42 protein-coding genes (1 of these 42 running past the window's edge) are annotated in these 57671 nt (G+C 42.7%); 14 read left to right on the top strand and 28 right to left on the bottom strand.

Going from position 1 to position 57671, the window contains the following annotated elements:
• On the top strand, positions 1-527 hold the 3' end of the coding sequence (locus FRX45_RS08860) for a zinc-dependent metalloprotease (RefSeq protein ID WP_152268063.1). It extends 2107 nt beyond the left edge of the window; only the last 527 of its 2634 coding nucleotides appear in the window; its start codon lies beyond the left edge, outside the window; its stop codon occupies positions 525-527.
• A 248-nt stretch (positions 528-775) separates the two neighbouring features.
• On the opposite strand, the gene FRX45_RS08855 is transcribed toward FRX45_RS08860, so the two are convergent.
• The 15 genes from FRX45_RS08855 to FRX45_RS08785 all read right to left on the bottom strand — a co-directional run bounded on the left by FRX45_RS08855 (position 776) and on the right by FRX45_RS08785 (position 19886).
• Complete coding sequence (locus FRX45_RS08855; protein ID WP_152268062.1) at positions 776-1177, bottom strand: DoxX family protein; 402 nt, start codon at positions 1175-1177, stop codon at positions 776-778.
• Between the two features lie 209 nt (positions 1178-1386).
• Positions 1387-2166 carry a ThuA domain-containing protein gene (locus FRX45_RS08850; RefSeq protein ID WP_152268061.1) on the bottom strand — a complete coding sequence of 260 codons (780 nt, stop codon included), beginning with the start codon at positions 2164-2166 and terminating at the stop codon, positions 1387-1389.
• A 127-nt stretch (positions 2167-2293) separates the two neighbouring features.
• Positions 2294-2998, bottom strand: coding sequence for a DUF1003 domain-containing protein (locus FRX45_RS08845; RefSeq protein ID WP_152268060.1), 705 nt, complete (start codon positions 2996-2998; stop codon positions 2294-2296).
• 101 nt (positions 2999-3099) lie between these two features.
• Positions 3100-3792 (bottom strand): response regulator transcription factor, encoded by a 693-nt coding sequence (locus tag FRX45_RS08840; protein ID WP_193311636.1) that lies wholly within the window; start codon positions 3790-3792, stop codon positions 3100-3102.
• Positions 3793-3803: 11 nt separating this feature from the next.
• Positions 3804-5096 carry a sensor histidine kinase gene (locus FRX45_RS08835; protein ID WP_152268058.1) on the bottom strand — a complete coding sequence of 431 codons (1293 nt, stop codon included), beginning with the start codon at positions 5094-5096 and terminating at the stop codon, positions 3804-3806.
• Between the two features lie 68 nt (positions 5097-5164).
• Positions 5165-6154, bottom strand: a complete 990-nt coding sequence (locus tag FRX45_RS08830; RefSeq protein ID WP_152268057.1) for an MBL fold metallo-hydrolase — start codon at positions 6152-6154, stop codon at positions 5165-5167.
• A 215-nt stretch (positions 6155-6369) separates the two neighbouring features.
• Positions 6370-7824 (bottom strand): TolC family protein, encoded by a 1455-nt coding sequence (locus FRX45_RS08825; RefSeq protein WP_152268056.1) that lies wholly within the window; start codon positions 7822-7824, stop codon positions 6370-6372.
• Between the two features lie 84 nt (positions 7825-7908).
• Positions 7909-11088, bottom strand: a complete 3180-nt coding sequence (locus FRX45_RS08820) for an efflux RND transporter permease subunit (protein ID WP_152268055.1) — start codon at positions 11086-11088, stop codon at positions 7909-7911.
• Between the two features lie 199 nt (positions 11089-11287).
• Complete coding sequence (locus tag FRX45_RS08815) at positions 11288-12379, bottom strand: efflux RND transporter periplasmic adaptor subunit (protein WP_152268054.1); 1092 nt, start codon at positions 12377-12379, stop codon at positions 11288-11290.
• A gap of 112 nt (positions 12380-12491) precedes the next feature.
• Positions 12492-12938 (bottom strand): hypothetical protein, encoded by a 447-nt coding sequence (locus FRX45_RS08810; RefSeq protein ID WP_152268053.1) that lies wholly within the window; start codon positions 12936-12938, stop codon positions 12492-12494.
• 202 nt (positions 12939-13140) lie between these two features.
• Positions 13141-13737 carry a DUF420 domain-containing protein gene (locus tag FRX45_RS08805; protein ID WP_226805131.1) on the bottom strand — a complete coding sequence of 199 codons (597 nt, stop codon included), beginning with the start codon at positions 13735-13737 and terminating at the stop codon, positions 13141-13143.
• 45 nt (positions 13738-13782) lie between these two features.
• Entirely contained in the window at positions 13783-14382 is a 600-nt protein-coding gene (locus tag FRX45_RS08800; protein ID WP_226805129.1) for an SCO family protein, read from the bottom strand.
• 119 nt (positions 14383-14501) lie between these two features.
• Entirely contained in the window at positions 14502-15149 is a 648-nt protein-coding gene (locus tag FRX45_RS08795) for a T9SS type A sorting domain-containing protein (protein WP_152268052.1), read from the bottom strand.
• A gap of 204 nt (positions 15150-15353) precedes the next feature.
• A complete protein-coding gene (locus tag FRX45_RS08790) occupies positions 15354-17630 on the bottom strand; it encodes a hypothetical protein (protein ID WP_152268051.1) in 2277 nt (758 codons plus the stop codon).
• A 33-nt stretch (positions 17631-17663) separates the two neighbouring features.
• On the bottom strand, positions 17664-19886 hold the full coding sequence (locus tag FRX45_RS08785; RefSeq protein ID WP_152268050.1) for a hypothetical protein: 2223 nt from the start codon (positions 19884-19886) through the stop codon (positions 17664-17666).
• Between the two features lie 225 nt (positions 19887-20111).
• On the opposite strand from FRX45_RS08785, the gene FRX45_RS08780 reads away from it, so the two are divergent.
• The 3 genes from FRX45_RS08780 (at position 20112) to FRX45_RS08770 (ending at position 25264) form a co-directional block, all read left to right on the top strand.
• Entirely contained in the window at positions 20112-23147 is a 3036-nt protein-coding gene (locus FRX45_RS08780) for an amidohydrolase family protein (RefSeq protein WP_152268049.1), read from the top strand.
• A gap of 39 nt (positions 23148-23186) precedes the next feature.
• On the top strand, positions 23187-24494 hold the full coding sequence (locus FRX45_RS08775) for an amidohydrolase family protein (RefSeq protein WP_152268048.1): 1308 nt from the start codon (positions 23187-23189) through the stop codon (positions 24492-24494).
• A 128-nt stretch (positions 24495-24622) separates the two neighbouring features.
• Positions 24623-25264, top strand: a complete 642-nt coding sequence (locus FRX45_RS08770; RefSeq protein ID WP_152268047.1) for a SanA/YdcF family protein — start codon at positions 24623-24625, stop codon at positions 25262-25264.
• Positions 25265-25342: 78 nt separating this feature from the next.
• On the opposite strand, the gene FRX45_RS08765 is transcribed toward FRX45_RS08770, so the two are convergent.
• Positions 25343-26233 (bottom strand): AraC family transcriptional regulator, encoded by an 891-nt coding sequence (locus FRX45_RS08765; RefSeq protein ID WP_152268046.1) that lies wholly within the window; start codon positions 26231-26233, stop codon positions 25343-25345.
• A gap of 164 nt (positions 26234-26397) precedes the next feature.
• Here FRX45_RS08765 and FRX45_RS08760 point away from each other — a divergent pair, with 164 nt between their 5' ends.
• The 4 genes from FRX45_RS08760 to FRX45_RS08745 all read left to right on the top strand — a co-directional run bounded on the left by FRX45_RS08760 (position 26398) and on the right by FRX45_RS08745 (position 33222).
• On the top strand, positions 26398-27885 hold the full coding sequence (locus FRX45_RS08760) for a glycosyl hydrolase family 39 (protein ID WP_152268045.1): 1488 nt from the start codon (positions 26398-26400) through the stop codon (positions 27883-27885).
• Positions 27886-27902: 17 nt separating this feature from the next.
• Entirely contained in the window at positions 27903-29330 is a 1428-nt protein-coding gene (locus FRX45_RS08755) for an arabinose isomerase (RefSeq protein WP_152268044.1), read from the top strand.
• Between the two features lie 203 nt (positions 29331-29533).
• Entirely contained in the window at positions 29534-32590 is a 3057-nt protein-coding gene (locus FRX45_RS08750; protein WP_152268043.1) for a glycosyl hydrolase, read from the top strand.
• Positions 32590-33222 (top strand): hypothetical protein, encoded by a 633-nt coding sequence (locus FRX45_RS08745; RefSeq protein ID WP_152268042.1) that lies wholly within the window; start codon positions 32590-32592, stop codon positions 33220-33222. Before FRX45_RS08750 ends, FRX45_RS08745 begins: the two co-directional genes overlap by 1 nt.
• Before the next feature lie 26 nt (positions 33223-33248).
• Here the strand turns inward: FRX45_RS08745 and FRX45_RS08740 are convergent, their stop codons facing one another.
• From FRX45_RS08740 to FRX45_RS08730, 3 genes are all read right to left on the bottom strand, one after another.
• Entirely contained in the window at positions 33249-34394 is a 1146-nt protein-coding gene (locus FRX45_RS08740; protein ID WP_152268041.1) for a TolB family protein, read from the bottom strand.
• 17 nt (positions 34395-34411) lie between these two features.
• Positions 34412-35167 carry a 3-oxoacyl-[acyl-carrier-protein] reductase gene (fabG, locus tag FRX45_RS08735; RefSeq protein ID WP_152268040.1) on the bottom strand — a complete coding sequence of 252 codons (756 nt, stop codon included), beginning with the start codon at positions 35165-35167 and terminating at the stop codon, positions 34412-34414.
• A 73-nt stretch (positions 35168-35240) separates the two neighbouring features.
• A complete protein-coding gene (locus tag FRX45_RS08730; RefSeq protein WP_152268039.1) occupies positions 35241-36749 on the bottom strand; it encodes a GH3 auxin-responsive promoter family protein in 1509 nt (502 codons plus the stop codon).
• 221 nt (positions 36750-36970) lie between these two features.
• On the opposite strand from FRX45_RS08730, the gene FRX45_RS08725 reads away from it, so the two are divergent.
• Positions 36971-39685, top strand: coding sequence for a DNA methyltransferase (locus FRX45_RS08725; RefSeq protein WP_152268038.1), 2715 nt, complete (start codon positions 36971-36973; stop codon positions 39683-39685).
• On the top strand, positions 39682-41331 hold the full coding sequence (locus FRX45_RS08720) for an RNA-binding domain-containing protein (RefSeq protein WP_152268037.1): 1650 nt from the start codon (positions 39682-39684) through the stop codon (positions 41329-41331). The genes FRX45_RS08725 and FRX45_RS08720 overlap by 4 nt, the downstream gene beginning before the upstream one ends.
• 397 nt (positions 41332-41728) lie before the next feature.
• Here the strand turns inward: FRX45_RS08720 and lptB are convergent, their stop codons facing one another.
• Positions 41729-42526, bottom strand: a complete 798-nt coding sequence (gene lptB / locus FRX45_RS08710; RefSeq protein ID WP_193311635.1) for an LPS export ABC transporter ATP-binding protein — start codon at positions 42524-42526, stop codon at positions 41729-41731.
• 218 nt (positions 42527-42744) lie between these two features.
• On the opposite strand from lptB, the gene FRX45_RS08705 reads away from it, so the two are divergent.
• Complete coding sequence (locus tag FRX45_RS08705) at positions 42745-43698, top strand: methylenetetrahydrofolate reductase (RefSeq protein WP_152268036.1); 954 nt, start codon at positions 42745-42747, stop codon at positions 43696-43698.
• Between the two features lie 299 nt (positions 43699-43997).
• On the opposite strand, the gene FRX45_RS08700 is transcribed toward FRX45_RS08705, so the two are convergent.
• Positions 43998-45950, bottom strand: coding sequence for a peptidylprolyl isomerase (locus FRX45_RS08700; protein WP_152268035.1), 1953 nt, complete (start codon positions 45948-45950; stop codon positions 43998-44000).
• A 90-nt stretch (positions 45951-46040) separates the two neighbouring features.
• On the bottom strand, positions 46041-47468 hold the full coding sequence (locus FRX45_RS08695; protein WP_152268034.1) for a TlpA family protein disulfide reductase: 1428 nt from the start codon (positions 47466-47468) through the stop codon (positions 46041-46043).
• A 218-nt stretch (positions 47469-47686) separates the two neighbouring features.
• On the opposite strand from FRX45_RS08695, the gene FRX45_RS08690 reads away from it, so the two are divergent.
• Positions 47687-50107, top strand: a complete 2421-nt coding sequence (locus FRX45_RS08690; RefSeq protein WP_152268033.1) for an alpha-glucuronidase family glycosyl hydrolase — start codon at positions 47687-47689, stop codon at positions 50105-50107.
• A gap of 116 nt (positions 50108-50223) precedes the next feature.
• Here the strand turns inward: FRX45_RS08690 and FRX45_RS08685 are convergent, their stop codons facing one another.
• The 6 genes from FRX45_RS08685 to FRX45_RS08660 form a co-directional block, all read right to left on the bottom strand.
• A complete protein-coding gene (locus FRX45_RS08685; protein ID WP_152268032.1) occupies positions 50224-51207 on the bottom strand; it encodes a Gfo/Idh/MocA family protein in 984 nt (327 codons plus the stop codon).
• 115 nt (positions 51208-51322) lie between these two features.
• Entirely contained in the window at positions 51323-52138 is an 816-nt protein-coding gene (locus FRX45_RS08680) for an HpcH/HpaI aldolase family protein (protein WP_152268031.1), read from the bottom strand.
• Between the two features lie 9 nt (positions 52139-52147).
• The gene (locus FRX45_RS08675) at positions 52148-53323 is read right to left on the bottom strand and encodes a sialidase family protein (protein ID WP_152268030.1); all 1176 of its coding nucleotides are present in this window, start codon (positions 53321-53323) and stop codon (positions 52148-52150) included.
• A gap of 119 nt (positions 53324-53442) precedes the next feature.
• Positions 53443-53757: a chaperone modulator CbpM gene (locus FRX45_RS08670; RefSeq protein WP_152268029.1), complete on the bottom strand. Its 315-nt coding sequence runs from the start codon at positions 53755-53757 to the stop codon at positions 53443-53445.
• 16 nt (positions 53758-53773) lie between these two features.
• Entirely contained in the window at positions 53774-54685 is a 912-nt protein-coding gene (locus FRX45_RS08665) for a DnaJ C-terminal domain-containing protein (protein WP_152268028.1), read from the bottom strand.
• Between the two features lie 68 nt (positions 54686-54753).
• A complete protein-coding gene (locus tag FRX45_RS08660) occupies positions 54754-56340 on the bottom strand; it encodes a hypothetical protein (protein WP_317163099.1) in 1587 nt (528 codons plus the stop codon).
• Positions 56341-56946: 606 nt separating this feature from the next.
• On the opposite strand from FRX45_RS08660, the gene FRX45_RS08655 reads away from it, so the two are divergent.
• Together FRX45_RS08655 and FRX45_RS08650 are read left to right on the top strand one after the other, a co-directional pair.
• Positions 56947-57357, top strand: a complete 411-nt coding sequence (locus tag FRX45_RS08655; RefSeq protein ID WP_152268027.1) for a hypothetical protein — start codon at positions 56947-56949, stop codon at positions 57355-57357.
• Positions 57354-57560 carry a helix-turn-helix transcriptional regulator gene (locus FRX45_RS08650; RefSeq protein ID WP_152268026.1) on the top strand — a complete coding sequence of 69 codons (207 nt, stop codon included), beginning with the start codon at positions 57354-57356 and terminating at the stop codon, positions 57558-57560. The genes FRX45_RS08655 and FRX45_RS08650 overlap by 4 nt, the downstream gene beginning before the upstream one ends.
• The last annotated feature ends 111 nt before the right edge of the window (positions 57561-57671 follow it).

Genomic DNA, 57671 nt, shown 5'->3' with positions numbered 1-57671 from the left:
AGAAAGCGCTTGCTTTGCTGAATAAATATATTTTTTCTCCCAATGTATTCAATGCGGATGCATCGTTGTATCCTTATCTGCAACTTCAACGCAGGGGGTTTAATTTCTTTGGTTCTACGGAGGATTATAAGCCCCAGTCAACCGTTCAGAGCATCCAGTTATCTGTGTTGGCACAATTGCTGCACCCGGTTACTTTGCAGCGCATCAATAACAGTGGTTTGTACGGTAACTTCTACAGCACAGCTAATCTTACATCGGATCTGAATAAATATTTCTTTACCGAAGATCTGAAAACCAATGTTAATCTCTACAGGATAAACCTGCAAACAGAATATGTAAAGGCATTGGTGGCAATTGCTGACAGTCCGTTGCCAAACACTTACGATAATGCTTCCAAAGCAGCGGCGTTATCTTCACTTAAAAAAATAAAATCAATGCTTGGCTCTGCCGTATCTGCCAATGAGCAAACCCGGGCCCATCGCACCAATCTTAATTTTATTATTGATAAAGCATTGTCGGTAAAATAAACCAATATTAAATCAAGTAAATAATGTCTGTATTTTATGGTGAAAAGTGAGAGGGGAAAGGTGAAAGAAATTTCACTTCTCACGTTTTGCACAGCACTAAAAACATTCAGGCTAAAGAGGGAAAATGGTAATCATTTTCCTCTTTTTTTTGCTGCCCAAAAATTGACATTTCGATCCTGCCTGCACTTACGGCGGGGTGTAAGTGTAGCTGTTATATGGAAAAAGGCGTTAGGGGTTAATAAGGGCATTTACTTATCAGATTCGGTTAAGCGCTGATGCCTTGCAATACTGGCGATATACATGGCAAATCCGGCTATGGCAGTGTCTTTTAATGCATTAACCAGCGCTAACTGCCGCATTTCGGGAGTACCTGAATTTAAGTGATTGGGAATGTGAATCAGTACTACAAACGCAATTAATAAAACAGCCAGGAGGTAACCTGCAAGAGATACATAACGGTTGCTGATAAAGGCTATGGCGGCAAGGATAAAAGCAATGCCAACCAAATAAACCCATACTATTCCTCTTGGCAGATACAACGGTACATAGTTGAGCATTCCGGTTGGATTAGTGAAATGCAGGATACCGAAGATAATCATAACAATGGCCAGAAGCCATATGGCTATGCGGGAAATCGTTAGGTGTATCATAAAAAGAGCTTTTAATGGTATTAAGTTAGTTCATTTCTTTTAGAATGAGAGATTATATTTTGCACAGCTATTCCCGAACTGCGTATAGCCGTTCTGTTTGGTATGTATTTTTTTATGGTGCGGCAATTGCCGGGGCTATCCTGCAAAAAGACAGAGGCCTGTAAGTTATACAGGTATGCTGTGTATGATGTTTAAAAAACAATACCGGGTTATTTATGAGAAGCCCATAAGATGGCATTCTCCAAAAGTATAGTATACGCTTCGTTTTTGAAGAGAGCGGGAGAATGCCCCATGAAGATGTAAATATTTTTGGCGGGGTAATGATCGTTTGTCCATATTACAGGATGATCACCCATTTTTACAGGCGAATCAGGTACATAACTTTTTTCATCAACCCATGCAATAACATGCACATTGGGCCGGGGGTTTTTATCGTAAGTATACCATTCTTCTTTTTCTATGCTAAAAGTTTTTGGAACTCCTTTTACACAGGGATGTGAAGTATCTTCAATATGCACCTGTGCGCCGGCAAATGTGGGGATATAGCTCTTAAATTGAATGCCGCCCATGAAATGGTAAAACCACGGCCACATATTGTACCCGTCAAAATTGCCCAGCAAACTTGCATGATGTAAACCAATCCATCCTCCCCTGCCCTGCTCTATGTATTTAATGAATGCATGCTGCGCCTTTTCAGTCCAGCCATACGGTGGATAGTCAAGTTGAAGAAAAAGCTGGTAACTGTTAAGTACAGTTTCGTTTATCGTATCTGTTTTAGTAATGTAATCTATAATAAAGTTTTTTTGAACAGCAAGTGAATCCAACCACAATTGCGCTGCATTGGTAAACTGAAGATGATGTCCCCCATTTTCAAACAGGGCCAGTACCCTGAAAGATTTTGCCGCTCCCTCCGCAGCCATTTTTTGTTGAGATCGCGCCACTGTTACCGTCAGTAAGCTTATGAAGACTGTAAGAAATATTCTTTTCATGAAAATGATTGTGTGTAAAGTGTCGGCGGTTCAATACCGGGTTTAAAAGGATGGCTTTAATTAAACTCTAACTATTTTTTACGCGCAAATCCCTTTGCTGTTCTGCCGTCCATGCTCTGTTCTCTCTCTACTGCTTTTGTTGCGTTTCTAATTTTTTAGCTATGCGGCTGAACATATCGTTTTGGGTTTGTTGTATTTCAAGCAGCTTCCTGTTTTGATCAAGAAGTAAATGATCAATTTTTTCATGAAGGAGACGGATTTCCAGCTCTGCTTTAAGATTGATCTTATAATCGTGTTCTCCCCTTGCCCGGTCTTTGGCTTCCTGCCTGTTCTGACTCATCATAATGATGGGCGCCTGTATAGCAGCCAGGCATGACAGTACCAAATTGAGCAATATAAACGGATAAGGATCAAACCCCCTGTTATGCAACAGATACATATTGATGCCCATCCAGATAAGCAATAAAAAAAAGAATATTGAAATAAAGGTCCAGCTTCCGCCAAATGTAGCCACACGGTCGGCCAGCTTTTCACCAGGGCGGCTTTTTTCGGCAGATTGCAAGACAATATTTTCCGAAAGGATCTGGTTATCCATTATACTGCTTACCACTTCTTTTTCAGCATCCGTTAATTCGCCAATTTCCTGTCGCAGGAGGACCTCAATATACATTTTGCGCTGTTCCTGCAAAGTATCTGCTGAAATATTGCTTTTTTCATTAAAATCAGGATGTCGCTCCCTTATAAAATCATATAAAGGCTTTCTGAGCTGGGAACCCGTCAGCAGTTCCTCATCGGGATACTCTTTTTTAGTGATAAAGCATGTGCTGTTCATACGCTTCTTTTAGGTGTGCTTTATCAAACTTAGTGAAAAACAATCAGGGAAAGATAAACCCGGATATGTTACCGCATGCAATACAGTAATGAACAATAAAATTAAGCAGGAGTATTAAGCCGGAATCCTACGCCATGTATGGTTTCAAGATTAACAGAATCATCGTTTTTAAAATGCTTACGGAGCTTGGTAACAAAAACATCCATACTTCTGCCCAGGAAATAATCATCTTTTCCCCATACATTCAGTAGTACTTCATCTCTTTTTAAAATATGATTCGGATGCTCGCATAAAAACTTCAGCAGGTCGGCTTCTTTCTGTGTTAAATTGGATACTTCCTCACCATTATAAATTTTAAGATCGGTATACGAAAAATGCATTTTGCCCAGCTTATATTCCTGTGCCTGATCGGAGAAAAGTTTTTTTGTTCTGCGTAAGAATACCTCCATCCGCATCAATAGTTCTTTCATGCTGAAGGGCTTGGTAATATAATCATCAGCTCCGCTGGTAAACCCTTTCAGCTTGTCTTCCTCCATTGATTTAGCCGTAATAAATAAAATAGGGATAAGATCGCTTTTCTGGCGGATTTTTTTTGCCACACTAAAACCGTCCCTGGCAGGCATCATTACATCTAAAAGGCAAATGTCAAATTCGCTCTTTTGAAAGTATTGCAGCGCCTGTTCTCCGTCTGAACACAGCAATACATTATAGCCTTCCTGTTCAAGGTTATCTTTAATAACATAACCCAGCGAAAGATCATCTTCAGCAAGTAAAACCCTGGCTTTCGGTTGCATGATAAAAGTATTTATCCGGGTAAAATAATTTTAAATTCTGTGCCGATACCCGGCACGCTGTTTACGGTAATTCTTCCATTATGGGCGTCTACTATTTTTTTAACAAAATTCAGGCCTAACCCAAAGCCCTTTACATTATGCACATCGCCTGTGGGTACCCGGTAGAATTTCTTAAAGATATTTTTAAAATATTTTTTATCAATACCTACGCCATTGTCTTTTACCGAGATATAACTTTCCGTTCCGTTTTTTCCCGCTTCTATAATTATTAAAGGAGTGCGGGAATACTTTATTCCATTTTCGATGAGGTTAACAATGGCGAGTTCAAGATGTGTTTTATCGGCCTTAATAGCGATGTCATCGTCTTCAATTTTAATTTCAATCTTTGCACCTTCCGCTTCTACCAGGGGCTGCAGCTTGGATATCGCCTGATCAATAATTTCCTTTACCGGAATAGATTCCATCTTTACCCGAAGTTCATTTTGTTCCGACACCGCCATCTTTAACAATTGTTCTACCTGGTTTTGCAGGTGTTCTGTTTCATGCGAAATAATGTTGGTGTATTTTTCCATCCGGTCGGGTTGTTTTATTATACCGGGCTGCGCCAACACCTCCGAAGCGATTTTCATTACGGCGAGGGGTGTCTTAAATTCATGTGTAAAGTTATTTACGAAGTCTTTTTGTATTTCTATGAGGAACTTTTGTTTATAGAAATAGAACATACTCACAGCCAAACCAATTAATACCAGCACCAAAACAATGCTGCCCATTATCCATAAATTCATTTGCGATAAAATATACGCGCTCCTGTCCGGGAAATGCAGAAGAATATAATGGTAATTTGCCGGATATACCTCTAAGGCTTCAGACTTCAATGGCGGGTCTGAAGCCGGCGAAGGAATATTTTGCTGAAAAATATAATCCTGTTTTGTTTTATCATATAAAGCCACATTGCATTCGGTTAAAATGTCGAAATCCATCAGTTCGCGGGTCAGATAAAATACCAGGGTGTCTTTATGCGGCAGATTACTGATTCTTACAACAAAAGTATTGCGGGATGGCCGCATGGTAACCATTTGCTGTAAATGGCTGCCGGGACTGTCTGAAAGATTAATATCCTCAAAAAGCCCGCGAATGCTTTTCACCGCATTGGTATCAAACTGTTTCTGCTCTAATTTGTAGATATGGTTCAACCAGTATAACTGGATGGCAATGATTAGCCCGATAACAACAGCACCCGTAAGCACTATCCATTTTAAAGTGGCGGAACGCATACCAAAACGGTTGGGAGAATTAATATGCACAAATATGTTTTTAATTATTTGAAAAGTATTGCCAACTGCTTCTTTTATTGTTAACCCACCGTTAAGTGCTAATAATTATTCCACCAGGATTTTACCGGGTAACTTTCATTTAGAATTACGGGTTCCCCAATTACGGGAGTAGTGATATTGACATTTAATTCAGCCGCTTTTTTTACTGCTCTTGCCACAGGCTCATTCCACGGGTGATTGGCTAAGGCAAATTTTCCCCAGTGTACGGGAAGTAACCATTTTGCTTTAAGATCTATACTTGCCTGTACGGTTTCCTCGGGCATCATGTGTATAAATGGCCAGGAGGTATTGTATTGACCGCATTCAAGGATTGCCAGGTCAAATCCGCTGAATTTTTCTCCTATTTCTTTAAAATGTGTATCATATCCCGAATCGCCGCCAATAAAAATAGTATAGCCGAAGAGCTTAAGAACAAAAGAACACCAGAGTGAACCGCCCCTTTTCAACCCACGCCCCGAAAAATGCCTGGCAGGTGTTGCAGTAATTTCAATTTCATTTGTTATACGTTCTGTCTCCCACCAGTCTAATTCCGTTATAGAGTGAATATGAAGTTTTTGAAAACTGGCGCCTGCGCCCAGGGGAACACAATAAGCACTGGTTTTAGCGTTAAGCCGTGTAATGGTACGGGTATCAAGATGATCATAATGATTGTGCGTGAGAATCATCAGGTCTATGGGCGGTAAATCATCGGGAGTATATATATCTGTACCTGCAAAAGCTTTAACCAGGCACCGGACAGGTGAAGCATGCCCGCTAAAAACAGGATCTACAAGAATATTTTTTCCCCTGATATGGATAAGATAAGAGGAATGTCCGAACCAGATGATTACCGGATTTTCTGAATAGAGGTTTTTAAGATCCGTTTTTATTGATGGAAGGGGTTGGGAAGGCCGAATTTCTTTTGGCCGGTTAAAACTATCTTTTATTACCTTATACCAGGAACTGTTTTTTGCCACTACCGGTGTTGCGGAAAGATTCTGAAAGGAGCCTTTTTTATAATTGGGAGATCTTTGTATCTTTTCTGTCATATGCAGCACCGTGTTGTTTATTTTTTAAAGTTAAAAAAAAATGACCAGCCAATGTTATTTGGTGTTTTTCCATCAACAGAGAAGCCTTGGGTTTTGTGACGAAAGCAGCAGAACCGGCTTCTGATGAACGGATATTTGTGAAAATCACTCATACAGTTTGAAAGAATGGTTGCTGCCAGGATTTTTCAGACCTATTTAAAAGCCCTGTCGCTTACCTATTCCCAACCGCCTCCCAGGGATCGGTACAGGTCCAGTACAACGGTCAGCAAGTCTTTTTGTGAGGTTGTGCGTTTTAATTCGGTCTCCAGCACTCCTTTTTGGGCCGTGATCACTTCCAGATAGCTGGCGTATCCGTTAAGGTACAATTCGGTTGATGTGCTTACCGCATCGGTCAGCACCTGCACTTCAGACTGGTTCAGTTCAACGATTTTCATGTAATGCTCTATTCCCTTCAAATTGTTCAGCACTTCCCGGTAACCCTGTAAAATGCTTTGCCGGTAATTATAAAAAGCAATGTTTTGCTCGGCATTGGCAACAGCGAAACCAGCTTTTAGGTGGTGGCGGTTAAAGACGGGTTGTGTAATTCCCCCCAATAATCCATAGGCTACAGAGCTTCCGTTGAACAAGAGGGGTAGTTTAAAAGCATTCATTGCAAGGTAGGGAGTAAGGGTAACAGAGGGCAAGAAGGCTTTCCGGGCGGCTGTTACATTGGCTCTGCTGGCTGCCAGTTCCAACTCTGCCTGCTGTATATCGGGACGGTTTGTTAACAGATCGGCGGGTATCCCGGACGTGATCACCTGCGGTATTTTTTGTTGCCGTATGGGTAAACCCCTCGGAACAGGCGTTTGTGCAAAACGGCCGAGCAGCATGTTCATTTCGTTCTCAAGTTCAATAATGGCCAGCCGGGTTTCCTGCTCAAGAATGAGGGTATGTATCAAATGCGCGTTGAATTGCTGCACAGCCAGTGCGTTGGCACGTCCGCCTTCCATTTGTGCTTGTACGATCTCAACCGCTCTTTCCTGTAATTTTATATTCCTGCGGATGATCTCCAGCCTGTTGTCTAAAGCCAGCAGTTCATAATAGTAGGAAGCTACCTGGGTTACCAGTTGCGTGGTTACCCAGTGCCTACCTTTTTCGGAGGCCAGCAGTGCATTATAGGCAGATTTTTTCTTCGCCTTCAGCTTTCCCCACAGGTCAATCTCCCATGAGCTTTTTAATCCGAGAAAAAAATCTCGGGCAGGGTTGGTTACTTTTTGGTCTTCTGTAATATTCTGGGAAAGATTGGTATCAAAGTTGCCTACGCCCGTCATTGTATATTTACCGTATTTATCCACTGCTCCCGACACAAAGCCATCCAGGGAAGGAAGTCTCAATCCTTTTTGCGTAAGCAGGTGGGCTCTCGCTATCATAATTTTTTCCACCGTGGTCTTGAGCGTAAGATTATTCTTTATAGCCGTGTCAATCAGCCGGAGGAGTACGGTGTCGCGGAAAAACTGTTCACGGGTGAGGCTGCTTAAACTGGAACTGTCGGCTCGGCCGCTGTAGCTGCCGGGCAGGGCCGCAGCAGAATCCTGCACAACCGGCTGCCGGGTTACACAGGCCGGTATAAATACCAACAGGAAAGCATAAGCGCAAAACCGGATATACAGTGCGGAACTGATCTTTTTCATAAACGATGTGTAATTAATTTTTTTTACAGATAAAAACAGGGTGCGGCCCCGGCATCACAGTGGTCGTGCCACAGATGCTGTATGTTATTCTTCTTCCTGCGCTACCTTAAATTTTAAGGAATCTACTTTGAGTTTCATTTTCTTTTTCAATCCTAACTTTTCCTCTATGCCTGCAAAAACAACATACAATCCCGGTATCAGGATAATCCCTAAGAGCGTTCCCGTAAGCATGCCACCTGCGGCCGCCATGCCGATGGAACGGTTGCCCAGTGCCCCTGCACCGGTTGCAATACAAAGAGGAATAAGCCCGGCAATAAAGGCAAAGGAGGTCATTAAAATAGGTCTTAGTCTTGAGGCGGCTCCTGCTATAGCGCCTTCCAGTATGGATGATCCCAGCTTTTTTCGCTGGATGGCAAACTCCACAATAAGAATAGCATTTTTACCTAGTAAACCGATAAGCATCACCAGCGCTACCTGCGCATAAATATTGTTTTCCAGCCCTGCTAGTTTCAATGACAGAAAAGATCCGAAGATTCCCGCGGGCAGCGAAAGGATAACAGGCAACGGCAGCAGGAAGCTTTCGTATTGTGCAGCCAGGATGAGGTACACAAACACTAGGCAGATGATAAAAATATAAAGCGCCTGGTTACCCGAAAGGATCTGTTCCCGGGTCATACCCGACCATTCATAATCGAACCCTCTTGGAAGCACTTCTTTGGCAGCGGACTCTACTGCTTTAATGGCATCACCGCTGCTTTTTCCGGCTGCAGCGTCGCCATTAATGAGTGCAGAAGTATACATATTATAGCGGGTCAGCTGCTCCGGCCCATATACCCTTTCCATTTTGATAAAGGTGGAAAACGGCACCATTTCACCATCTTTATTTTTCAGGTACAGCTTAAGTATGTCTTCAGGACTTGAGCGATACTGGGGATAAGCCTGCACCATTACCTTGTACATTTGGCCAAACCGGATGAAATTGGTGGCATAATAGCTTCCCAGCAGTGTTTGCAGCGTGTTCATGGCATTTTCAATGGTCACACCTTTTTTTGCGGCCATGTCCTGGTCTACATGAACCATATACTGGGGAAAGTTAGGATTGAAGCCCGTGAAGGCATTGCTTACCGCTCCCGACTTTACGGCCGCGGCAATCACATCATTGGCCACTTTTTGCGTTTGCTGCAGATCTTCGCTGCCGGTTTTGTCCAGAAGCCGGAACTCAAATCCGCTTGAATTGCCAAACCCGGGAACGGTAGGCGGTGGCAGGAACTCAATACTGGCATCGGTAATATGTTTCGTCTTTTCCTCCAGGATTTTAATAAGATCGTCCACGGATTCCGACCTTTCGTCCCAGCTTTTCATATTGATCATGGCCATACCGTAAGAAGCGCCGGACACTTCGGTGACGAGGCTATAACCCGCAAGGGTAGAAATATTATCAACGGCATCCAGGTCCTGCGCGGCTTCCTGCACTTCATCCAGCACTTTACCGGTGCGTTCAACAGTAGAGCCTGCAGGGGTAGTAACGTTTACATAGATCATACCCTGGTCTTCGGTAGGAATAAAGCCCGACGGCAGCACAGCACTGCTGCCCCATGTAGCCACAAAGAAAACGACCAGCAGGCCCATGGTTACCGCTTTTCTGCCTGCGAGGTATTTTATCAGGTGCTGATAATTGCCCTGCGTGCTATTGTAAGCTTTATTGAACCCGGAAAAAAAACGCTGTACGGGGCTTTTCTTTTTTTTCGTTGCCGGTGCAGGATGCCGCAGCATCAGCGCGCAGAGCGCCGGGGTAAGCGTTAAGGCATTGATGCCCGATATTACGATAGCAATGGCAAGGGTCAAGGAAAACTGCCTGTAAAAAACACCTACCGGCCCCGACAGGAACGCTACCGGTACAAAAACGGCCGACATGACCAGTGTAATGGCCAAAATAGCGCCAGTTATCTCTTTCATGGCGGCAATCGTGGCATCCATTGCTCCCATGTGATCTTCCGTCATTTTTACATGCACTGCTTCCACCACCACTATGGCATTGTCTACCACAATGCCAATGGCAAGCACCAGTGCAAAAAGTGAAAGCAGGTTGATGGAAAAGCCCAGCGCCAGCATAAAGGCAAGGGTACCAATAAGTGCTACAGGTACAGCCAGTGCAGGAATAAGCGTGGAACGGAAATCCTGCAGGAACAGAAAAACCACGATAAACACCAGCACAAAAGCTTCCAGTAATGTTTTTAATACCTCGCTGATGGAAGCGTCGAGAAAACGCGATACATCATATGCGAAATTGTAATCCATACCGGGTACAAAAGAAGATTCTTTCAGGTCCGCCATGCGCGCCTTAATGTTACTGATCACCTCTCTTGCATTAGACCCCGGCCGTTGTTTGATCATAATAGATGCCGAGGCCCTACCATCTGTTTTGGAAACCATGCTGTAGCTGAGCGCACCGAATTCAACCCCGGCTACATCCCGTAGCCGGAGTATCGACCCATCTTCATTTGCACGTAAAACAATATTTTTATATTCCTCCGGCTCCGAAAATTTACCGGTGTAGCGCAAAACATACTCCAGTACATTGGATTGCTTGCCCGAGCCCTCACCGGTTTTGCCGGGAGCGGCTTCCACATTCTGGCTGCGGAGGGCTGCAATCACTTCATCTGCCGACACATTGTACGCCAGCATGCGGTCGGGTTTCAGCCAAACCCGCATGGCATAATCCTTTGCGCCCATTATTTCAACGAATCCCACGCCATCAATGCGCTTTAGTTCTTTTAGCACATTAATGTCGGTGAAGTTAAAAATGAACTGCTCATCCATCGTGGTGTCTTCACTCACGATATTGAGATAAAGCAGCATGCTGTTCACCTCTTTTTCCGTTACAACGCCCGCTTTTATCACTTCTTCGGGGAGTTCATCCAGCACGGTGGTTACCCTGTTCTGCACATTTACCGCTGCCTGGTCGGGATCCGTGCCCACTTTAAAAGAAATGGTTATGAGGGTTACTCCGTTGTTGCTGGTCACCGTATTCATATAGGTCATGCCCGGCACCCCGTTAATTGCCCTTTCCAGCGGCGTGGCAACCGCATCGGCGCATACCTGGGCATTGGCGCCTGTATATCTTGCTGTTACCGTTACCGAGGGTGGCACAATATCGGGGAACTGTGTAATGGGTAAGTTAAACAGTGCCAGCACGCCCAGTAGAGTAATGATCAATGAAATAACCAGCGACAATATGGGTCGCCTGATAAAAGTTTCTATCATAAAAGAGGTTGTTGTACAGATCGGTTTTTAAATGGTTTTTGGCATCCAGGAATAAAAAGCAGGGGCTTTACCTCATTGTTTTAAAGCAAACATCCTACAGCCCCGCTTTGTCCTAACAGCCTGGCTTGCTCCATCCGGTCGTCGGATGCGCAGCAGGGTCTGTATGATCCATCATTCTGTTGCTATGCAGATTTGGCCGTTATGATTGTCTGTGTATAAGAATGGGTTGTATGCGGGCACCTTCGCGGAGACGCTGTACGCCCTCGTATACGATTTTATCTCCCTTGTTCAGGCCCTCCTTGATAATATAAGATTGCGCTATTCTTGCCTGTGGCACCACGGTTGTCATTTTCACCGTATTGTCGGCGTTTACTACGAATACGTAACTTTTATCCTGTATTTCAAATACGGCTTTTTGGGGGATGATCAAAGCATCGCCGGCATTGATCGTAAGTCTTACTTTACCCGATGCGCCATGCTTCAGCAGCCTGGAAGGGTTGGGAAACCTTGCCCTGAACGCGATAGAGCCCGTGCTTTCATCAAATTCACCTTCCACGGTTTCAATTTTCCCCGAATAAGGATATGCTGTTCCGTCGGCGAGCAGCAGGCTGATATTGTTGTTCCTGCTTTCTGTTGCCGTTTTCCGGTAGTTCAGGTATTCATTTTCCGAAACATTAAAATAAGCGTATACTTCATGATTGTCTGAGATAGTGGTGAGCAGGGCGCCGGCATCAAGCACGCTGCCGGCTTTAAACGGGATGCGGTTAATAATGCCATCGAACGGAGAATGTATAAATGTATAGGAAAGGCTGGTTTCCGCTTTCTTTTGAGCAGCCATCGCTTCTTCCACCTTGGCCTGTGCAGCCTTATATTTGGCTTCCGCCATATCCTTTTCGGTAGGCGATACGATTTCTTTCGCTAATAAGCCTTTTACCCTCAGCAGCTCTACTTCGGCGGTTCTTGCTTCGGCTTCGGCATTGTTTACATTTGCTTTTGCTTTGGAGAGCGCAATTACAAATTCCTTGTCATCTAACTGGAAAAGAGATTGTCCTTTCTTCACTACCTGTCCTTCATCTACAAATATCTTATTCAGAAATCCCTGGACCCTGGTGCGGATCTCTACATTTTTCACCGCTTCAATGCTCGTTACATAATCATGGTGCAAGGAAGTGTCTTTAAGCGATACTTCTATAACAGGCAACTGGGGCAGATCTTTATTATCCTGAACATTTCCCTTAACCGAACATCCTGCCATAAAAATGCCGGCAAGTATATACCATATATTTTTCATCCTTTAGAGTTGTATTTAAAAATGAATAACACAAACCCGATCTGCTGACGGGAATTAAAATGAATTGTGAACAGTAAGCAGCATGCAATAACGCATGAAATGATTCACAACCTCAAAAAGGGGTAAGTCTGAAAATAAAATTATGACGTTGCAGAAGGGGAAGCCTGCCTGCGTAGGAAGCTTCAGGAAAGTCGTGTTTTGCAATGAGCACCGGCTGAACTTCAGGAATACCGGGTGGTACAATGAAATGCTGGAAAAAGCAGGCGTTTATCCTGTTCTTGGAATTAAAAAAATGTGCATTGAAGCCGGGCTTTTCATGATCGGGAAGCTTGTCCTGCAATCCTGCAATATCTTCCAGGAGCAGTTCAAGCATGGTGGAAGGTGTGTTGTCATCCTGTTCATAAACCGCATTCCAGTCACCGCTTTTAAACACGGGATAGCTCAGATGAACGGCATTGTCTTCCGCCCGGCTCGCAGGTAAAAAGGTCATGATATTCAAAAAGCCAAGAAGCAGGAAGCAGGCTACAGTTCTCCTTTGTTTTCTTAAATGTTGAATCATGACTTAGGGAAATTGTTTGTTGAAATGCAGCAGTGCTGTATACTGCCGCAGGATTTATAACTCGGTTATTTCAGGTTAAAATCAATTGTTGCAAAGATAAAGTCCGCTATAAAAAACGAATGAATTAAAGGTTAAAATTATTGAAAAATTGAAATTGATTTATGTCAATTTATGCAATTGGAAATCACCAGAGGGCAGTATATTAATAGTAAGGACTTATCAATAAATACACCAGTACACCTGTTACAGAAACATACAGCCAAACCGGCCAGGTAATGCGTGCAATTTTTTTGTGCCGGGGAAATTCTGCTGTCAAACCCCTGTAAGCGGTAAATAAAATAAAGGGTAGTATAATACCTGCGAGCGGGATATGCGTACCAAGAATAATATAGTAGAAGATCCTTAGCGAACCGGCTGCCGATTTTTCCGCATCGCTTACCAATCCATCATGGTTTAGGTCGCCAAACCTGGTTTCGCCAGCAAACAAATGATGGCAGATATAAGAAACGAGGAACAGCACGGAAAGAATAATGGCGCCCAGCATTATTTTTTTGTGTAAAAGATAATTGCGGCGTTTTACTGCAATAAGGCCGGCAATGAGTAAAATGGATACAAAGGAGTTTATTAAAGCATTTATTAAAGCAAAAACATGCACATCAAACCCCAGGTTCGCCTCTATTTTTATTTTGCTTAACAATACGATTGCTGTAAATATTACAAAGGAAACAACACCAATCACCAAACGGGCTAATTTATCATTCTTTGTTATTTGGGGCTGAAGCATGTTCTCTGCGCTCATCTCTGTTATGCCTGATGTTTTATTATTATTAATTTTTAAAAAGCCTTAATTTCCAAAAAGCCTTCGTTTTTTCTTTTTATCCTTTTCCAGCATAAGCAATACCACATCGCTGGCTAATTTATTCAGGTGAATGCTGTCCATACCATTATACCAGCCCCGCACTACCCTGTCCTTATCCAGGATAAAAAAATATTCAGTATGAATAAAGTTGGTATCTACTTTAGTGTCGGCAATATTGGCCTTGAATTCTTTTTTTGCAATATCATATATTTCCTCCTTGTCGCCGGTAAGCATCCACCAGGTATCGTGATTGATACCATATTTATCCGCATATTTTTTTAGCTTTTGAGCCGAATCCCTTACAGGGTCAACACTAAACGAAAGGAACCTGACGATGGTATCTGTTTTGTTGAAAGCATCCTGCAGGCGTTTCATATTGCGGGTTAATGTTGGGCAAATGCTGGGGCAGGAAGTAAAAAAGAAATCAGCCACTATAATTTTCCCCTCTAAATCGCTGAGGGAAACCTGTTTTCCGAGCTGGTTGGTAAGACTAAAGTTCCTTACTTTATGCCAAATGGTGTCGGAAGTGGTTTTGCCGTAAGACGTATTGTTTTGTACGCTGTCGTAAAAAAAGCGCTTTGGCATAACTACAGCTTGCGCACTAAAATGTTTCAGGAGAAAATAACAGGTTAAAGGGAGCAGGCCTGCTAATACAATTGCCACAAAAGACTTCTTGATCATCATATCCGGCAAAGATAGTTCTTCTATTGTTTTAGAATTCTTTTGGACTCGTTGATCGTGGCGCCACGGATGCTTAAAATATATTCTCCTTTGGGCACGCTGTACATATCTAATATCTGCTGCATATAAGCCGTGGTTTTTCTGAGTTGGTAGCTTCGTATATTTTTGCCGGTCATATCATACAAAATGCAGGAAATTTCACCCAGCCCTTCATCATTGATGATTAGCGAAGCATTGTTAAATACGGGGTTGGGCATAACAACCACCTCCGCCTTTGGGTGTCGGGGCAAATAAATTTTTTGAACGGCGGAAAAAGTTTTTTTCCCGTTTCCTGCCAGTCGTGCTATCCTGTAAAAAACGCTGTCCTTTATAGAGACATGATCGGTATACTGATAATTTGCCTCGTTAGCACCTAAAGAAGACCCGGTTTTGTACAGGGGTTGAAAAGCAATGCCATCGGCAGAGCGTTCAATAATAAAATGAATATTGTCTCCTCCCTGCTGCACAAATCCCCACTTTAACTGAACTGCATTTTTATTCAGAAGCTCAGCTTCAAATGAGCTAAACTGTAAAGCAGTTGGGCCGGTTTGGGACAAGCCGGTAAAATGAGCGAGCAGGCAAACGATACCCGGCAAAAGTAAAAAAGATATATTGCGGACCAGGGGGCTCATACAGACATTATTTCGCGTTTGGTACTTATGAGAACATTCAATTATTTATAAACTGAACGGGGAGTGAGCAAAACGCGAAAATTGTGCCGATGGTATAAAAGAATATATAAAGTTTTATTAAAACGGTTATGGGTGAACGTTATGTTGTATGCATGCACCGGTGAAATCAATACAAAAAGGTGATGTTTCGAAACTTTTTCCGCTTTATTTCTTCTCCGGCGCCCTGATCACTTCAAGGTATCGGCCCATCCAGTAAGGCAATAAGTAAGTATCGCCGGCGCCCTGCTCGCTATGCCCTTTATACTGCACGTCTAATGTAAAGAGATTCCGGTTGTGTTTCTGTTCCGGCCGTTCATCGGGAGGCAGCACTTCCGTGGTGGTTTGCCCCCGGAAATTTTCTTCCATATATCTGATGTCTGCGCGATGACTGTTATGCATTGACCATTCGATCATATCCAATGGCATTTCTTTTAAATGCCAGATGCTTTCCTGCAAATTAAAATCGCCGGCGCCGGTAAGGGCGTAGCAAAAATTCCAAAGGGCGTTTTTGTCAGGCTTTTTTATTTCGTAGTGATCCCGTATGGCGCTCCGGTATTGTTCTTTCAGCGAGTCGTCCAGCGCATAAGGATACAAACCCCAGTAAGCGAGGAAGTACATTTCATCATCCGAATGGTTCCATTCTGCCGACAAGGTTCTGCTCCAGGCGTCCGCTTCAGGAGGTGCCTTTCCTATGGCTGCAAAAGGACGCGTTAAATTTTTGAGGTATCCGTGCCGGTACAGAAGATCTTCCGCAACTTTTCTATACTTTTCTTTCCCGGTAAAATGCCAGGCGGTTTGCAGAAAAGCGATAATGTTGGAAGAATATAATTTTCTGTCGCCCACCATTTCCGGGAAACGGTTCACATATTCCGGATGCCAGATTCCCCATAACGTAGCCCTTCCGTCATGATCAACCAGCCGGAGCTGATGGTCAACAATATGTGACATTAGCCCGTCCATTAATTGTATGGCCCTCTTCTTTATCCCTTCATCATCCATATATTGGGCCAGCAAGGTAAGTGCAAACATTTGTCCAACGGTTTGATCGCTGCTGGGCGCGCCTTTCCAGTCCCACTCCGTATCAGCGGCATGCCTCCAGCTAATGGTGTTCTGATAACCGGGGTACCAGTAATGCTGCAGGTAGGGACGATACTCATTTTTGAAAGGCATTATACCCCGCCGCTCAAAGGAGCGGGCAAAAAAACCGGGAATATCATGTATTGTATACAGCCTCTCCATTGCTTCAAAGGATTCGATACAATTTTGCTTCGCTTCCGCTTGATGAGTAACCAGGTACCTGAACAACTGGCCGCCGAGGTACATGGCAGTCCAGAGATTATCACTGTCACGTGGTTTTAGTGTGGCAGTGGAAAGATCACCATCCTCCAGGTTCGCCACATCACAATACAAACCATATCGTATATGTCTAAGCCTTACCTGTTTGTCGTAAAAAGCCGCTTTTTCCTCCAGGGTCATCTGCATAAAGCTGATCTTTCCCAACCCGGCGCCCGTCAGCACCAGCACGCTGCTTCCATCACCTTCAGCAATATGCTTTACATCATCTGAAGGGAGCCACCGTTTAGATGTGTAGTAATTGAATTTGCCATCGTCTTTCAGCATGAAAGCGCCTTTGGCGGAACCAAACCATAAACTCCCATCTATTTCAGCAACAGCGGTAAGTTCCGTCGAGGGCAGCATTCTGTTCACCCCGCCTTTTTGCTTGCCGGTAACTGCATCTATAACGATATAACCGTTACGGGTACCCACCACTATCTCCTTCCCGCCGTTGGACAGGCTAAAGCAGGTAAGACTGTCTGCTGCAAACAAGGAAGTAGAGCTTTTATCAGCAGGCGAAAAGGAAAATATTTGCGCAGGGGTAAGCACCAAAAAGCGATGCTTTACGCTGTCGGATATGATATCCAATACCCGCTCCGTGCTTTTGCCTTCCCACAGCACCTGCGCGTCTTTAAGATATTGCAGGGCACTGCCATCCGATATCAGGAAATCAAAATTACTGCCGCCGGAAAAAATACTGGCGTTGGCAAGACCGTGTTTTATATACACCCTGCCAGCCCATGCATTGCTGAGCACGGCTTTATCATCAAGGTATACCAGTTGATGCCGGTATATACCCATGGCGCTGATCTTCTTATCCTTCATAGGGTGGTAGCTGTCATCGGGCACCAGCGTTCCGGGATAAAGCATGGCGCCGGAAAAGGGATGCAGCAAACCTTTGGAAGAAAGGACCTGTATAACGCCATTGCGGTCGGCGTACGCTTTGTATAGATTAATGCCACTGTCGGCTATATCATATTTAATGCTGTAATCCTGCAGGTAGGGCACATCGGTATATGCCTGTTCATGCTGATCTTGTTCCGGCTTTTCCTGCAAACAGGAAACCAATCCCAGGATAGCTATGCATGCCGGTAACCATTTTTTCATTTGCCGTATTTTAAACCAGCTTAATGATGAGGTTTATTTATTGGCCGGCGCATTGATCACCTCAAGGTATCGGCCCATCCAGTAAGGGAGCAGCCATATGTCACCGGCGCTATACTCGCTGTTGCCGTTGCGTCCGCCATTCAAATCAAACCTGTTGCCATTATGCCTGCTGATATCCAGTTCATCCGGTGGCAATACTTCTTTGGTTGTTTGCCCGCGGAAATTGGGTTCTACCAGCTCTATATCTTTTCTTTCACTATTTTGTACCGTCCAGCCGATCATATCCAGGGGATACTCCTGTAAATACCATACGGCTTCCTTCAGATCAAATTCTTTTGCACCGGTAAGCGCGGTAAAAATATTCCAGGCGCCTTCTTTCTCGGGTCTTTCTACCTCCCAGTGATCAATAATGGCTTCTTTATATTTTTCTTTGAGGGTATCGTTGAAAGCATAACGGTACAAACCCCAGTATCCCAGGAAATACATTTCATCGTCTGAATGATTCCACCCCTGCGACAACATTTTACTCCAGTCGTCTGCATCTGCAGGTGCTTGGCCAATTTCTTTCATGGGACGCATCAGGTTTTCGAGGTAACCATGCTTGTTCATCAACTCAAAGGCCTTTTCCTTGTAGATCTCTTTTTTGGTAAAATGATATGCCGTTTGCAGCATGGCAATGATATTGGATGAGTTGATTTTTCTATCGCCTACATTTTTTGGCCTTGCATTTACATATTGCGGATTCCATTTCCCCCAGAGGGTGGGTTTCCCATCCCAGTCTACCAGGTAAAAATCATTATCCACAACATGCTGCATCAGTGAATCTATCAGCGCTACCGACTTCTTTTTTATATCCTCATCATCTACCAGTTCTGCCAGGACGGCAAAAACAAAAATATGACCAATAGCCTCGTCACTGCTGGTGGTTGATTTCCAGTCCCACTCAGGATCGGGTGCAGGGATCCATTTTTCGGGGTCGTGGAGCTTATACCCTCTCCTTTCATATGAACGTGCAGGGAAACCCTTTACAGGATTAACGGAATAAAGGCGTTCCATGGCGTCCAGCGATTCGCGGCAATTTTGTAAAGCTTCCGGTGATTTGGTAACCGCATAGCGGAAAGCCTCTGCGCCGAGATACATAGAGGTCCATAAACCATCATTATCCGAATCTTCCATATGACCTGTTCCCAGGTTCCCGTCTTTCATACCGGCGAGCGTAGCATTAAAGCCGTTGCGGATATGCCTTTGTCTTACCTGTTTATCAAAGAAAGCGGCCTTATCTTCCAGTGTCATTGCTGTAAAAAAGATTTTCGCTAATCCTGCATCGGTCAAAATGAGTACGTTGTCTTTTCCGCCTTTAACGATTTGCTTTACATTATCGGAGGGGAGCCATCGTTTGGAAGCATAGTAGTTGAACTTACCATCTTCTTTAAGCATAAAAGCCCCTCTTTTTGAACCGAACCAGAGTTTGCCCTCTATTTCCGTAACAGCAGTAAGTTCTGTCCAGGGCAGCTTCCTGTTTATTTCTCCCTTTTGTTTTCCTGTAGATGCATCAATAACGATATAACCATTATGGGTACCTGCCACAATATCTTTTCCATTATTTGCTATGGTAAAGCACGTAAGACTGTCTGCCTTAAACAGGGTGGTATAATTTTTGTCTGCAGGCGAAAAAGAAAATATTTGTTGGGGGGTAAGCACTAAAAAAGCGTGCTTTGTGCTGTCATATACAATATCAAGTACCTGCTCACCGCTTTTGTTTTGCCAAAGCGCCTGTGAATTTTTAAGGTATTGCAACGAACTTCCGTCAGAGATTAAAAAAGCGAAATCATCCCCTCCGGCAAAAACAGCGGCATCGGGTAAACCATGTTTGGAATATAAATTTCCCGCCCATGCATTGCTGAGTACGGCTTTATCATCGAGGTATACAAGTTGATGCTGGTATAAACCGATGGCGGCAATCTTTCTATCCTTCATGGGCCGGTAAGTGTCATCGGGCACAAGCGCTCCGGGATAAAGCATGGCTCCTGAAAAGGGGTGGAGCAAACCTTGGGAAGAAAGGATTTGGATAACGCCGTTACGATCAGCGGAAACTTTATATAATATAGTACCGGTGTCTGTTATATTATATTTAATGCTATAATCCTGCTGGTAGGGCTGATCGGTATATGCAGTTCGTGTATCGGAAATCTTCTTTTCCGAGCATGAAAAAAGGGAAATGAAGAGGACCAATGTAAATAATAATTGCTTTCTCATTGAAATATGCGTAAATATTAAAAATGTTATGCATGAAATTTTGACCTGAAGGTTTATTTCCGGGCTGGCAAGGGATTTTTCAAAAAAAGGTTACAGGAATACGGGGATAGGAGATCAGGCGCTGCTTTTGATACTCATTTAATATTTGTAAAGCATAGACGGACGCCCTAAAAAACAATTTTAACTTACCTTTCAACCTCATATATTTATTTAAAACATCTGCTGATGAAAAAATTAATTTTCTCATGGTTTTGCTGTGCTGTAATGAGCGGAGTATATGCGCAACAAACCTTTCCGGTAAACGGTGTTGCCGATGAGCGGAGCGGGACCTATATTTTTACCCATGCTACTATAGTAAAGGATGCGCAAACCACTTTGCAAAATGCATCACTGCTCATACAAAAAGGAAAGATCATTGCAGTTGGAAATGATATTGCTGTTCCCAAAGATGCCATTGTGGTGGATTGTAAGGGAAAATATATTATTCCTTCATTTATTGACCTGTACAGCGATTATGGTATACCCGCGCCCCGGCGCAGTGGGGGCGGGTTCAGTTACAGCGCTCCTGCACAGTTAACTTCCAATACAAAAGGTGCTTATGGCTGGAACCAGGCCATTAAGGCGGATGCAGACGCTGCTGCATTGTTTGAGGCGGATAATGATAAAGCAAAAAACTTCAGGGATATTGGTTTTGGTACGGTGCTAACGCATCGCAAGGATGGTATTGCACGCGGTACGGGAACATTGGTTACCCTGGCAGATAAAAAAGAAAACCTCGTTATTGTAAAAGAAAAAGCATCAGCCCATTATTCTTTCAGCAAAGGGACCTCTACTCAAAGCTATCCTACCAGCCTCATGGGCGCAATTGCTTTATTGCGCCAAAGCTACCTTGATGCGGCCTGGTATAAGAGCAATCCAACTGCCGAAGGCGTAAACCTCAGCCTGCAGGCCTGGAACAATAACCAGCAACTGCCGCAGGTATTTGATGCCGGCGACAAGTGGGCTGATATACGTGCAGACAGGATCGGGGATGAATTTGGCGTGCAGTATATCATTAAGGGAGGCGGCAATGAATACCAGCGCATAAAAGAAATAGCGGCTACCAAAGCTGCATTTATTTTACCCGTTAATTACCCGCATGCAATGGATGTGGAAGACCCCGATAATGCCCGCCTTGTTTCACTAAACGATTTAAAACATTGGGAGATGGCGCCTGTAAACGCCGCTGCTTTTGAAAAGGCGGGAATTATTTTTTGTTTGACACCGGCCGATTTAAACGACCCCAAACAGTTTTTGCCCAATATCCGCAAAGCCATTGATAACGGGCTGAGTGAGCAGAAAGCATTGGAAGCATTAACCAAAACACCGGCAACCCTGTTGGGTGTATATGATAAAGTGGGCAGCATTGAAGCAGGCAAACTGGCCAATTTTTTGATTGCTTCGGGGCCCATATTTAAAGAGCAGTCCATTGTTTATCAAAATTGGGTGCAGGGTGAAAAATATACGGTACAGGATGCGGAGTGGAATGATATAAAGGGAATATATACCCTTGTATTGCATTCCGGAAAGGGAGATATTAATTATACTATTGACGTTAAAAATGCACGTGCTGCCAATATCATCAATACCGATACGCTCCCTGTTAAATTCAGTTTTAACGGCAAGTTGGTAAGCCTGGGTTTTAAACCCAATAAAAAATCAAAATCGGTTATACGGCTGAGCGGCGTGGTAAACGATGATAGTTCATGGAAAGGCAATGGTGCCGATGCGGATGGCAACAGCCTGTTATGGACCGCCCTTTTTTCTAAAACAACAACTATAAAACCAGATACCGCCGCGGTTCAGCAGGACTTACCGATGGCAAAGATTACTTATCCCTTTGGCAGTTATGGCTGGGATGAATTACCCAAACAGGAAACGCTGCTTTTTAAGAGCGCTGCGGTCTGGACCAGCGAAGCAGAAGGAAATTTAGAAAATACGGATGTGCTCGTAAAGGATGGAAAGATTGTGCGGATAGGTAAAAATATTTCCAATGTTTCCGGAGCCAAAATCATAGATGCAACAGGCAAATACCTTACGGCAGGTATTATTGATGAACATTCGCACATCGCTACTGTTTCCATTAATGAAGGAGCACAGTCCGTTACCTCGGAAGTGCGGATAGGCGATAACTTAAATCCCGATGACATCAACATATACAGGCAGCTTGCCGGGGGAGTTACAGCTTCGCATATACTGCATGGCTCTGCCAATACCATTGGGGGGCAAACGCAACTGATAAAACTGCGCTGGGGTGCAGATGATGAAGGATTGAAATTTAAAAATGCGGATCCTTTCATCAAATTTGCATTGGGTGAAAATGTAAAGCGTACCACATCACCTGCCAACAACCGTTTCCCCGATACAAGAATGGGCGTGGAGCAGGTGCTCACCGATGCTTTTCAAAGGGCTGTTGATTATGAAAATGCGTTGAAAAAGGCTTCCGTCGCTACAGGAAAAAAGAAGCAGGCGGCAAATCCTTTTGCTGCGGTAAGAAGAGATCTTGAGCTGGATGCGCTGGTGGAGATCATGCATAAAAAAAGGTTTATCACCTGTCATTCTTATGTACAAAGCGAAATAACCTATACCATGCGGGTGGCAGAAAAATTCGGTTTCCGCATTAATACCTTCACACATATATTGGAAGGATATAAAGTAGCGGATAAAATGAAAGCGCATGGCGCGAATGTATCCACTTTTGCAGACTGGTTTGGTTATAAAATGGAAGTGGCTGATGCTATTGCCTATAATGCGGCCATAATGCAAAAAATGGGATTGAATGTTTGTATCAATTCGGATGATGCGGAAATGGCCAGGCGCCTGAACCAGGAAGCCGCCAAAACAGTAAAATATGGCGGCGTAACGGAAGAAGAAGCATGGAAGATGGTTACCATCAACCCTGCCAAAGCCCTGCATGTTGATGACAGAACAGGAAGCATTAAAACCGGCAAGGATGCCGACCTGGTATTATGGAGCAACAACCCGCTGAGCATTTATGCCAAACCCGAAAAAACAATTGTAGATGGCACTGTGTATTTTGATCTTGAACATGACCTGCAATTGCGGCGTACTATTGCTGAAGAACGTAACCGTATTATTCAAAAAATGACCGCCGAAAAAAAATCGGGAACACCCGTTGCAGCATTTAAGCCAAGCACTTATATAACATTGAGTTGCAGGGATGATCATGGTGATGAGGATGAGCAAAATAATATGCAATAGCAATCATTCCCTTTCATTGCTCCATTTTAAAAAAAAAGTATGACAAAAATATATTTCCTGTTAGCTATACTTTCTTTCGCGCTGTTTGCACAGGCGCAGGACGATGTGTATCCCGCAAAAGAATATAAAGGATTATTGTTTATTACCAACGGTACGGTGCATGTGGGAAACGGGCAGGTAACAGACAATGCTACAATAGAAATAAACAATGGAAAGATCGTTCGGGTGGGAACAAATATTGCAGTGCCGCAGGGCGATGTGAAAGTGTTTGATGCCAAAGGCAAACAAGTGTACCCGGGGCTCATCCTTCCGCAATCTGATCTTGGATTAAAAGAAATTTCCGGCAGTGTGCGTGGCTCCAATGATTACCGTGAGCTCGGCGATCTTAACCCGAATATCAGGTCTATTGTAGCCTATAATGCGGCTTCTTCCATGATCAATGTATTGAAAGCAAATGGTATATTATTAGCCGGCACTGTGCCCCAGGGTGGAACGATCAGCGGTTCCTCGTCTGTAGTGCAGTTAGATGCATGGAACTGGGAAGATGCCGCGTACGCAACCGATAATGGTATGCATATTAATCTCCCGTCTTTTGCTGCACCCCGCCGTTCTGGTGCTGCTCCGCCAACGCCTGCTCAACCGGAGGATATTGCCCAAAAGACGCTTGAAAAAATTGAAGAGATAAAAAATTTTTTCAGGGAAGCCAGGGCCTACCTGCAGGAAGCTACGCATGCCGCCACCAACCTGAAGCTGGAAGCGGTAAAAGGTCTTTTTGATAAAACACAAAAACTGTTTGTGCATGCCGGCCAGGTAAAACAAATGCTGGTAGCCATTGATTTTGTAAAAGAGTTTGAATTTGATGTTGTTATAGTTGGGGGAGAAGAAAGCTGGCAAATTGCTCCGCTGCTGAAAGAAAACAATATAGCCGTTATATTAAATGCCGAACATAATTTACCATCAACAGAAGACGAAGACTTTGATCAGCCTTTTAAAACGCCGGCTGTGTTGCAAAACGCCGGGGTATTGTTTGCCTTGAATGACGATGCCAGCAATGCCCGTTACCGTAACCTGGCTTTTAATGCGGGTACGGCGGCAGCATATGGGTTGAGCAAAGAAGAAGCATTGAGCGCCATTACTTTAAATGCCGCTGAAATTTTGGGTATTGCCGGCAAAACAGGTTCCATTGAAGCAGGAAAAGACGCCAATATTGTGATAAGTGAAGGAGACATTCTTGATATGCGTACCAGCATTATCACTCATGCATTTATACAGGGACGGGAGGTAAATCTTGCCAGCAAACAAACGCAGTTATATGAAAGGTATATGAGAAAGTATGGGTTTAAATAACGGATCGGGAATGCCGCTGCAATACTGTTAACTACTTTATAAAGATCAGCGGATTCAAAACTTTTTGGGTGTCTTTTTGTATATTGCCAGCACACAGGTCAACCGGACATCATCGTTATTCAACCCTAATGCGTAAAGTCAGGATCATATTCATTTATCTTTCTGTGTTGCTGATTATCTTGCTTCTGGCCATTTTTTTCAGCGACCGGGTTATTACAAATGCGGCCAAAGGAAAATTGTATTCCAGCATAGAAGCTATACCGTATAATAAAACGGGTTTATTGCCCGGCACTTCCAAATACCTTGTGGCAGGCTATCTTAATCCTTATTATACCTACCGCATTGATGCAGCCGTTAGTTTGCTGAGGGCAGGTAAAATCAACTACATTATCATCAGCGGTGATAACAGCAGCATATACTATAATGAACCGGCTTTAATGCGGGCGGATTTATTAAAAGCGGGCATTGATTCATCCTGTATTTATTCCGATTATGCGGGTTTCCGGACTTTTGATTCGATGGTTCGTTTAAAAGCCATTTTCAGCCAGGATTCTGTAACGGTCATCTCCCAGCCTTTTCAAAATGAAAGAGCCATTTACATCGCTTCCAGGGAAGGCATTGCGGCCATTGGCTTTAATGCCAGAGATGTGGGAACACGTGCCGGCTTTAAAGTGCAGGTTCGCGAAAAGCTGGCCAGGGTAAAAGTATTTATTGATTATTTATTTGGAGCAGAACCAAAATTTCTTGGCGAAAAAGTAGATATTCCCTGAAAACGTACGGATACAGGTCATTTATTATACTATAGTGTCGCGTAATCATTCCTGCACAATAGGCCGAACCCCGTCCATTTACTTTCTTTTGCCATGCATGTTGTTTCTGAACTGCACGGGAGAAACACCTGTTTTTTCTTTAAATAATTTTGAAAAATAGTAGGCGGAATTAAAATTCAAATTAAACGCTATTTCTTTTATTGATGTTGAATAATCAGTCAGCAACATTTTCGCTTTTTCAATCTTCAGTTGTAATAAATACTGGTGAGGTGCAATACCGGTGTACATTTTAAAAGCTTTGCGAAACCATGCATAACTTACATTTAGCTCTTCCGCAGTCTTTTCTATTGCCATTTCATGATCTATATTAGTCCTGAAAATAACCCTGGCTTTGTTGATGATGGATTCCGTAATGTCTTCAGGCTCAAATTCACCCTGTTTTGTAAGCGAATGAATTTCTCCCAGCAGATGTACTATTATCCCCGACACCAGCGGCTGGTAACCTGTTTTTTCCGTTTTTGTTTTTTCAATGATTGTTTCCAGCAGGTCAATAATGACTTCATTAATCCCGATGTGTAAAATGGCTTTTTGGGCAGAAAAAAATTGTTGCTGTACAAGATTTTCCATGATCGCTCCTTTATAGCCTACCCAATATTCATCCCAGCCTGTTTCCTGGCTGGGTTTAAACCGGTGCCATTCGCCGGGGAATAACAACAAAACCGTTCCTTCTTTTACCATGTGCTGTTTGCAGCCCGCAGATTCAAAAAGTCCTTCACCTTTTGCAATATAAATAACCTGGTATTCATCCAGTATGCGGCCCTTGTTCCAGTTAAAATAGTGATGGGCAGGATGCTGTATGGAAGGATAAGTTTCATTTTTATTGATCCGGTTACAACCCGTGTTCAAAACATGCAATCCCCAGCTTTCATCTTCAGAGCTGGTAGGCAGGTATTTATAATAATTGATCATGCGGCAAAAAGTATCAGGATATGTATCTGAAATATCAAATTGTGTATCTGCTTTATTTTATTCTATAATACATTCATACCCGGTAAAAAGTTTCTTACAAAAATATCTCACAGTACTCCGTTTGCGCTATTACCTGTATTAAGATAATTTAAACAATACGCTATATGAAAAAAGATCTTTTTTTTGCTGTTCTCCGAATGGTTCTCATTGCAACAATCGTGCTTCTGTCTTTTAAAAATCTTCAGGCACAAAATAATAGCATTTCAATTGATTGGAGCAAAACGATTGTTGTATCCAAAACAACGCCAACCTTACAGTTGGTTGAAAATCCAATGGTGAGGAATAGTTCGCCTATACATAAATCCACTTTTAAGGCATTAAAAGAATTAGGAGCCGATTATGTCAGGTATGTTCCATGGTTTCCCTATCCTAAAATGGCCGTAGCAGAATTAAAGCGGCCAACGGCCAACGAAACCTTTTGGGATTTCACTTACCTGGATAGCACGATGGGGGCTTTTATGGAAGCCACAAAAGGACATTCCGTTGTGATCAATTTCAGTACTACTCCCGCCTGGATGTGGAAGACGGATGCGGATGTAACTTATCCGGATAATGCTTACCAAACTTCCTGGAATTATAATCAGGGAACTGAACTGCGGGATTCTTCTTTGTCTGAGTTAACCCATTATTATGTGCGATTATTTAGTTGGTACACCAAAGGAGGTTTTACCGATGAATTGGGGAAGTTTCATAAATCAGGTCATTACTATAAAATACCTTATTGGGAAGTGTTGAATGAGCCTGATCTTGAACATCACATAACGCCGCAATTGTATACCAGGATTTATGATAATATTGTCCTCGCTTTAAAAAAAATATCTCCCGAAACAAAGTTTATCGGTATGTCGCTTGCTTTCGAAAAAGATCCGGAATGGTTCGAATATTTTCTTAACCCTAAAAATCATAAACCAGGAATTGAGTTAGAGGGTATTTCATACCATTTTTATGGCTCACCGGATAATAATAAGCAACCGATCGGCACCTATCAGTATTCATTTTTCAACCAGGCGAATGGTTTCTTAGACAGGGTACGGTATATAGAAAATATACGCAAACGACTGGCCCCTCACGTTTTTACCACTATAAACGAGATCGGTAATATTCTGTCGCGAGATGGTGTTAACGAGCCTATACCCGATGCATACTGGAATTTATCAGGAGCTATGTACGCATATATTTATCTTGAGCTGGCAAAAATTGGGGTTGATGCAGCGGGTGAATCTCAACTGGTTGGTTATCCTACCCAGTTTCCATCGGTAAGTATGATGAACTGGGAAAATGGAAAACCCAATGCACGCTTTTGGGTACTAAAATTACTCAAAGATAATTTTGGACCCGGTGATAAATTGGTGCAAACACATGCAAACATACCAGGGTTGGTTACACAGGCATTTATTACCAAAGAAGGGAAAAAGCTTTTACTGATCAATAAGCAGCAGGAGGAGATACAACTTCAATTGCCTGCAGGAGCAAATGGTTCCCAAATGAGTTATGTAGATGGAACCACCGGGGAAAATGAACCCGCGAAAAAGCAATTGTCCGGAGACGCTGTCAGGCTCAACGCATTTTCTGTTGCGGTAATTAAATTTTAAATCAGAAATCAAAAAATATGACCCCTCCCCTTAAAATCGGATTGTTTGGAATTGGCCTTGAAGCATACTGGCCGCAGTTTGAAGGATTGGAAGAAAGGCTTTCAGGATATGTGCAGGTTGTAGAAAGTAAATTAAAAGATTTTGGCGCGGAGATCATTAACCTGGGGCTGATAGATACTCCTGCTAAGGCGTTTGATGCCGGGCATCGTTTTCGTTCGGGAGATGTTGATCTTATATTTTTATATGTTACCACTTATGCATTGTCATCAACTGTACTTCCTGTGGTAAAAAGAGCAAAAGTTCCTGTAATCGTACTCAATCTCGCTCCTGAAGCCGCTATAGATTATGAATGGTTCAATGCATTAAAAGATCGTACCCGTATGACAGGTGAATGGCTGGCCTTTTGTTCGGCTTGCCCTGTACCGGAAATTGCCAGTGTGTTTAAACGTTCCGGCATTCCTTTTTACCAGGTTACGGGTATGCTGCATAATGATACAATTGCCTGGCGTGAAATAGAAGAATGGATCGCTGCTGCCAAAGTAGCCAATATCATGTATCATAATAATCTCGGTGTTATGGGCAATTATTATGGGGGCATGCTTGATATTTATTCCAATTTAACGCTGCATTGTGCAGTATTTGGCGGGCATATAGAAATCATCGAAGTGGATGAGCTTTCGTTTATACGTCAGCAGGTAACAGACACGGAAATAAATGATAAAGTAAAAGCATTCCTGGAAATATTTGATGTGCAGCCCGACTGCTCAAAGTTTGAACTGGAGCGGGCTGCACGAACAGCGGCAGCGCTTGATCAACTGGTGAATAAGTACAGGCTGGGCTCAATGGCATATTATCATAAAGGCACAGGAAACCCGCAAAATGAAGATACAATGAGCTCCATTATCCTGGGAAATTCGCTGCTTACCGCCAATGGTATTCCGGTAGCGGGCGAATACGAGATCAAAAACGCCCAGGCCATGAAAATAATGGACAGCTTTGGGGCCGGCGGCTCCTTTACGGAATATTATGCAATGGATTTTAATGACGATGTGGTACTGATGGGGCATGATGGCCCCGGTCATTTGGCTATTGCAGAGGGGAAGATTAAGGTAAAACCTTTGCAGGTGTATCATGGCAAGGTAGGCAACGGACTTTCTGTAGAAATGTCGGTGCGGTATGGAAAAGTAACCTTACTATCGGTAGTAGAAACCATGGATGGTAAATTATTATTCCTGGTTGCCGAGGCGGAATCTGTGCCGGGTCCTATACTGGAAATTGGTAATACCAATAGCCGGTACCGGTTTTCCATTGGTGCACGACAATTTGCAGAGCAATGGAACGTGCATGGGCCGGCTCATCATTGTGCGGCAGGAATTGGCCATGTAGCATCAAAAATAAAAAAACTTGGAGAACTGCTTGGAATTGCTACCGTACAGGTATGCTGAAGAAGAGTTGTCATAGATGAGAAATGTGAGAGATGAATAGTGAATTGTGAATTCACTATTGCCCCGTCCGAACGGCATTGCCCTTCACCTCTATCTTTTCACTTCTCACGATAATCATATCTCCGGGTGGAAACATCAACCGGCGGCAAGCATTTCAAATTAGGAATGGGATGATTTTGAACAATATTTTTAATCGCAAGCTTATGTTTTTACTTCAGAATAGCAAATTGGGAATTGTTTTTATTTCAGCTATTGTACTCCTGTGCTATGGATGTAATAAAAAAATAGCCGGTTCCGATAAAGCGGATATATCGGGCATACGAGCGCTGCGGTTGGGATTTGTAAAGCCGCCTGATGCGGCCAAACCCGGTGTATACTGGTATTTTATGGATGGAAATTTATCGGAGGAGGGAATGACGAAAGACCTTGAGTCCATGGCCAAAGCAGGCATTGGCAATCTTATATTCCTTGAAGTAAATGTGGGAGTACCCCGCGGCAAAGTAGATTTTTTAAGTGACCGGTGGCTTGAATTATTTAAGCACGCCGAAAAGGAATGCCGGAGGCTGAATATTGCTATGACCCTGGGTATAGGACCGGGATGGACGGGAAGTGGTGGTCCATGGGTTACCCCTGAACAATCTATGCAGCACCTGGTTTCAGTAAGTGTAGCGGTATCGGCAAATGAAAACAAAAAAATAAAGCTTCCAATCCCTCCTCCCAGGAAACCATTTTTTGGAGAGGGAGGATTTACACCTCAATTAAAAAAGCAATGGCAGGATTTTTATGAAGATGTTGCTGTGCTGGCATTTCCGCAGCCCACAGTTATTGATAAAATAAAAGACATTGATGAAAAAGCGCTGTACTATCGTGCGCCGTACTCATCCGTTCCGGGTGTAAAGCCTTTTCTGCCTTCTTTTTTTGAGGCTGATGATGTTCCTGCAGGTGCAATCATTTCAAAAAATAAAATTCTGGATCTCACAGATAAATTGCAGCCAGATGGAACATTAAACTGGGAAGCGCCACAGGGCAACTGGACGATCATGCGTTTTGGTGCACGCAACAACGGCGCTGTTACCCGGCCCGCACCTTTTCCCGGACTGGGTTTTGAATCAGATAAGTTTGATACGGTTGCTTTAAATAAGCATCTTGATGAATATACAGGCAGGATCTTCAGGAAGATTGGGAAGCCCGGGAAAAAATCTGCAGGTGGATTAAAATTCCTGCACATGGACAGTTGGGAAATGGGGGCACAAAACTGGACAAAAAACTTTAGAGCGGAATTTATGAAAAGAAGAGGGTATGATCCATTGCCTTTTTATCCCGTGTATGATGGCGTTATTATAGAAAGTCCCGAAATCAGCGAAAGATTTTTGTGGGATCTTCGGCAAACAGGACAGGAGTTAATATTAGAATACCATGCCGGGCAGGTTAAAAAATACAGTCACCGCCATGGCCTGGGTTTATCTATTGAACCCTATGATATGAACCCCACTGCCGACCTTGAACTGGGCGCCATTGCGGATGTACCGATGTGTGAATTCTGGAGTAAAGATTTCGGTTTCAATACTTCATTCAGTTGTATTGAAGCGGTGTCGGTTGCGCATGTAAATGGTCAGTCACTCGTTCCGGCAGAGGCCTTTACAGCCGAAAAAAACGAAGGCTGGAAACAATACCCCGGCTCAATGAAAGCGCAGGGTGACTGGGCTTTTGCAACCGGTATTAACCGTTTTGTATACCATACTTTTCAAAGCCAGGTGCTGCCAGACAGCTTACGCCCTGGTATGACGATGGGACCTTACGGCGTGCATTGGGACAGAAACCAAACCTGGTGGCCGATGGTGGGCGGTTATCACCGGTATATCTCCCGCTGCCAGTTTATTTTACAGCAGGGAAGAACGGTAGCGGATATTTTGTATTTGACTCCGGAAGGTGCTCCGCATATTTTTCGTCCGCCTTTATCCGCACTTACCGGTGAAGAACCGGTACGCGACAGAAGGGGTTATAATTTTGATGGATGTTCCCCGGCACAGTTGCTTACTGCAAGCGTTAAAGATAACCAGATCGTATTTCCCGGCGGAGCGGCTTACAAAATATTGATAATGCCCGATGTTAAAACAATGACACCCGGGTTATTAGAAAAGATCAGAACACTGGTATATGAAGGAGCTATCGTAGTTGGCTCTCCGCCTGTAAAATCACCGGGCTTAACAGGCTACCCTGCTTGCGATGAACAGGTAAAACAGTTATCCCAAACCATATGGGGAGATCTGGATGTGCCGGCTAATGAGACGGAGCGTGTATATGGCAAAGGAAAAGTAATCTGGGGCGCTGGTATAAGCACAAAATCAGATGGTATTTACCCCGCATATGCTGTAGCCGCAAAGTTATTAAACGATATGGGTGTACCGGAAGATTTTGAATGGGCGGGCGATTTGCGTTATACACACCGTACTGCTGAAGATTGGGATATTTATTTTATTGCAAATAAAACGGGTGAGCTTTTAAATACGGATTGTGTGTTCAGGTCTGATAAAGGGAGCCCGGAACTTTGGGATCCTGTTACGGGAGAAATGAGGGCGCTGCCGGAATTTATACAGGAGAACGGGCAAACCCGTATCCCTCTGCAGTTCGAACCTTATCAAAGTTTTTTTATTGTATTCAAAAAGGGTAAAACAACGGTTCACGGAAAAGAGAATTTCCCTGGCTTCAAAAGCCTGATAACATTAAACAATGCATGGACCGTATCTTTTGATCCCAAATGGGGTGGACCGCAAAAAGTGATTTTTGATACACTGCAGGATTGGACAAGCCGTGGGGAAAAAGGAATAAAATACTATTCGGGAATAGCGGTCTATAGCAATAACTTTGATCTTTCAGCGGTGGATGATAAAAGTAAAAACAAACGCATTTTTCTTGATTTGGGAGAAGTTAAAAACCTGGCGCGTGTAAAACTTAACGGAAAGGATTTGGGCGTGCTATGGACTACCCCCTGGCAGGTAGATATTACAAGGGTTGTGAAACAAAAAGGAAACCAGTTGCAAATAGAAGTAGCCAACCTATGGCCAAACCGTTTAATTGGAGATGAGCAATTGCCTGATGATGGCATAAAAAATGGCAAATGGCCCGAATGGTTATTGCAGGGTAAACTCAGAACAGGTGACAGGTATACCTTTACTACATTTAAACATTATACCAAAGATGCTCCGTTACTGAGTTCGGGCCTTATGGGACCGGTAACGATCCGGCAAACTGAATTTTAATGAGAACTCATTTAATCACTATACTGTCTTTTTTAATGCTGTTGGCTTGCCAAAACAGGCAAACGGATGCCCAAAATGAAACACTAACGGATACCGCTGCACTAAAACCTGATACGATTGATTCGGTTGCACGGATACCGGGATTGTCCAAACAAGTTTTAACGGCATTAAAAAATAAAGACTATGAATCTTTTGCGGGTTTTATACATCCTGCGCAAGGGGTTAGATTTTCTCCTTATGGTTATGTTGATACGACAAGTGCTATACTATTCAGCGTTCAGGGATTTCTTGAGGAGGTATCAAAAAAACCACAAACTAAAATTACATGGGGACAATATGATGGAACAGGCGAGCCCATTGTGCTGACCATTGACGAGTACTTCAAAAAATTCGTGTACGATGCCGACTTTTTAAATGCTCCGAAAAACAGTTTGAATGAAATGATCGGGAAAGGCAATTCCCTTAACAATCTTACAGCCATTTATAAGGACAGCGATTTTACAGAACATCATTTTCCCGGCTTCGACCAAAAGTATGATGGCATGGACTGGCGCTCACTTCGCCTGGTATTCAAAAATTATAACAGCAAAATGTATTTGGTTGGCATAGCGCACGATCAATGGACGATTTAGGAATGATGATTGTTTTACCCCGATTGTTATTCCACCCAATCGGCTATGAAAACATTGGTATCTCTTGTGCCGCCATTGTTGCGGTTACTGCAAAAAACAATTTTTTTTCCGTCGGGAGAGAACATGGGAAAAGCATCAAATCCCTTGTCGCGGCTAATTTTTTGCAGGTTGGTTCCGTCTTCATTGATGGTATATAAATTAAAGGGAAATCCTCTTTTGTATTCATGATTGGATGCAAAAATGATCCGTTTGCTGTCGGGCATAAAAGCCGGAGCCCAGTTCGCCTGCCCGTATGCTGTAACCTGCCGGGCATTGCTGCCATCTGAGTTGGCTACCCACACTTCCATGCTTGTTGGCGCTACCAGACTTTCAGCAAGCAGTTCTTTATATTCTTTTATTTCGGCTTCTGTTTTGGGTCTTGATGCACGCCATATTATTTTCTTTCCATCCGGGCTAAACCATGCTCCTCCGTCGTATCCCAATGTGTGTGTAATTCTTTTTTCTTTTCCAGATTGTAAATCCATAATATAAAGTTCTATATCTCCATCCTTATCGCTCGTATAGATCATTTTGCTGCCATCCGGCGAAAGCGTAGCTTCCGCATCATATCCTTTGGCATGGGTAAGTTGTTTTACAATTTTTCCTTCCAGGTCAGACATAAAAATATCGTAGCTATCATACAGCGGCCAAATGTATTTGTTGCCATATTTTTTCCTGTCGGGCACAGGCGGGCAACTGTCTGCGCTGCGGTGTGTTGAAGCATAAATAATATGTTTCCCATCCTTAGTAAAGAAGGGACATGTTGTTCTTCCTTTGCCTGTGCTTACCAGTTTGTATTCAAATTTTTCGCCGTTCTGTTGCGGCACCTTACCTATAAATATCTGGTCGCAGTTCAAGCCGTCTTTTGTATTGGTTCGCTGAAAAATAAGGTATTTGCTATCATAGCTCCAGTATGCTTCGGCGTTGTCTCCGCCAAATGTAAGTTGCTGTATATTCTTAAAATGCTTTTCTTCCGGGTAATGTACAGTGTCGGGTAATGGCTGAAAGTGAGCCGTTGTGGAAATAAGATCTGTTGACGTATTTACAGGAACAGGCCCAGTATATGCGGTTCCGAAGGATGTTAACATCAGCCATATCACAACCGGAAAAATAATCGTATACTTTTTTTTCATTTTTGCCTGTTTATCCGCTAAGTATTCAAGCCACCACAAACGCTGATTGCCTGCCCGGTGATATAGCTGCTCCAGTCGCTGGCCAAAAAGAGCACCACATCTGCAATATTTTCGCCTGTTCCAAAACGGCCCAGGGGGATGCTGCTTTTGTATTTTTCCGCAGTATCTCCTTCTTTAAGATAACCGGTCATATCGGTTTCAATAAACCCGGGCGCTATAGCATTACAGCGGATATTGCGGCTGCCCATTTCTTTGGCAATGCTTTTGGTAAACCCAATAATACCTGCTTTACTGGCCGCATAACTGCTTTGTCCGGCATTACCCGTAATGCCAATGATAGAGCTCATATTGATGATGCTGCCACTTTTGGCTTTCATCATGGGTCGTATAACCTGTTTGGTCATATTAAATACACTTTTCAGGTTGGTATTTATTACTTCGTCCCATTGTTCGGCCGACATGCGGAGCAATAAGTTATCTTTTGAAATGCCTGCATTATTAACGCAGATATCAATGGTGCCAAATTCTTTGATCACATCATTTACAAAGGTTTCACTTTGTGTAAAATCGCCTGCATTACTCTGGTATGCTTTTGCTTTTACACCCAATGCCTGTAATTTTTCCTGCAGTGCTGCGGCTTTTTCGCTGCTGTTGTCACTAACATATGTAAAGGCAATATGAGCGCCATGTTCCGCAAGTTTAAGCGCAATGGCTTCCCCGATACCCCGGGCGCCTCCCGTTACAATAGCTACTTTGTTACTAAGTAATTTCATGAAGGTTTCTTAATTATTATTATTGCAAGATAACAGAAAGAATGTAAAGTAAGTATGGTTCTATAACAGCGGATTATGATTTGAACGCGAGAATTTCTTCAATAAGGGAACGTTCATTACTCAACCTTGGAACTTTATGCTGCCCGCCCAGTTTGCCTTTGCTTTTCAACCACTCATTAAAAAGCCCTTTGGGCATAATATGAAGCAAGGGTTGATGGAGGGCAATGTCTTTATAGCGCTTTGCTTCATAATCGCTATTTATGCTTTGCAGCGCCTTGTCTAATTCAAGTGTAAAATCATCGAGGCTGGCAGGTTCCTTATCAAACTCCACCAGCCATTCATGTGCGCCATTTCCATTATCGCTGAAGTAAACCGGGGCGGCCGTATAATCATTTACAATGGCGCCTGTTTTTTCGCATGCCATGGAAACCGCTTTATCGGTGTTGTCTACAATCACTTCTTCGCCAAAAGCGTTGATAAAATGTTTTAACCTTCCGCTTACCTTAATCCGGAAAGGATACAGTGTTGTAAACTGTATGGTATCACCCAATAAGTAGCGCCATAACCCTCCGTTGGTACTGATCACGGGTGCATAATTTTTACCTGTCTCCACATCTTTCAGTCCGATGGTCTGAGGATCTTCTTTTCCGTATTCTTCAAAAGGCATGAACTCCATGAATACCCCATGATCAAGATACAGCAACATGCCATCTTCGCCTGGTTTGTCCTGCGCCGCAAAAAAACCTTCGCTGGCATTATAGCTGTCTATATAGTAAATCTCCTTTCCTATTATTTTTCTGAACTGCTCCCGGTAAGGGGTAAACGACACACCGCCGTGAATATACAATTCAAGGGATGGCCATACTTCGGCAATGCAGCTTTTACCGGTAATTTGCAGTATTCTTTTGAATAACACCATTGTCCAGGTAGGCACTCCCGAAATAGAAGTAACGTTTTCCGCAATAGTGGTTTCAGCCAGCTTTTCAATTTTGGTTTCCCATTCATCCATAAGAGCAATAGACAGTTCAGGCGTACGGATCCATTGCCCCCACACGGGAGAATTTTGTAAAAGTACAGCGCTCAGGTCGCCATAATGGATCTCCTCATTTACCTGGTTAATGGTATGGCTGCCACCAATTACCAATCCTTTGCCAGTTAGCAGGTCTGAATCGGGATTGAAATTATAATACATGGTAAGGGTATCCTTGGCTCCCTTATAGTGGCAGTCTTCCAAGCTTTCTTCGCTTATGGGAATGAACTTGCTTTTATCGCTGGTGGTACCACTACTTTTGGCAAACCAGCGGATGGGCGTATTCCATAAAATATTTTCTTCGCCGTCCATCATGCGTTGTATGTAAGGCTTAAGGTCATCGTACTCATGGATAGGCACGGCTTTTTTAAAATCGCGTGTAGAAAATAAGGAAGAAAAATTGTATTTGCGGCCGAACTCCGTATACTGGGCCGAGGTAACCAGGTCCTGCAATACCTCCCGCTGTGAAGCTATGGGATGTTGTACCCAGGCTTCAATACGCCACAGCCGCATACGGGCCAATTGCGATATGGTTGTACTTAATATTCCCATTGGATTTTAGCAAAATAAAGCATTTACCAGAAATGAGAAACTAATTCTTTGCAGCGATTATTCTCCCGACATTTTCCTTTAAAATATTCATTATGGCAATTACCGATGGCTTTTCGTAATTGCTCCGGGTTGTGGTTTTTATATCTTTATGCAAAACAGTATAAAATATCAAAGCGGATAGGCTACATTGTGCCTATCGCAGATTTCAACTCTATAAGAAAATGAACAGCCACGAAATAGAAGATAACGTAAAGCGCATCTTTAAGAATTTTTCAAAAACAGATTTTCTTTTTGATTTGCTGTTGGCTTACGGCATTTCTAAAACTTCCATTACCAGGTTGAAAAATGGTGACTTCAATCTTTCAAAAGGGGAAGGAGAAGTACTGCATAAGAAAAAGATATTCTTCAAAGAAGAGGAAACCAACAAACTGCTCAGCTCCATTGATGCCATTTCTAAAGAAGAGCGGGTATTAAAACATAAGCCCCGTTTCGCCATTGTTACAGATTATAAAACTTTGGTGGCAAAGGACCTGAAGCTGGGCAGGAACCTGGATATTCCTGTTGAAGAGTTGCCCAAATATTACAGTTTTTTCTTACCGCTTGCAGGGAGCGAAGTATATCATTCCACCAATGACAATGAAGCCGACCGTAATGCAGCGTATAAAATGGCCCGGTTGTACGATGTGCTGGTAACAGAAAATAAGAATATTTATAATTCCAAAGAAAGCATTCACAACCTGAATATTTTCCTGTCAAGGCTATTGTTCTGCTTCTTTGCGGAGGATACGGAAATATTTGAAGAAGAAAGCATTTTCACCAATACCTTGGCCCAGCATACAGCCGATAACGGAAGTGACACACACTTGTTTTTAAACCGTCTTTTTGAACGGTTGAATACTGAAAACACCAAAGGTCTATCTGCACATTTGGCTACATTTCCCTATGTAAACGGCGGCCTGTTCAGGGATAAAATTGATTCGCCGGTTTTTACTGGTAAAGCGCGGAAAATACTGGTGGAATTAGGCGAACTGAACTGGCGCGACATCAACCCCGATATATTCGACTCCATGATACAGGCGGTGATAATACCCGAATACCGTAGCGACCTGGGCATGCACTACACTTCAGTTCCCAATATTTTAAAGCTCATTAAACCGCTGTTTCTGGATGAGTTGTATGAAGCATTTGAAAAGTATCAAAATAATGCGGCACAATTAAGAAAACTGATTGCCCGCATTGCCCATATCAAATTCTTTGACCCGGCCTGCGGCAGCGGTAATTTTTTAATTATCACTTATAAGGAGTTGCGGGTGCTGGAGATAAAAATCATACAGCAGATAATCGGGCTGGAGAAAATACCCTTATTTGCAGACGCTTTCACCACTTCCATTTCGCTGAACCAGTTTTATGGTATAGAATTAGACGACTTTGCCCACGAAATGGCTATCCTTTCCCTATGGTTAGCCGAGCACCAGGTGAACCGGGTATTTGATGAGCAATTAGAGGGCTATGGAAAATCCAAACCTATATTACCACTCAAACAAGCGGGTAAAATAGTGCAGGGAAACGCCGCCCGTATAGACTGGAAAGAGGTTTGCCCGATTGATAAAGATGATGAAGTGTATATTATTGGAAACCCGCCTTATTTTGGGGCAAGGTTGCAGGATAAAGAACAAAAAATGGATATGGCTATTGTATTCCGCGGGATTAATGGATACAATAATTTGGACTATATCTCCTGTTGGTTTTACAAAGCAAAAGATTACATAGAAGGGCTTAATGCAAAAGTCGCGTTTGTAACTACCAATTCAATTTGTCAGGGTGAGCAAGTAGCTTTGCTTTGGCCGCATCTTATTTCCGATAAAATTGAAATTGGTTTTGCTTATCAATCTTTCAAATGGTCCAACAATGCAAAAGGCAATGCAGGTGTTACCGTAATTATTCTAAGTTTTCGTAATGCTTCAAACGAGGCAAAGTATTTGTTTACAGGAAATATCAGAAGGGAAGCTAAAAACATAAACTCTTATTTACTGGGTTATGCCAATATTATTATTACAGGGAGAAGTAAGCCAATTTCTAAGGTTGCTGAAATGAGTTTTGGAAATATGCCAAATGACGGAGGATTTCTACTGTTAGAAGAAGACGATATGGCAAGGCTAAAAAATGAGAAATCAAGAAAGCTTGTTAAACCATTTATTGGAAGTTCCGAGTTTCTTAAGGGAAACCAGCGTTATTGTTTTTGGATAAATGATACTGAAAAGGAAGAAGCTATACAGATTCCAGAAATATCTAATAGCGTAAACTCAGTCAGGGAATATGGATTAAACAGTAGTCGGGAAGCTACACGAAAATTAGCGGCATCAGCACACAAATTCGGAGAAATTAGGCATCAATATTCGGATGCAATACTAATTCCAAGGCATTCTTCTGAGAACAGAGAATATATACCATTAGGTTTTTATAACGGTGATACAATTATCGCTGATTCTGCAATGGCCATTTATGATGCCCAACCCTGGCTTTTTGGAGTAATCCATTCCAAAATGCACATGGTTTGGGTACGTGCAGTTGGTGGTAAGCTGAAAACAGATTACCGCTATTCAGTTAAGCTGTGTTATAACACTTTCCCTTTTCCCGATATCACCCTTAAACAAAAAGAAAACCTGAACCTGTATGTGTTTACTATTTTAGATGAGCGCGCCAAACATCCCGAAAAAACAATGGCGCAACTTTACGATCCCAACAAAATGCCCAAAGGTCTGAGGCAGGCGCACGAAGAACTGGATAGAGCCGTAGAACAATGTTACCGCATACAGCCGTTTGCATCAGATACGGAGCGGTTGGAGTATTTGTTTAAAATGTATGAGGAGATGACAAAGAAAGATACGCTGTTTGCAAAACAGAAAAAACCGAGAAAAAAGAAAGAGGCGCAATGACAGACATACTCAACAAGCTATTGACCTTATCTGCCGAAAATGAGGTGGTAGAGTTTAAAGAAGCAAAGACCCAATATGACAAAGACAAATTGGGACAATATTTTTCTGCTTTAAGCAACGAAGCCAACTTAAAAAACACAGAAAATGCCTGGTTGGTATTAGGCGTAAAAAACGACAGGACGATTGTTGGCACTATCATCAACGACAACCAACTGAATGAATATAAAAACGAACTGGCACAGCATACCAGTCCACGGCTATCATTTGATAAAACAGAGCGGGTAGAAAAAGACGGCAAAACGGTAATCCTTTGTAAAATACCTGCTGCACCGCAGGGCCATCCTGTTTCCTGGAAAGGTCATTACTATGGCAGGAACGGGGAAAGCCTGGGTGCATTAAGCGACAGGGAGTTTGACATTATCCGCGTGCAAAACAAAGCCCTTGACTGGTCGGCACAAATAATTCCTATAGCTACCCTTGCCGACCTTTCAAAAGAAGCCATTGATTTTGCCCGGAAGCAATACATTGAGAAAAACAAAAAGAATGAGCAGGAAATCCTGCAATGGGATGATGTTACTTTCCTTAACAAAGCCAAAGTAACCATACAGAACAAAGTAACCAGAACGGCAATTCTATTGTTGGGTAAACCGGAATCAGACCATTTCATCAATCCGGCACAGGCAAAGATTTCATGGATACTGCGGGACAAGGACAATATTGAAAAGGACTATGCCCATTTCGGATGCCCGTTTATACTGGCGGTAAATGAAGTGAAAGATAAAATCCGCAACCTGAAATACAGGTATATAAAAGACGACAGCCTTTTCCCCGATGAGGTTGATCAGTTTGACCCCTACATTATCCGTGAGTCCTTAAACAACTGTATTGCCCACCAGGATTATACTTTGAACGGAAAAATAAATGTTGTGGAGCGGGAGGATGCTATGCTTACATTTATTAACGCCGGTTCATTTATACCGGAATCGGTAGAGCATGTAATAAAATCGGATGCGCCCGAATCAAGGTACCGTAACCCGTTTTTAGCCAATGCCATGCTCAATTTAAATATGATAGATACAACAGGCAGCGGTATAAAAAGAATGTTTGTTATTCAGCGGAAAAAGTTTTTTCCTTTGCCCGATTATGATTTGAGCAAAAATAAAGTGCAGGTAACTATCGTAGGCAGGGTGCTGGACCTGAAATACGCCATCAAACTGGCACAAATGCCTGACTTGTTGCTTGATGAAATTATGTTGCTGGATAAAATAGCTAAAGGTAAAAGCATCACCGATGAGGAGGCAAAGCGGTTGAAAGTAAAAAGGTTGATCGAAGGCAGAAAGCCCAATTATTATATCTCATCTTCTGTGGCCGGTGTAACCGGGGAAAAAGCCACTTATATTAAGCAGAGGGGATTTAAGGACGAACATTATAAGCGGATGATATTGGAATATATTGACAAATACGGTTGGGCATCCAAAACAAACATAGACGAACTGCTTTTAGATATTCTTCCGGCTGTTTTAAATGAAAAACAGAAGCTGAATAAAGTCAGGAATTTGATATATGCCCTCTCAAGAAAAGAGCATATTATTGAAAATCAAGGAACTATAAGATATCCTAAGTGGGTTAGAAAAGCTAAAACTTAGATGAACTTTAGTTAAACTTTAGATGAACTTAGTTAAACTTTAGATGAACTTTATAAGTAAAAATATCATAACTATTTGAATACCAATGCCGACATCGTTTAAGACAACTTTTGTTTAGACAGTCATTAGATAAAAAACAGGTTATGCCCGATTTAGTACGAGTAGAATACAGCCAAACCGGAAAAAGCAAAAAGACAAATGAACTGGGAATGCGCGAAATGCAGGAAAAAGCGTTCGCTGCCCGAACTGCGAATTATCTTTTGATAAAGGCACCGCCCGCTTCGGGGAAGTCGAGGGCATTGATGTTTATTGCTCTGGATAAACTGAAAAATCGGGGTATTAAAAAAGTGATTGTCGCCGTTCCCGAAAAAGCAATCGGCGCTTTCTTCTTTTTTAATCACTCACCGGGTTCCACTGTAGGGTATTCTCCAATCGCTTTGATGGCTTCTTCATGTAAATAATCTTTCCGCTTTAATTCAAAATTGCGGCCAAGGTAAAGTCGCTTTACATGTTCATCCTGGGCCAGTTCTTCGGCTGTACCGTGTTTAAATATTTTTCCATCAATAAGCAAATAGGCCCTGTCGCATATAGAAAGGGTTTCATTTACATTGTGATCGGTAATCAAAATGCCAATATTCTTATACTTCATGCGGGCAACCACCGCCTGTATATCCTCCACCGCAATAGGATCCACCCCGGCAAAAGGCTCGTCTAATAAAATAAATTTGGGGTCAACTGCAAGGGCGCGGGCAATTTCCGTTCTGCGCCTTTCTCCGCCGCTCAGGGAATCACCATTGTTTTTGCGTACATGGTGCAGGTGAAATTCATCCAGCAAGGCCTCCAGTTTTTGTTTTTGCTCTGCTTTGCTCAGTTTGGTTATTTCCAGTACAGCGGCTATGTTATCTTCCACACTCAGCTTACGAAATACAGACGCTTCCTGCGGCAGGTAGCCAATGCCCATCTGCGCCCTTTTATACATGGGGAGTTTGGTAATATTCCTGTCCTGCAAAAAAACCTGTCCTTCATCGGGCTTTATCAATCCTACCACCATGTAAAACGTTGTGGTTTTTCCGGCGCCATTGGGTCCAAGCAGCCCTACAATCTCCCCCTGCTTTACTTCTACCGACACCTGGTTTACCACTGTACGGCTACCGTATTGTTTTATTAAATTGCTGGTATGTATGGTGATGCTCAAATTATATGGGTTTCGGCAAAAATACAGGATAGCCGCTAATTGCTGGTATTTATGCTTTACACTTTAACAGGCAATTGGAAAGTGATTTTGCCATCACAGGCACGGTAAACGGCGCTAAAAATTGTTATTATTATCATTTATCGGCACAGCAGGGTATTCTGGTATGGCGTGTTTGAATTATGTTTGCACATTATTTTGAAAAAAGCACAGTTGGAACAATGAAAGTTACAGAGCACCTGCGCCAGGCCAAAGGAACATTGGTATCATTTGAAATATTACCTCCTTTAAAAGGTAAGACCATTAATTCTATTTATGACCACCTTGATCCGTTAATGGAGTTCAGGCCTTCTTTTATTAATGTAACCTACCACCGGGCCGAACACATTTTTAAGAAAAAAGCCGACAGCAGTTTCGAAAAAGTGGAGATCCGGAAAAGGCCGGGAACCGTAGGCATTTGCGCAGCCATTATGAACCATTATAAGGTAGATGCTGTTCCGCATCTTATTTGTGGCGGGTTTACTGTTCGTGAAACAGAAGACGCCCTGATTGACCTTTATTTTCTGGGTATAGATAATGTATTGGTATTGCGCGGCGATGCGGCAAAGAATGAAACTTTTTTTGAGCCGGAGCCCGAGGGGCACAAGTATGCCATTGACCTGCTGAAGCAAAGCGTAAACCTTAACAATGGCATTTACTTAGAAGAAAGTATCCGCAATGGCTTTCGCACTAATTTCTGCATTGGTGTGGCAGGCTACCCCGAAAAACATTTTGAATCTCCTAATGCTTCTACCGATATGCTTTATCTTAAAGCCAAGGTAGATGCAGGGGCGGAGTATATTGTAACGCAAATGTTTTTTGATAACCAGAAGTACTTTGAGTTTGTGAAAAACTGCCGGGATAATGGTATTGAAATTCCCATCATACCTGGTTTAAAACCCATTTCATCTATCAAGCAACTGAGTGTATTGCCCCGTACTTTTCATGTGGATATACCTACCGACCTGAGTACAGAAATACTGAAATGTAAAACGGATGCTGATGTAGAACTGGTAGGTACAGAATGGCTGAAGCAACAATCCATTGAACTCAAAAAAGCCGGAGTACCCGTATTGCACTATTACACCCTGGGTAAACCAAGGATAATTGAGAATGTGGTAAAGGAAATTATGTAGATTGGAAACAAAGCTTATAACCTGAATTCGGGATAAGGGTTAAAGTGCGTGTATGTCACCCTTTCAGGGTTTAATATTGCCTTTTGGTTGCTTTCTATAATAATCACACCACTTCGTGGTTATTTTTAAGTCCGAAGGACTGGAATAATTATAGGAAAATAAAATTACATCAACAAAACCGCGTAGCGGTGACATTCTTGTTTAAACGGGGCCCAGGTTATGAGGAACTTTATCCGCCACGCGGACAGGTTTGTTTCTTGTTATTTGTATTTTTTGGTTCTTTCTTTAAGCGTTCCTCTTTAATGCGCTAACGTTTGCAAAAGTTTTTCATTCACCTTTACGCGATACTTCTTCTTTAATGCCTTAATCCATTTTCCTTCAAGCACTGCCTGGTAATCATTGATCACCAAACCCCTTGCTTCATCAAAGCTTCTTTGCGCGGGTTTATTGTACACATTAAGTACATACATGAAATTGGTTGAACCATTTGCCGGATCTGTTATAAGTTCTGTAATTTGTCCTGGTCGTATATCTTCCTTAGCACCGGGAATCTGTCCCAGTTCAAACCTGGCCGAATCAGCAATGATCCTGCCGGCAGAGCTTTCAGCCAGTGTTCTCCATTTTTTAATGTAGTTTTTAATATCCCTGCTTATGTCTTCCGCTGTTTTACGGTCATCAGTTGTAAAAAATATGGCATTAACGCTGGGGCCCCAGGTATATTTTTCTTTGTGCTTTTCATAATATTGTTGCAGGCCTTTTTTATCTTTCGAAGCTTTACTCCAAACCTGTTGTTCCATTATTTCAAATAGCTGGTTCCCTTCCGAAAATTCGGTTAACTGGTTGCGGAAATCCGTGTTGTAGTCTTCAAGATGAGCGCGGTAATAATCTTTTGCCTGTAGTGAAACAAATGTTTTCATAATGGCCGGATAAGGCAGCGGGGACGATCTGCTGTATTTGTTCTTTTCTGTTTGTATATAGCTTAACCAGTCTTTTACTGTTGTATTTTCTTTGTCAAACGAAAACAAAACCGTTTGCTCATCGGCTCCTTTTGAAGGAATAAAATGATTACGCACTAAAAAGCTATCGGTAATTGACCATAGCAGCTCATCCTTATATTTTTTTTGATATCCTGTACGTTCCAGCATTTGTTCTGTAAACTGTTCGCCGGCAATAGAAACGCGGCTGTCCTGCAAAACGGCTTCCTTAAACAATGCTTCCGCTTGTGAACTATCGCTGCTTACAGGCAAATGTTTGATTCGTTTTACAAGGTGAATCCCATAAGCCGTTTCAAAAGGTGCGGAAATGTCTCCGTCATTTTTTAAGGAAAGAACAGCATTTTCAAAAATGGGATCGTAGCGACCCACGCCAAAATCGGGCATTAGTCCGCCGGTGGTAGATGCATTTCTTTCCGAACTGAACCGCTTTGCAAGGGATTCAAAATCGCTTCCCTGCTCTAACGCATTGTACAATGAATCCGCCAGCGTCTTTTTCTTTTGCCGTTCTTTATTTGACGCGGCCGGCGTATAAGCCAATAATATCTGCGCTGCCCTCATCTTTCCAAAGGCAGGTCTTTCTGCTATTTTTTTAATGATATGATATCCTGCCTGGCTTTTACAGGGCATGGAAAATGCACCGGTTTGAAGCGTATAGGCGACGGATTCTAACGGGTAGGGTAAGGAAAAGACGGTAATAAAACCAATATCACCTTTATTATTCTTTACTGAAGGATCAAGTGAATATTTTTCCGCGGTTAAGCCAAAGTCTGCCCCGTTTTTTAATGCCGCATAGGCTTTTTGTATATTTTGCCAGGCAGGCAGGGTGTCAACAGCATTGTTTCCTGCAGTAACCGAAGGGTCTTTCACGTAGCTTTCCTCAAATGGAATAAATATATGTGCTATGCGAATGTCTTTCCGGCTGCGGTTAAATGCTTCCTTCACGAGTATATGAATAATGCTGTCGTCGTTCAGGTAATCTGTTTCTATCTGGCGGCGAAAATTGAGCAGATCATTTTTTTGGCCCGGAAGCGTATCCATTTTAAGGTCTTTGGCTGCCTGTACCTTTAACTTAAATGCAATAAAAAGATTCAGGTAATCGCGCATGGCCTGCCCGCTTTTATCACCTGTGTTATTTTTATAGAAAGCCCGGAGAAATTCTTCTTTATCAACCTTATGCCTTCCATAAGTAAAAAGGGTTTGAGCGGAAAGGCAGGTTCCGGATAAAATAAGCAAAATAAAAATAACCGTTCTTTTCATATGACTATATCAGGTATGAGGTGAAGGGTGATTGGTTATTGTTTATTACCTGCTGATGTCCGATATTCCACCCTGCGATCTTATATTCCTTTATTTCATCTTCAATTGCAGCAAATCATCCAGTTGATTGTGGTTTAATTTTTTAGCAATGATGTTTTTATCTTTATCCAACAGGTACAACACGGGTGTTTGATACACATCGTATAATTGTTTATAGCCCGGTTTGCCTGCGGCGTATTCTGCATCTTTTACCGCCGGCAACTGGTATACATGGGTCCAGCCTTTGAGCTGGTGATCACGGATGAATTTCAACCAGGCTTTCTTTCCTCCGTCTGTCATTACGCCGTACATTTGAACCCCCTTCTTTTTCCATTTATTTTGAAAAAGAGAATCCAGTTGAGGCACTTCCGTTTGGCAATGGCCACAGGTAGGATCCCAGAAACAAATAACAATATATGGCGCTTTAATGCTATACAACGGTGCGGGCTTACCCGAGCTGTCCACCATATTCATGTCGGCGGCTTTTTCACCTATGAGGTTCGCCATTAGGCTGTAAGCACGGTCAAACACTGCTTTCCTGTATTTGTCATTAAGCCAGTAATCGGCTTTTCCCGGGGCATAATATCTTTCAAAAAGATTTACAAAAACAGCATCCTGCCCCATATACGTGGGATTGATGTATTTTTCCGTGAGTGATGAAAGAATAAATTTGAACATTTCCTTGTTGCTGATGGCTGCGTCTAAGATTTTATTGGCAGCCTTGCTCAGCGTATCGGGATGCTGCATCAGAACATTGCTGAAATATCTTTGCAGCCTGGGTTCAAAAACGGGGGTGCGCACCAAACGTTCATCTGTAAACGAAATTCCGTCCCAGTAGTGCTGTTTGTAATATTGATAGGCAAATGCCGAATCATATTTGCCTCCGGGGTGTTTGGACGCTTCCGGTACTTTTACTTCCTGCAATACATGAAAGATCGCACTCAACAAATGGGTAGGATGCGCTTTTATAAATTGTTCCCGGTATTGCTGCATCTCATCATTCAGCCTGGTAATTTCCGACTTTATCCTAACGGAATCCGGATTGGCCGGATTTTCCTTTAACTGCTTTTGTAATAAAAAAACAGATTTTCCTTTTTCCTGCGCCATCTTTTGGTAAACCTGGAACAACTGGTTATCGGAAGAGCCTGTGAACTGCGTTTTCCCAGGCAGATCGGTGGTGTCTGCAACAACCGAAAAATGCTGCTGCTTGTCTACCAGCATCTCAAACCAGCCATTCTTTCTGGGGAAGATAACCATGTACACGCCGCCGAATAATTTTTCTTTTCCTGAAAAAGTTACTTCGCTGTTGCTGTTGATGGCAGCGGAATCAATGATATACTGTTTACTTCCAAAGTGATGCCCGAGGTAGAGGTAGCCACTGGTAAATGGTTTGAGCGTTACCTTTATCTGATAGCCGTTTTGGGCAAATGCGGATAAACCTGCTAAAAGGAATAAAAAAATTAAAATACGGTTCTTCATGCTTTTACGCTGTAATGCCTGCAAATCTATTTAAAAAGGATATTGATACTGAGCAATTAACGTACTATTTAGATTTTTGTTGGGTTGAACTGTAATGGATAATATAGCAAACAATAAAAAGGGTATAGAATAAGTTTTCATTGCTCTGTAAGTATAATGACAATATTTTAAATATACTTGTATATCATTCATTATTCTTCTTTAAACCCAAAGCCGTTATGAAATGTTCAAAGCTGGTTGCCTGTATTGTTTTTCTGCTGACAGTATTTTCTTCTTATGCGCAGCATATAGATCTTTCCAAAGCCATTATATGGGTGAGCAGCGAAAAGCAAATATCACTGGAAAAGCCGGTTCAGGTATTGCGTGAGGAAATTCAGAAAAGAACACAGCTATTGCTTCCCGTTGTTACAAAACAGCCCGATGAAGGACAAACGGTTATTTATGTCCTTGCAACAGGCCGGGAATCTAAACTGCCTAAAACTATCCGGGAGGCGTTAGACGCCGTTGCAGAACCCGGTAATGAAGGCTTCAGGCTGCTGACGATAAAGGAGCAAAATGCTGTAGTAATAACGGCAAAGGACGCACGAAGTGTATTGTATGGTGTAGGGCGATTGTTGCGTAAAGCTGCCATGCGCCCCGGGCAATTGTTGATACCGGATAATCTTAAATTGTCAACCTCTCCCAAATATCCCATACGGGGGCACCAGTTGGGTTACCGTCCTAAAACCAATTCATACGATGCTTTTTCCGTAAAGCAATTTGATCAGTATATACGCGACCTGGCTTTATTCGGTGCCAACAGTATTGAAATAATGCCTCCGCGTACAGATGACGATGATACCAGTGCGCATATGAAACTCCCGCCTGTAAAAATGATGGTAGAACAATCAAAGATTGCCAAATCGTATGGCTTAGACGTGTGGATGTGGTACCCGAATATGGGGCCGGATTATACCAACAGGGATTCACTTAAGAAAGAAATGCAGGAGCGGATAGAAGTTTTTGCCGCTTTGCCAAAATTAGATCATCTCTTTGTTCCGGGTGGTGATCCGGGCGACCTTGAGCCTGATGTGCTTTTCGACTGGCTGGGAAAAATAGCAGTAGCACTGCACCAGTTCCACCCCAATGCCAAGATATGGGTTTCACCACAGGTGTTTCGCCCCAATCAAAAATGGTTTGATGATTTTTTTAAACATGTCAACAGCGGCTACCCGTGGTTTGGGGGCGTGGTATTTGGTCCGTGGGTTAAAATACCGCTGGCGGAATTGCGTAAGCTCGTAAAAGCGGAAATTCCCATCAGGCGATATCCGGATATAACGCATAGCTTAAGCTGCCAGTATCCTGTGCCAGACTGGGATGTGGCTTACGCGATGACCCTGGGCAGAGAATGTGTGAACCCCCGGCCTGAAGACGAAAAGCATATTCACAATATCCTGGCGCCCTATGCATCGGGCAGCATCAGCTACTCCGAAGGCACGAACGATGATGTAAACAAATTTATATGGAGCGACCAGGACTGGGATCCTGGTACACCGGCAATGGAAACATTGCGTGATTATAGCCGTTTGTTTATGAATGCTGATATTGCTGAGGAGGCGGCACAGGGCATTATGAGTCTTGAGAAAAATTTACGAGGGGCATTGCTCACCAATGAAAAAGTTGGACAAACGCTTCAGCAATGGCAACAAATAGAAAGTGAAGCTTCTCCCGAACTAATAAAAAATTTCCGGTTCCAGATGTGCCTGTTAAGAGCATATTATGATGCTTATATACAGCGCCGTTTAACGCATGAAAAAGCATTGGAGGCACAGGCGAAAGATATCCTGGAAAATGCAACCAGTGAAACTTCATCGGTTGCTATACTGCAGGCAAGGATGATATTGGAAAAGGCCGTGGAGGAACCGGTAGGACAAGCATTAAAGGAAAAATGCATGGTACTTGCCGATTCATTGTTTAGCAGCATTGGGGCGCAGCTTACCATTGAAAAGCATGGGGCCATGCCTGGCAGGGGTAATTTTATTGACAATATAGATTTACCGCTCAACAATGCGCCATGGCTGCTGGATCAGCTTTCGGCATTTGAAAAACTTGAGGATGATAACGAAAGGGTGGGTAAGATAAAAGAAATGCTTCACCGTACCGATCCGGGACCAGGTGGCTTTTATGATCATTTCGGATCAGTACAAAGCAAACACAGGTTAATTTCGGAAAAAACCTGGCAGGAAGACCCCGGAAGCCTGCAATCGCCGAGAATAAGTTTTGGGGTAGGTGTAATTGGAGAAGAATGGGTGCATGAAGTAAGATCGCAGGGTTTTTCGGGACAAACCACGCCAAACGCGTGGATGAGTCAGATCAATACTTTATATGATACTCCCTTAAAAATCCGGTATGATAACTTAGATACAACAGCCACTTATAAAATGCGCATAACTTATACCGGCAGATTCAGGTCAAAACAAAAGCTGGTGGCCAATGACAATATTGTTATACATGATTTTATACAAACCGGCGAAAAACCCGTTTATGAATTCGAGATTCCAAAAGAAGCCACTTCAGGCGGACAGGTAACTTTTACCTGGACATGTGGCGAAGGGCAAAGAGGATCGCAGGTAACAGAAATTTGGCTGATGAAGAAATAATACGGCATTCGCCCGGAGGCAGACCGGGGTGAAGTGGGTTGCAGGTCGCAGGTTGCATGGAACCTGCAACTTGCACCCTGTAACTTGTACAGGTTCCACCTCTCACCAACACTTTACTATTTAGCAGTAATCCAATCCATAATCAAATTGGCTCGTGCGCCGGTTTCGCCGGTACTGGGGCATTTGCCTTCTCCCCGAAGCTGTTTTACAATAGTTTCCAGCAGGGGTTGCTGCACGTGTTGAGGATAAGGAATATCATATTCAACTATGCCTTCCGGAGTTTCTACCACTATTTTACTGCTTTCAAAAAACGAAAAGCTGATCTTTCCTTTTGAACCAATGAGTTGTGACTGATCAATACGTTGCTCTTTGTTAACCGTATAACACCAGCTTCCTGTTCCTATAATGCCCGATTCAAATTCAAAATTGGCTACTACAATATCATCGGCTTTGTATAAACCGGCCTGGTTGCGCGATATACCCTTTGCATATTTTACGGGACCGAAAGCATATTCCAAAAAATCGAACTGGTGTGAGGCCAGGTCATGAAAATGCCCTCCTCCTGAAATTTCCGGGAATACACGCCAGCGGGGTTGTGGATTTTCACCTGTCTCTTCACTATAAGGCTGCCAGTGCAATGCTATAATAATGCAACGGATATCCCCTATCACTTTCGCGTCAATCAATTCTTTCAATTTCACAAAATAGGGTAGGGTACGCCGGTAGTAGGCAACGAAAAGCGGTATGCCCGTTTCCCGGCTTACCCGGTTCATGGCTTCACATTCAGCAAAGTTGCGTGCCATGGGCTTTTCAACATATACCGGTTTGCCGGCCTGCATAGCTTTAGCTGCATATTCAGGATGCACATCGGGTGGGGTGGCAATATATATGGCATTAACATCAGGATCGTTGATCAGGTCATCCACGTTATCATACCATTTGGGTACATTGTGTCTTTGAGCGTAATCCGCTGCCTTTTCCATTTTTCGCGCCATTACCGCAACTAATTTTGAATGTGGTACTTTATTGATGGCCGGCGCGCCGCTCTTCTTTTCGGTTACATTACCGCAACCTATCATACCCCATTGTATTTCCTGCATATGTTTGTGTTAGTTGTTTAAAATAAGGTGAAGAAGCAGAAGTTAAAAGAGAAAGCACCGTACGGGTTTGCCCGCTAACCTGCAACTTGCAACCTGTATAAGCCATCCCTTTCTTTTACACCACCGGCACATCTTCCTGTATTGCTGTATCATCGTTTGTAGTGTCGCCAATCGCTTTTTTTATAGCGTTTATATCGGCATTTAGTTTTTGACTAAACAAGGCAATGTCTGTACTGTGCACTACAATGTTTACGCCTTCCTTTACCCATTTTGCCTGGCGTTGGGGCTCAAGAGAAAAATGAATAGCAATAGACAGTCCTTTATTTCTTGTGGTATGAATGATATGTTTAACCGCTTTTTCAAATTCAGGATGGTCGTACTGTTCGGGTATGCCCAGGCTGATGGACAGATCGTGCGGACCGATAAATACGGCGTCTAATCCCGGAACACTTAATAAAGCATTCAGCTTATTTATGGCCGGAACGCTTTCAATATTGGCAATGCATATATTGCCCTTGTTGTAATTATCTAAATAGGCTTTCATTTCCACAGACAGCACCTGCTCTCCGTTCAATACCTTTTGCAATACTTCTCCTTTAAGCGGACGGAATTTTGTTGCGCCCACCAATTCCCTGATCTGCTCCACCGATTCTAAGTAAGGAGCAATAACTCCTTTAGCGCCACCATCAATGCACTGGCACGCTAAATAGGGGTCAGGGGAGGGAATACGTACTATGGGTGTTATACCGTATGCCTGCACATTCTGGCATATCTTTGCCATGTCGGCCCGGTTCAGCGCGGTATGCTCTGTATCAATAAACGCGAAATCAAGTCCGGCATTTTTTAAAACTATCGGCCAGCCTGGCGCTGTTGAAGTGAAACAGGTGCCGTATACATTTTTGCCACTTTTTAATTTTTGCAACATATCCATATGCGTATCTTATTTCGTTATTTTTTCAGGGTCTACTACTGCATACTTAATAGATTTTGCTTTTTCTCCGCTATGCCAGGAATAGGTCATATGCAATAGCCCGTCCTTAGCCTGTATAAGTGACGGATAAGAATACCTGCCATTTTCTTTTGGATGATCCTCGATCCTTGTTTTCCATTTCCATGTTTTTCCCTCATCGTCCGATATATAAAGGCTTAGTATGTATCTTCCGTCATCAATATCATTGCCCAGGAAGGCCCATTTACCATCTTTTAATACACAAATTTCTACACTGGCAGAATTGGGTATAGCTGTTTTTACAGAAGCCGTCCAGCTTTCACCTTCATCCGCCGACTGGCTGGTATGCACCCTGGTGGGCGAATCACCACTATCACGCATAAACGCTACAATAGTACCATCTTTTTTTTGTGCCAGCGCAGGTTGTATAGGCCCTCTGCCTACGATGGGCAGGCTGGGCCGCCAGGTTTCACCATCGTCGTCAGAAATGGCTACCAGCGACATATTAAATCCATCAGAGTATAATGGGAGTAATATTCTTCCCTTATTGGTGATTAATGGTTTTATACGGGTCATCCATCCTATGCTGCGTTTGCGAACGTCCTTGCTCGCTTCAATGATCATATCATCGTATTCAGGCGCATACTCGGCCCAGCCATGTCGCAGAGGGGGCATTTGTTTGAATTGAGCTGCCGTCTCTTTGGCAAACCTGTCATCGGGTTTCAGGAGGATATTATCCTGCCAGTTCCATACGGGGGCTCCCGGTTTAAGATAATCAGAAGATGTTTTATACCGCAGTATGGAATATTCCCAACGGTTAGCCTGAACGGCAATCCACACTAAAAACAATTTGCCTTTTTTGTTTAGAAAAAATACGGGATTGCAATCTGGCAGTCCGGGTGTATCGGCCAATAAAAAAGGCGTGCTCCATTTTTGCTGTCCCTGTTTCAACCTGGCTCCCATGATCTTTACATCATCGGCGCTCCTTTCGCCACTTCCATAAAACCACGCGGCTAAATAATCACCATTGGGTAATGCTACCAGTGTGCTGCCATGAACATGTTTGTCCTGGGCGGGAAAGATCAGCCCGGATTCGACTACCGGCGACTGCGGAAAAACAAAATGGGCAAGAAAAGAAAAAATGATAATGAATGCCGGCTTTTTCATTGAAGATGATTAATAGTATTGTATTGATTGCGAAAAGCCGGATCGGAATGCAGATACATCACCTGGTTTACTTTTCAGGAAACGTTGATACACGTTAAAAGAGCAAAGTACCCTGCCACTCATCCCGAATGGTAATCCATAGCGTTTCCTATTTGCAATTTATTTTTAAGCTCAGTTATTTCTTCCTGCATATTTTTCACTTTAAGCAACAGGTGCGCAATAGCATCAATTCCCTCCATATTTATACCCAACTCATAATGCAGGCGTATGAACTTTTCCAGGTCTTGCAACCGTGTGTTGTGTATGAATTGCTTTTCTTCAACAGAGATTACTTCAATTAACCCATACTCATTCAGCGACTGTATAAATGTTAGCTCAATATTATAATGTGTGCAACATTCTTCGGGAGTAACCAGGTCTTCAATATTTGACATAAGAAATGATTTAGTATTAAGATTGAGACAATTCCCTGAATAAGGCCTTTTGCTTTTCGGTAAGGTTAACCGGTATTTTAATAAGCCATGTTATAATCAAATCACCATACGAGCCTTCTTTTTTATATACCGGAAACCCTTTTCCCTTTAATCTTGTTTTGGTGCCATTTTGTGTTTCGGGTTTCACTTTTAATTTTACTTTGCCATCCAGGGTATCTATAGTTTTTTCTCCGCCCAGCAATGCGGTATACAGATCGAGTTCCACGGTAGTATATAAATCATTTCCCAGCCGTTTAAAAACAGGATCTTCCGAAATGTGGAACGTGATGTACAGATCGCCTGGCGGACCCCCGTTAACACCAGGCCCACCGTGTCCTTTGAGCTTAATGTTTTGCCCATTAGTAATGCCGGCAGGGATGGTAATGCGGATATTTTTGTTATTGATCGTGAAAACTCGCTGGTGCGTGGTATACGCTTCTTTTAAACTTATTTGCAGTTCTGCATTATAATCCTGCCCGCGGAATTTTACCTGGCTTCGGCTACTCCTTCCTCCTGCTGAACCACCACTAAACATGGAATTAAAAAAGTCTGAAAAATCTCCCGAAGAAAAATCTCCGCCAAAAGATCCTTCCTGTGCGTATGGATTATAGCCCGTACTTCCTGCGTTTTGTTGCGAACGCCTTGCCTTTTCGTATTCTTCCCCATGTTGCCAGTGCTCGCCGTACTGATCATATTTTTTCCTTTTTTCAGGGTCGCTCAATACTTCATTCGCTTCATTAACCTGTTGAAATTTTTTATTCGCATCCTTATCGTTCGGATTAAGATCGGGGTGATATTGGCGTGCTAATTTCCGGTATGCTTTTTTAATATCTTCGGCGCTGGCGGATTTATCCAGTCCAAGTATCTTATAATAGTCAATGAATTCCATAAAACGAACGTATATAGTTTATTAAACCGGCGATAAATGTACTAAAAGAATAGGTTTGAAAAAGAGGTTCAGGAAGCCTTATGCAATACTTTAGGCGTTTTAACTGCACTGCGGTTGCTTTGCAAATGCTTTTCATGAATAATGGCAGCCAGGGGTTTGCCGTATACTTTGCTTTCCACCCAGGAAATAACGTCTAAGTAGGCAAAAGCCCGGGTTTCAAAACGATTTTTTTCGAGATGCTTTATCTTATACAGAAATTTTTCCAGTTCAGGCTTTAACTGGCGTGGAGAAACACGAAATGAGCTGCGCAGGAAACGAAACATCTCTTCCTCAACAACAGTAAGGTTTTTCATTTTGGCCATGAACCGGTAAACCGATTTTATAAGCGATTCAATGATTTCGTCATTACCCAGTTCATAATGCGCCATCAGGTGCATCAGCCGGGCATAACATTGTAAATCATTGCGGAGATCAAGCGGGCCATTAATTATTTTTTGCAGGTAATCAATGGCGTTTTCATACTGTTCAGCGCCAAAATATAAAGTGGCGATCTTGTAGTTAAAAACCAGTATACGGTGCCGGTCTACATAAAGCGCATATTCCTTAAGGTTAGCTTCAATTTCAGGGACAAGTGCCAGCCCTTCTTTAAAAGTTCCTACCATCAGGTGCCAGTTCACCTTTGCAATGTTGATATAGATAGAAGTATGGATGCGAAAATTATCGTGATGCCGGGCAACAGGTGTTTTTGCGAATGCTTCAAATTTGCGCAGAGTGCCCTGGAATTTCCTGTAATTGCGGAGATCAAAATGGGCATTCAGCAAATTGTGCACACCCTTTATAAAGTGGCCTGTCTCCACAGCGATCATGGTAGGGTTCGCTTCGAATAAATTGATCCATTTTTCGCTGTAACGGTAATACATCAGGAAATCCTGGCGTATAAAGGCGTACCAGCAATAACTTTGATAGAGATAAAGGTTTTCGTAAAAGCCGTTTATGGCGTGAATGTCGTCAGGAATATTGCTTTTAAAAAATGCCCTGATGTCCTTCTCATCCTCCACATTACGCGCATGTCCGAACTTAACGTACCAGCGGTAAAGCAATAAGGCCAGGTTAGACAATCGTGTTACCCTGTCAATGTGGGCGCTGATGGCCAATGCTTCCGTGGCAAGATCTTCTGTTCTTTCAAGCGTACTGCGGGTAATATGAAGGGTTTCTATTTTTTTTTCAAGAGAAATAACCTGGGCTAAGAAATTGAATTTCTGGTTGGTTTTGGCCAATTCTTTGGCTTTTTCCAAAATCCTGAGACTTTGAATTTTCAGCCCCTTATTATACAGTAAACGGGCGTGATCGAGGTGCTCACTCAGTTGAAGATCAGTATTTTCGGTGGTTTTAAGCAGACGCAGGCTCGATAAAAGTTGTTTGTACAGGTGCGTTTTTAAATTAGCCAATTGCGGCTTGGTAACGCCTTTAAGCTTTGAAATCAGCAGCTTTTCATCGTATTCGTGCAATTTCTCCAGCGCATCAAACAATTGAATGATCTTCAGGTCTTCTTTACCGGAGCTTCTCTTTATATAGAGTTTAAAATGTCTTTTTTCCGACTTTTCAAGGGAACGGACCAATTGAAATAAAGCATCTGTAAAACTGTTGGGCATCATAATAAAAATTTCCTGAAACTCAGTACCACAAAGGGTTTTGCATTACTGCACCCCTTTTTGGCATGATAAAATTACGAACAACTTGTTTTGCAGGGCAAAAATTCGTGTACTACTTTTACATCAGCAAATGAGGAAAGAGAAAAAGGCAAGCAATCGTGAAGCAAGAAACTGGCAAGTGTTAGAGGCATCTAAATGAAAGCAGAAACGCTGCAATCATTTACAGAACAAGACTTATTAAGAATTTTCATATGGCAAGCAATCGTTAGAGGTCATCTGTTTCTACAGAAGACCTTTTTTTTATTTCAGTGCCAAATCTACAGTAATTTTTCTTTAAAATTAATTTTTCCTTAACTTTTTATTTTGTGTGTTTGACACATCGGTAATCTCCTTTTCAACCAAAGACATATCTTCTTTTTCTTTTCCGGCATTTTCACATCTTATGTAAAGCATAACCAGTTAACAATCAAAGCCAAATACATTAAGTCCATCCCGACCCACACTTAGCCTATTGCGTAAAATTTCAATGTTCCTTTCTTATTTAAAAGGAAAATAAATTTTTCATAATGTAAACTATACATTACACTTGGTAATGTAAAAATTACTTTTATGAAGCATAATTCCTTTCCTTATTCATATTGGACAAAAATTTTAGGGCTATTGATCATTATCGCAGGAGTGATCAGCTTTTTCCAGCAGTATCATAAAAAGGGAATTTTCGATACAAATGAATTGGCCATCGGACTTAGCTGGGGGCTTGTTTTTATCTTTTTTTCCAAAGAAAGAACAGATGACGAAATGATACATGGGCTTAAATTTAAGGCATTGACAAGGGCTATTATTGTAGCATTTTTTATTACTCATCTTTACAATTACCTTTTTCTAAACTGGCGTTTCAACAGGGAGCATGATATGATCCTTTCTATTTCCGCTTATCAATTTTTGGCCCTAACGCTCATTATTGCCACAATAAGCTTTCATTATTTGAAGCATCAGGCAACTTTAAATGAAACTGAATGAAGAATCTTATAAAAGTTGAGCGGGCAAGGCATAATATGACGCAGGCAGAATTAGCCGAAAAAGTGAAGGTCGCCCGGCAAACCATCATTGCAATTGAAGCCGGCAGGTTTGTTCCTTCTACAATGTTAGCCTTTAAAATTGCCACGGTACTTCATTGCAAAACAGACGAAATTTTTGAGCTTGAAGACATTGCTGTCCGGTAAAAATAGAATAATTCTTTTTTCAAACGGCTGGTTGCGGTTTTGCGGTTAAGATTTGGCTGTTTAGTATTTTCCAAGCCCCTATGTTGGAAATAAGGAAGGATTAAAAAGTTC

Origin of the sequence: Agriterribacter humi, from assembly GCF_009192765.1 — a bacterium.
Classification (GTDB): Bacteria; Bacteroidota; Bacteroidia; order Chitinophagales; family Chitinophagaceae; genus Agriterribacter; species Agriterribacter humi.
Note: the sequence above shows the minus strand (reverse complement) of the source record. Positions and strands in the feature narration are given on the sequence as shown.

Bases quoted from the DNA above. Each gene is read 5' to 3' on its own strand.
- FRX45_RS08800 (WP_226805129.1), bottom strand. From the start codon at position 14,382: ATGCCAAAGCGCTTTTTTTACGACAGCGTACAAAACAATACGTCTTAC.
- FRX45_RS08680 (WP_152268031.1), bottom strand. From the start codon at position 52,138: ATGGATATGTTGCAAAAATTAAAAAGTGGCAAAAATGTATACGGCACC.
- FRX45_RS08795 (WP_152268052.1), bottom strand. From the start codon at position 15,149: ATGAGCCCCCTGGTCCGCAATATATCTTTTTTACTTTTGCCGGGTATC.
- FRX45_RS08650 (WP_152268026.1), top strand. From the start codon at position 57,354: ATGAAGAATCTTATAAAAGTTGAGCGGGCAAGGCATAATATGACGCAG.
- FRX45_RS08815 (WP_152268054.1), bottom strand. From the start codon at position 12,379: ATGAAAAATATATGGTATATACTTGCCGGCATTTTTATGGCAGGATGT.
- FRX45_RS08780 (WP_152268049.1), top strand. From the start codon at position 20,112: ATGAAAAAATTAATTTTCTCATGGTTTTGCTGTGCTGTAATGAGCGGA.
- FRX45_RS08845 (WP_152268060.1), bottom strand. From the start codon at position 2,998: ATGAACAGCACATGCTTTATCACTAAAAAAGAGTATCCCGATGAGGAA.
- FRX45_RS08790 (WP_152268051.1), bottom strand. From the start codon at position 17,630: ATGAAAAAATGGTTACCGGCATGCATAGCTATCCTGGGATTGGTTTCC.
- fabG (WP_152268040.1), bottom strand. From the start codon at position 35,167: ATGAAATTACTTAGTAACAAAGTAGCTATTGTAACGGGAGGCGCCCGG.
- FRX45_RS08725 (WP_152268038.1), top strand. From the start codon at position 36,971: ATGAACAGCCACGAAATAGAAGATAACGTAAAGCGCATCTTTAAGAAT.
- FRX45_RS08785 (WP_152268050.1), bottom strand. From the start codon at position 19,886: ATGAGAAAGCAATTATTATTTACATTGGTCCTCTTCATTTCCCTTTTT.
- FRX45_RS08660 (WP_317163099.1), bottom strand. From the start codon at position 56,340: ATGATGCCCAACAGTTTTACAGATGCTTTATTTCAATTGGTCCGTTCC.
- FRX45_RS08665 (WP_152268028.1), bottom strand. From the start codon at position 54,685: ATGGAATTCATTGACTATTATAAGATACTTGGACTGGATAAATCCGCC.
- FRX45_RS08850 (WP_152268061.1), bottom strand. From the start codon at position 2,166: ATGAAAAGAATATTTCTTACAGTCTTCATAAGCTTACTGACGGTAACA.
- FRX45_RS08820 (WP_152268055.1), bottom strand. From the start codon at position 11,088: ATGATAGAAACTTTTATCAGGCGACCCATATTGTCGCTGGTTATTTCA.
- FRX45_RS08750 (WP_152268043.1), top strand. From the start codon at position 29,534: ATGTTTTTACTTCAGAATAGCAAATTGGGAATTGTTTTTATTTCAGCT.
- FRX45_RS08740 (WP_152268041.1), bottom strand. From the start codon at position 34,394: ATGAAAAAAAAGTATACGATTATTTTTCCGGTTGTGATATGGCTGATG.
- FRX45_RS08675 (WP_152268030.1), bottom strand. From the start codon at position 53,323: ATGAAAAAGCCGGCATTCATTATCATTTTTTCTTTTCTTGCCCATTTT.
- FRX45_RS08760 (WP_152268045.1), top strand. From the start codon at position 26,398: ATGAAAAAAGATCTTTTTTTTGCTGTTCTCCGAATGGTTCTCATTGCA.
- FRX45_RS08655 (WP_152268027.1), top strand. From the start codon at position 56,947: ATGAAGCATAATTCCTTTCCTTATTCATATTGGACAAAAATTTTAGGG.
- FRX45_RS08855 (WP_152268062.1), bottom strand. From the start codon at position 1,177: ATGATACACCTAACGATTTCCCGCATAGCCATATGGCTTCTGGCCATT.
- FRX45_RS08770 (WP_152268047.1), top strand. From the start codon at position 24,623: ATGCGTAAAGTCAGGATCATATTCATTTATCTTTCTGTGTTGCTGATT.
- FRX45_RS08730 (WP_152268039.1), bottom strand. From the start codon at position 36,749: ATGGGAATATTAAGTACAACCATATCGCAATTGGCCCGTATGCGGCTG.
- FRX45_RS08745 (WP_152268042.1), top strand. From the start codon at position 32,590: ATGAGAACTCATTTAATCACTATACTGTCTTTTTTAATGCTGTTGGCT.
- FRX45_RS08670 (WP_152268029.1), bottom strand. From the start codon at position 53,757: ATGTCAAATATTGAAGACCTGGTTACTCCCGAAGAATGTTGCACACAT.
- FRX45_RS08690 (WP_152268033.1), top strand. From the start codon at position 47,687: ATGAAATGTTCAAAGCTGGTTGCCTGTATTGTTTTTCTGCTGACAGTA.
- FRX45_RS08840 (WP_193311636.1), bottom strand. From the start codon at position 3,792: ATGCAACCGAAAGCCAGGGTTTTACTTGCTGAAGATGATCTTTCGCTG.
- FRX45_RS08700 (WP_152268035.1), bottom strand. From the start codon at position 45,950: ATGAAAAGAACGGTTATTTTTATTTTGCTTATTTTATCCGGAACCTGC.
- FRX45_RS08825 (WP_152268056.1), bottom strand. From the start codon at position 7,824: ATGAAAAAGATCAGTTCCGCACTGTATATCCGGTTTTGCGCTTATGCT.
- FRX45_RS08755 (WP_152268044.1), top strand. From the start codon at position 27,903: ATGACCCCTCCCCTTAAAATCGGATTGTTTGGAATTGGCCTTGAAGCA.
- FRX45_RS08830 (WP_152268057.1), bottom strand. From the start codon at position 6,154: ATGACAGAAAAGATACAAAGATCTCCCAATTATAAAAAAGGCTCCTTT.
- FRX45_RS08720 (WP_152268037.1), top strand. From the start codon at position 39,682: ATGACAGACATACTCAACAAGCTATTGACCTTATCTGCCGAAAATGAG.
- FRX45_RS08775 (WP_152268048.1), top strand. From the start codon at position 23,187: ATGACAAAAATATATTTCCTGTTAGCTATACTTTCTTTCGCGCTGTTT.
- FRX45_RS08805 (WP_226805131.1), bottom strand. From the start codon at position 13,737: ATGAGCGCAGAGAACATGCTTCAGCCCCAAATAACAAAGAATGATAAA.
- FRX45_RS08810 (WP_152268053.1), bottom strand. From the start codon at position 12,938: ATGATTCAACATTTAAGAAAACAAAGGAGAACTGTAGCCTGCTTCCTG.
- FRX45_RS08765 (WP_152268046.1), bottom strand. From the start codon at position 26,233: ATGATCAATTATTATAAATACCTGCCTACCAGCTCTGAAGATGAAAGC.
- FRX45_RS08695 (WP_152268034.1), bottom strand. From the start codon at position 47,468: ATGAAGAACCGTATTTTAATTTTTTTATTCCTTTTAGCAGGTTTATCC.
- FRX45_RS08685 (WP_152268032.1), bottom strand. From the start codon at position 51,207: ATGCAGGAAATACAATGGGGTATGATAGGTTGCGGTAATGTAACCGAA.
- FRX45_RS08705 (WP_152268036.1), top strand. From the start codon at position 42,745: ATGAAAGTTACAGAGCACCTGCGCCAGGCCAAAGGAACATTGGTATCA.